This is a genomic window from Streptosporangium sp. NPDC000095 (genome assembly GCF_042899335.1).
Classification (GTDB): domain Bacteria; phylum Actinomycetota; class Actinomycetes; order Streptosporangiales; family Streptosporangiaceae; genus Streptosporangium.
In genome coordinates this window covers 173,015-230,562 of record NZ_JBIAZS010000007.1, presented here as the reverse complement: position 1 = coordinate 230,562, position 57,548 = coordinate 173,015, and the positions used below count along the sequence as shown (strand labels likewise).

Here is a 57,548-nt window from a genome sequence, read left to right as displayed (position 1 = left end):
CTCCGGCCGGGCACTCACCCGGCCGGGTCTCCTTCAGCGGGCAACCGCCTCGAACTGGTCACCCTGGGTGGTCGGCGGCGGGCCGAGCACGACATCTTCGCGGCCACGCGTGTCCTCGCCGGACACGCGTGGTCACAGCGCATGCACGGAAACGGTAGGTACGGAAAGCACGCCAAACCCCGGATACGAAACTCCTCAATACCACCTTAAAGTGACAGAGGCGAGAACACCCTGCACAGGGGAGCCTTACCAGAGGAGAATAGGGTCACATGCGCGCAGTCTGGCCGGGAGAGTCTTATCCGCTCGGCGCCACCTGGGATGGCGTGGGTGCCAACTTCTCACTGTTCTCCGAGGTAGCGGAGCGTGTCGAGCTCTGCCTTTTCGGAGACGACGACCGCGAGGAGCGCGTCGAGCTGACCGAGGTCGACGGATTCGTCTGGCACGGCTACGTCCCGGGGATCATGCCGGGGCAACGGTACGGCTACCGGGTCCACGGCCCCTACAACCCCGACCAGGGGCACCGGTGCAACCCTTCCAAACTGCTCCTCGATCCCTACGCCAAGGCCGTCGAGGGCGACGTGAAGTGGAACGAGGCGATGTTCTCGTACCAGTTCACCGATCCGGGAAACCGCAACGACGAGGACACCGCCCCCTTCATGCCGAAGAACGTGGTGATCAACCCGTTCTTCGAGTGGGGCAACGACAGGTCGCCCCGGACCCCGTACCACCAGACCGTGATCTACGAGGCGCACGTGCGCGGGCTCACGATGCGCCACCCCGCGGTGCCCGAGGAGCAGCGCGGCACCTACGCGGGACTGGCCCACCCGGCGGTCATCGACCATCTGCTGAGCCTGGGCGTCACCGCGGTGGAGCTGATGCCGGTGCACCAGTACGTCCCCGAGCACGCGATGGTCGCCAGAGGGCTGACCAACTACTGGGGTTACAACACGATCGCCTACCTGGCCCCGCACGCCGCCTACTCCGGCTCGGGCCAGCGCGGTGAGCAGGTGCTGGAGTTCAAGGCGATGGTGCGGGCGCTGCACGAGGCGGGCATCGAGGTCATCCTCGACGTGGTCTACAACCACACCGCCGAGGGTGATCACATGGGTCCCACGCTGGGCTTCCGCGGCATCGACAACCGGTCGTACTACCGCCTGCACGACGGCGACCGGCGCTACTACCTCGACTACACCGGCTGTGGGAACTCCCTCAACGTTCGCTCTCCGCACGCCCTCCAGCTGATCATGGACTCGCTGCGCTACTGGGTGCTGGAGATGCACGTGGACGGCTTCCGGTTCGACCTGGCCTCCGCCCTCGCCCGCGAACTGCACGACGTCGACCGGCTGAGCGCCTTCTTCGACCTGATCCAGCAGGATCCGGTGATCTCCCAGGTGAAGCTGATCGCCGAACCGTGGGACGTGGGGCCGGGCGGTTACCAGGTGGGCAACTTCCCGCCGCTGTGGATGGAGTGGAACGGCAAGTACCGCGACAGCGTGCGCGACTTCTGGCGCGGGAGCGGGTCCGCGCTGCCCGAGTTCGCCTCCCGGCTGACCGGGTCCGCCGACCTCTACGCCATCTCGGGGCGCCGCCCGGTGGCCTCCATCAACTTCGTCACCTGCCACGACGGGTTCACCCTGACCGACCTGGTCTCCTACGACCACAAGCACAACGAGGCCAACCTGGAGAACAACCGCGACGGCACCGACGACAACCGGTCGTGGAACTGCGGGGCCGAGGGCCCGGTGGAGGACCCGGAGATCGTGAACCTGCGCCGGCGCCAGCGCCGTAACTTCCTGGTCACCCTGTTCGTCTCCCAGGGCGTGCCGATGCTGCCGGCCGGCGACGAGTTCGGCAGGACCCAGCACGGCAACAACAACGCCTACTGCCAGGACAACGAGGTCTCCTGGATCGACTGGTCGCTGGCCGGAAGCGAGGGAGACCTCCTCGACTTCGTCAGGAGCCTGTCCAAACTGCGGCGAGAGCATCCCGTCTTCCAGCGGCGGCGTTTCTTCCATGGCCACAAGGCCGACGACGGGACCCGCGACATCGTCTGGCTCACTCCGGCCGGGGTGGAGATGTCGGCCGGTGACTGGCACACCGGTTACGCCAAGTCGCTCACCGTCTTTCTGAACGGCGACGCCATCACCGAACCGGGCACGCGAGGCGAGCGGATCGTGGACGACTCGTTCCTGCTCCTGATCAACGCCCACCACGAGAACATGGCCTTCAGCCTCCCCGAGGCGAAGTACGGCAAGCGATGGCAGCACGTGCTGGACACCGCGGACGACGGTCCTGAGACGTTCCCCTTCTCCGAGGGGTCCTGGCCGGCCGAGGCCTCGGTGGAGGTGACCGGGCGCTCGGTGCGGATCCTGCGCTGCGCGCGCCTGTAGGGATCCCGTACGCCCCTCGGGCGACGAACAGGAGAGACGGCTCTCAGACGCCGGACGCCCCCGACATCGGACTCTCAACCCCCTGAACCCTCAAGCGCCGGACTCTCAGGCACCGGACGCGACCGCGGCGGTGAGCAGGACGAGCACGAACGTCACCACTCCCACGGCGCCGTGCAGCAGGACGGCGACCATGGGGAAGCGCTGCTCGGCGCCGCGGGCGTGGCGGCCGGCGCCCAGCCAGCGGGTGAACATGGTGAAGCCCAGCAGCGCGGAGGCCGAAAGCACGCCGAACGACAGCCAGGCGAAGAGCGGGTCCAAGGTGACCACGTGGACGACCCAGCAGGCCAGGGCGGAGATCGCCAGGACCGGATGAGCGAAGATCAATAACGTCGGAAAGCGAGTCACCTTGGTCGCCTGCTGACGTAGCCCTCCCCCGGAGAGCCACAGGTACAGCAGGTAGATCCCGGCCATCGCGGTGATCAACCATGTCACGATCGTGACAAGCCCCACACGACCCTCCCGTCTCTTCAAGGATGAATCATGTATCGGGAGTCATCCGAAGTCACTACAAGCCACCCCAACCGTTATCGACCATTCCGGGAAAGTTCACAGCTCGCCTCCGTGCGAAGGTAGGGCCATGCGCCTCATCCATCCCGAGACCTCCGCCGAGGTCGATCTCGCGCGGGTCTACGCCTATCCGGACGACCCGTGCCTCAGGATCAACATGGTCGCCAGCGCCGACGGCGGGACCTGGCTGAAGGGTTTGTCCGGCGAACTGTCCGGCAGGGGCGACCGCCAGGTCTTCTGGGTGCTGCGCGGGCTGGCCGACGTCGTCGTGGCCGGGGCGGCGACCGTACGGGCCGAGGGGTACGGCCCGGTACGGGCCAGGCCGTCGTGGCGCGGGCTGCGCGAGGGACGCCCCGCCGTCCCGCCGGTGGCGGTGATCACCCGCGGGCTCGATCTCGACCTGTCGGGCCCGCTGTTCACCGACGCGGCCCCCGAGGCGCGAACGATCGTCGTCACCTGTGAGGCGGCCCCCAGGGAACGCCGCGAGGAGGCCGCCAGGAACGCCGACGTGATCGTGGCCGGAGGCGAGCGGGTGGATCCGGCGCTGGCGGTGAGGGAACTCGCCGAACGCGGCCTGGGCCGGATGCTGTGCGAAGGCGGCCCGAAGGTGAACGCCCAGTTCGCCGCCGCGGACCTGGTCGACGAACTCTGTCTCACGGTGAGCCCGATACTGATCGGCGGAGACGCCGCCAGGGTCCTCGACGGCCCGTCCTCGCTCGCTCGCCTGCGCCTCGCCCACGTCCTGGAGGACGAGGGGTTCCTCTTCACCCGCTACGTCCGGCGACGTGACGAGGAGACCGAGACCGTCTGAGACCCGATCCCCACCGCGCCGAGGGCTCAGGGATGTCGAGGATACAGAGGACGCCGAGGACGCCGAGGACGCCGAGGACGCTGGGGGCACCGAGGACTCAAGGGGTCCCGTGACCTCGCCGAGGATTCCGCGAGGCCGGACCGGCATTCGCCTGGACTTCCCCGCACAGAAACGATATATCTCGAATATGCCACGAACCCCTTCCTCCGACGACGACCTGCGCGCCTCGCTCGAGGCCCGCAGGCATCTGGGGCCGGAATACGAAGACTCCCTCGTCGAGGGCTTCCTGGAGAAGATGGACCAGGAGATCGACAAACGGGTGGACGACCGGCTCGCCCAGGCGCGCAGGGAGAGCCCCGGGGTCCGCCCGTCCCTGGACGCCGGACAGCGGCTCGCCCTGGCGATCATCTCCCTCGGGCTCGGGGTGCCGGGGACGGTCGCGGTGTCCTACACCGGCCTGAGCGAATCAGTCCTCATGTTCATCCTGGCGCTCATGTGGGTCGGGATCATCGGCGTGAACGTGACGTTCGCCGCCGCCCGGCGACGCCGAGGCTGACCCTCGCCCCCGTTCCGGCCGCGCTCCCGCTTCCGGCCGCGCTCCCGCCGCTTTCCCGCGCCCGGCGTGTCGAGCCCGCTCGACCGCGCCGGACTTTTTGATCTTTGTCACAAAGATCGAGAGATACCTGTGATGTTGTTGATTCTCCTGATTTACTCCTCGTTCATAGACAGGAAACCAGGAGTCGCGCCACGGGGGTGCGGCACGCGTGACATCCAGGAGGCCGACGCACAGTGGTCGACGTCAACACAGAGGCCCTCAAGGCCGCCACCCAGAACCTGATCAGGGTCTTCCGGCCGATCGCGGAGCAGGTCAGCACCCTGGCCGAGAACACACGGCTCAGCGCCTACCAGTGGGGCGCCATCGGCGCGGTCACGGTGGCCAACAACTACACACCGTCCCGTGAGTACCAGGCCAAGCAGGCCGCCGACTTCGTCAAATGCCTCGACGGCATCAACGCGGGACTGCTCAGCGTGGTGCACCACTACCGGGAGGCCGAACTGGCGACCGCCATTCGCGCACAGGACACGCTGAAGACGGCCGACCTCCAGGGCAAGATCGCGCTGGACGTGGCCGACCTCGAAAGGGCGACGAAGGGCAAGGCCCTGGGGCCCACCGACTGAACAGGAAGGAGGCCCCATGGCGGGCGAAGAGGCTTTCACCGGCGCCATAGCCGGGGTCGCCACCATCGGCGGGATGAAGCTCCTGGGCACCTACGGCCCCGCGTGGGCCGCCACCCTGGCGAAGATCCAGCTGGCCGGGACACTGGCCAAGCCCGCGGCGGGCGCGGCGGCCGTATGGCTGCTCGCCCAGCCGGGGGACGACCAGGCGATCACCGAGGCGTTCAACGACTGGCGTACGGTCAACCTGAAACTCCTGCACCTGCGGACGAGGGAGTGGGACAACGAGGTCAAGGCGGTTCAGGCCGCCTGGCCCGAGGGCGAGGACCGCAAGGCCTTCGACAGGTTCATGGCGATCGTCTTCCAGGAGGTCCAGCAACTGGAGACGGCCGCGTCGCAGATGGCCACCGCGGTGCAGGGCGCCCAGTCGGAGATCCATAAGATCGTCAACAACGCCGGAACGATCGTCGACAGCCTCCTGGGCATCATCATCGCCTCGGAGATCGTCGAGCTGATCGGCAAGCAGATGATGGCCTCGGCCGTGCCGCCGGTCGCCGCGCAGGGCGCCACGTTGGTGGCGATAGCCAAGGCCACTCAGGAGTCGTCCGGGCTCCTGCTGATGGGCACGACGGTCAACGCGGTCGTCGGCGCGACGGCGGCCGTCATCTTCAGCCTGGGCAACCTGACGGCACTGATGGGCGCGGACAACCAGTTCCCCCTGCCGCAGGCCAACCTCGACAGTGACGGCACGGACGGCAGGACGGACTTCGACGACATCGTGCGCAAGAGCGCGACCAGATCGCCGGGGGAAGGCTGGTCCTACACCTGATCGCGCACGCGGGGCGGGGCATGACGTGTCCCCGCCCCGCGTCGTGTGCGACCGCGTCGGATCTCGTACCCGGCGCGCGCGCCGACACGGACGCGACCCGGCGCCAGAGCCCTCGTCGCGCGTCGCGTGCACGTCGGCGTCACCGTGGTCCCGGTGCGGGAGCCGCCTCAGACCTGGTACTTGTCGCGCATCTCCCGCAGGTTCCGCAGCGCCTCGGCGACCCGTGGGTCCGTGGAGAGGCCCCCTTCCGGGTCCAGGGTGGGCATCCGTCCCTGCAGCGCCTCACTGAACCCCGTCATGCCGCCGAGCAGGGGCGCCAGCACCTCGTCCATCCGGGCGGCCGCCATCTTCGAGGCCTCCCCCACGGCCTCCATGATCGCCTCTCCCAGCGCCTCCGAGCCCAGTCTCATCGCCCTGGGATTGATGTCGACGCCCAGCAGTGCCCCGCCGGGAGCGACCTCCACCTTCACCAGCCCGTCGGCCGCCTCGCCGTGGGCCCGCATCTCGGTCAGCTCCTCACGCATCCGCTCGTAGCGCGCCGAGAGCTTGTCGAACCCCTCCGCCAGCTGGTCCACCTCAGGATTACCCGTCCGCCCGAAGCGGCCGTCAGCCGTGGTCATCCGAATCCTCCAGGAAACGAGTCAAGATCAAAAATGCCATACGCACTCTAATGCCCCATATAGCGATAACGCGGGTAAACAGCCACCATCCACCTCGAGGAAGTCGCCCGACGACGAGCCCGAACAGGCTCGGCGCTCTCCAGGGGCGCCGTTCAGGCGCGCGCGGCCGACCAGCCGATGTGGGGTGCCACGCGGGCGAGCAGGCCCGGCAGCGCGGGGTGAAGGCCGGTCGGCAGTTCGTCCTCGCCGAACCAGGTCAGGTTCCCGATGCGGTCCGGCTCCGACGGCGTGACCTCGCGCGGGTCGACCAGAACCGCGAACTGGACGGACACCCAGTGGGTCGGCACGCCTGGCGAGGTCCGCCTCACGTTGGCCACCCCCACCTGGACCAGTTCCAGGGCGGTGGCGCCGAACTCCTCCCCCACCTCGCGCCGCACACACTCCTCGAAGTCCTCGCCGAAACCGAGTTCGCCCGCCCCGGAGTCCCACACCTCGCGGCTGTCTCTCGCCTTGGGGCCGCGCAGGTGAAGAAGGACGCGGCCCTCGCCGTCGTGGCAGACGAAGCTGCAGCTGACCCCGATGTGGGAGCGGCCCGCCGGGCGGGGGTCGACGGGTGCCGTGCTGTTGTCGCGGTCGCTCAAGGGAGTCCGTCCTGGGCAGGGGAGGCGCGGGCGGTCACCCGCCGGTCAGGGACAACCGTAGGTCAACCGGCACCCGGAGCACACCGCGAGACCGGGAGTCACCGGGTCCCCCTCGGAAGCGCACCCGAAGGCGGCGGGCCGGGAACGACGGACGAAACGGGTGGTCCGCCCCGGAGCCGCCACGGCGGCGGGACCGGGCACTCGACGGGACGGACCAGCATGATCATCTGTCGTACCCACCGACGTCCGGACGCTGGCGCGCCGCCCGGACGGTGGCATCATGGCCGATCCGCAGAGCGTGGAACGGCCGGCAGATGATCTCCCCCCTCAGCGGGAAGGTGAAACACCCTCCACATACCTAAAGACGCCAAAACGGCCATAAAAGGATGCTTCGCCCTTCAAGATTTTTCCGGGCGCGCACAACACGCTGGCGGCCTCCCGGACACCCCCCTCCGATCGCCCCCGTCCCCGGATCTCCTCCCTCCGCCCACCCCGGATACCGCATAGGCTGGTGGAATGGACAAGGTGGTAAAGAGCGACGCCGAGTGGCGCGTCCAGCTCTCTCCCGAGGAGTTCCGCGTGCTCCGCCAGGCGGGGACCGAGCGCGCCTTCACCGGGGAGTACGTCGACACCAAGACGGTGGGTGTCTACAGCTGCCGCGCCTGCGGCGCCGAACTGTTCAGGTCCGATACCAAATTCGACAGCCACTGCGGCTGGCCGAGCTTCTACGAGCCGTCGAAGTCCGAGGCGGTGACCCTGATCGAGGACCGCTCGATGGGCATGACCCGCGTCGAGGTCAGGTGCGCGACCTGCGACTCGCATCTGGGCCACGTGTTCCACGGCGAGGGTTACGGCACCCCCACCGACGACCGATACTGCATCAACTCCGTCTCGCTGAGGCTGGAGCCCGTCGAGTAAGCTACCGGCTCACACCCGTGAAGGCCTCGTCGGAGCGCACCTCCGGTGGGGCCTTCAACGCGTTCGGACAGTCATGTCGCTCCGCCCGGAAGGTTAACGAGCCGCCAGGAGGGGCAGAGCCAGACGACCCACGGTATTCACGGTTTCGCTTAGTGTGATCGTCTAAGGAGTCCTCGTGCATCTCCGCCACAAATGGGAGATCATCGAGACCATCGGCCGGGTGGTCACCCAGCGCTGCTCGATCTGCGGCAAAACCCGGGTCCGGGTGGCCCCGGTGGCGCGCCGCGTCGACTATCGCGGACTCGGATAGGTGAGGCGGCAGTCGGGGTCGTCGGGGCCGAGGACGTTGGCCAGGACCGGGTTGCCGTTCTCCCCGAACTCGGCCTGGACGAAGACCACGGGGCTGGGCACGCCGAGCTCTCCGACGAGATAGTCGACCCCCGCCTCACAGAGCTTGATCGCCTGCTTCGAGTTGCTCGCGCTCTCCGGCAGGTCCGTGTATATCCGCAGATAGCCGCCGACCATGCGGATGTCCTTGACCCGCTTGGTCGCCTTACGGCTCTCGAAGTAGGCCACCGCCTTCTTGTCGGTGTGCTTGGACGGCCCCGAGGCCTCGGTCTCCCTGTCTTTCTGGCGCTTCTTCTCGGCCTTGGACCGTTTCGCGGCCTCCTCCTCGCTCTTCGCCCCCTTCCCGTCCACCTCGGCGGCCACCACCGCGCCCGACACGGGGGACTGCGGCGGTGCGGCGGCGCGGGGAACGGCGCTCGGCACCGGCGCCGGGGTCATCCCGCCCGCCGAGGCCTGATCACCGGAAAACCACCCGCTCACCGCAAGGGCCCCCACGGCGAAGGCGGTGACGGCCACCGAGACCTCGAGAACGGGTGAGCGAGACTTCTTTCTCCGGCGCCCCCGAGCACGTCGCCTGGATCGTGCCAGATCTTCGCCCCTTTTCACCTTCGGCCTCACATAGACGGGTGATTTTCCCCGAGTATGACAAAGCCAAGGGACGGTAAAGAGACCTTCAGCGGATTATTTTCCGCCGGTCCGTCACAGGAGACACTTCCCTCACCTCACGAAACTCCCGAACCTCACGGGTTTCGAGAGGTTCACGGAGTGTGCCCGGCCGCGCCTCCCCTTCGCCGCCGGGCCGAAGCCCCGCGGCGAAGGAACGCGCGGAGGCTACGGCAGCGCCGCGATCAGCTCGCTCGGCGGCTTGCGGACCCCCGTGTAGAAGGGCGTCTCCTCGCGGGTGTGCCGCCGGGCCTCGGCGCCTCGCAGGACGCGCATCAGGTCGACGATGCGGTGCAACTCGTCGGCCTCGAAGGCCAGCATCCACTCGTAGTCGTTCAGCGAGAAGCAGGCGACGGTGTTGGCCCGCACGTCGGGGTAGTCGCGGGCCATCCTGCCGTGCTCGGCGAGCATCCGGCGGCGGTCGGCGTCGTCCAGGAGATACCACTCCAGGGAACGCACGAACGGGTAGACGCTCACGTACGCCCGCGGCTCCTCCTCGGCCAGGAAGGCCGGGATGTGTGACTTGTTGAACTCGGCCGGTCGGTGCAGCGCCATGGCCGACCAGACCGGCTCGGCCAGCTGTCCCAGGCCGGTGCGGCGGAAGCGCGAGTAGGTCTCCTGCAGGTCCTCCGCCGTCGGGGCGTGCCACCAGAACATGAAGTCGGCGTCGGCGCGGAAACCCGACACGTCGTACAGACCGCGGGTGACCACGTCCTTGCGGCCCATCTGGGCCATAAGCTCCTCGACCTCGGCGGCCATGCCCTCCCGGTGGCCCGGACAGCGCTCCTTCATCCTGAAGACCGACCACATCGTGTAGCGGATCACCTGGTTCAGGTCGCGCGCCTTGGGGCGCGGGTTGGCGTCCGTCATCGTCACCCCTTTGTCAACGAATCGGTACTGTCCCGCCATTCTCTCGCGGGATCGAGGTGGTCGAGAATCCGGGCCGCCGCGGTACGGGCAGTGGCGACGCAGGCAGGAATGCCGAGACCGTCGTAGGCGGCACCGCACAGGGCCAGGCCGGGCTGGTCGGCCGCGGCCGACCGGATGCGGGCCACCCGGTCGAGGTGGCCCACCTCGTACTGCGGCAGAGACCCTCCCCACCGGGTCACCCGCGAGTCGCGGGGCAGCCCGCGCACGCCCATCACCTCGACCATCTCGGCGATCGCCAATGCGACCAGCTCCGCGTCGTCGCGCTGCAGCACGCCCTCCTCGCCGATCCTGCCGATCGAGCAGCGCAGCAGGACCAGGCCGGGATCGTTCTCGGCCAGGTGCGGCCACTTGACCGAGCTGAACGTGGCGGCCTTGATCGGCCGCCCGTCGACGGCCGGGACCAGGTAGCCGCTGCCGGTCGGCGGGGCGGGGAACGCCTCGCGCGGGTAGGCGAGGGTGACGATGGCCATGCTGGCGTACTCGATCCTGGCCAGCTCCGCGGCGGCCCGGGGCACCTCCCCGGCGAGCAGACGGCTCGCCGCGGGGGCGGGAACGGCGATGATCACCGCGTCGGCCTCGACGGTCTCCGGAGCGGGGACGGGTCCAGTGACCAGCAGCCAGCCGTCCTCGGTCCGACGCAGCTCCCTGACCGTGACGCCGGTCCTGATCTCGGCCCCCGAGGCGGCGGCGACGACCTCGGGCAGGCTGCCCATCCCTCGCCTCAGGGTGGTGAAGACGGGGCCGGCGTCCTTGGGGGTGTCGGCGACGATCTCCCTGGTCGCGGCGAGCAGCGACCGCTCCGACCTGGCCGCGATCGCGATCCTCGGCATGGTCGCGTCCAGCGACAGCCGCTCGGCCCTGCCCGCGTAGACGCCGCCGAGCAACGGTTCGACGAGCCGGTCGACCACCTCCTCGCCCATCCTGGCCCGGATGTAGGCCGCCACCGACACGTCGGTGGTGACGCGCGTGGCCGGAAGGATGTGGTCCAGGGGCACCCGGGCCAGGCCCGCCGGGCTCAGCACGCCCGACCTGGCCAGCGCGAGGACGTCGGAGGGAACGCCCATGACGTGTCCCTCCGGCATGGGCCGCAGCGACCCCCTGGTCAGGATGCCCGCCTTGACGGTGCCGGGAGACATCAGCTCGTCGCCCAGCCCGGCCAGCCTGGCCAGCTCCTTGCCCTCGGGCCGCCGGGCGAGCATCGCCTCGGCACCCGCGTCCATCATGACTCCCGCCACCTCGGTGGCGTGCAGCTTGCCGCCGATCCGCGAGGCGCCGTCGAGAACGGTCACCCTGAGGTGCTCGCCGCGCCCTCGCAGGTGCCACGCGGCGGCCAGCCCGGCGATCCCGCCGCCGACGACCACCACATGCCTCCGCTTGCCTTCCATGACTCCCGACCGTATCGCCCCCTCCCCGCGCCCGCGTATCCCGCTCACGCCCCCGGTACCTCCGTGACCCGGCGGCGTGAAGAACGTGACGCCATCGTGACTGCCCGCGTCGAACCGCCTCACCGCGCCGGGCGTCAGGAGGTTCATGAGATCAGTGAGCAGAATCCGGTGTGGTCCGCGCCTGGCCGCTCCCCTGGTGGCCCTGGCGCTGTTGGTGTCCGCCTGCGGAGGAGGGGGCGGGTCGCAGAGCGCGTCCGACGCCGCGGCACCCGCCGCCGGCTCCGGTGCTCGGGGGGACGTCCAGGTCGGCGAGGCGGCCCCGCAGGACGCCTCGGGCAGGGACACAGCCCCGAAGAACGAGGCACAGAAGACCGCCCAGGTGAAGGTGGTCCCACAGGACAGGGCGATCATCTACACGGCGGAGATGACGGTCAGGGCCAAGGACGTCACCGCCGCCGCCGAGCGGGCACGGCAGATCGTCACCGCCGCGGGCGGCTACCTGGCCATGGAGAGGTCGGACGCCCACTCCGGCGGCGAGGGCTCCGCGACGCTGGTCTTCAAGATCCCGCCGGGGAACTATCCCGGCGCGCTCGACCGGCTGGGCAAGGATCTGGGCACCCGCGAGTCGCTGCAGCAGAACACCGAGGACGTCACCGAGCAGGTGGCCGACGTGGAGAGCCGGCTGAAGTCGGCGAAGGCCGCGCTCGACTCGCTGCGCACACTGCTGAAGCGGGCCAACACCATCGGCGAGGTGCTCGAGGTGGAGCGGGAGGTCTCCAACCGCGAGAGCGAGCTGGAGTCCCTGCAGGCGAGGCAGAAGACCCTCGCCTCACAGACGAGCGTGGCGACGCTGACGCTGAACCTGGTCGGCCCCGCGACGGTGGTTCCGCAGGAGGAGGACGAGCCGTCCGGTTTCCTCGGCGGCCTGCGGACGGGGTGGAGCGCCTTCGTCACCGCCGTCAAGGTCGGCCTGACGCTCCTGGGCGTACTGCTCCCCTGGCTCGTCCTCATCGGCCTGGTCTGGCTCGCGGTGGCCCTCCTGCGCCGCGGACGGCGCTCAGGACGTGGCGACAGGCCACTCGGCCCCGCGCCCGAGGACCCCGAGCCGGATCGCTACGACGAGGCGGAGGACGGCGAGGACGCGAAGGAGAGCGAGGGCGGAGGACCGGTTCCCATGAGCCCGGGGCGGGGAGGCGCCCCCGGGTGAACGCCCGAGGCGTGATCACTCCGGGTGCGGCGCGGAGCACCTCCGAGGCGCCCTCGGGTAAACTCCCGGGGCGCGCGGGCCGGGCGTCCGACCGCCCGCGATGGAGCGGCTCCGGCTGGGGAGCCGGGTCCGGTCAGCGGGCCGAGGTCTCGTGGACGAAGTCGGTGAGGCGGGCCAGCTGGTCGGGGTCGGTGCCGGGCAGCACTCCGTGGCCCAGGTTGAACACGTGGCCCTCGGTCTCGGCCGCGCGGGCGAGGATCTCGCCCGCGCGGCGCTCGACGACCTTCCAGGGGGCGAGCAGGATCGCCGGATCCAGATTGCCCTGCAGCGCCTTGCCGGGGCCGACCCGCGAGGCGGCCTCGTCGAGCGGGACCCGCCAGTCGACGCCCACGACGTCGGCCCCCGCCTGACCGAGCAGGCCGAGCAGCTCGCCGGTGCCGACACCGAAGTGGATGCGCGGGACGTCCAGGTCCGCCAGGCCCGCGAAGATCCGGCTGGTGTAGGGGAGGACGAACTCGCGGTAGTCGTCGGGTGACACCGCGCCGACCCAGGAGTCGAAGAGCTGGACGGCGGAGGCCCCGGCGGCGAGCTGCACGCGCAGGAAGCCCAGGGTGATCTGGGTCAGCCGGTCCATGAGGGCGTGCCACAGCTCCGGCTCGCCGTACATCATGGCCTTGGTGTGGTCGTGGTTCTTGGAGGGGCCGCCTTCGATGAGATAGGAGGCCAGCGTGAACGGCGCTCCCGCGAACCCGATGAGGGGGGTCGCGCCCAGCTCCTTCGTCAGCGCCTGGACGGCCTCGGTGACGTAGGAGACGTCGTCCGGCTCGATCGGCCGCAGCGCCTTGGCCGCCTCGGCGTCCCTGATCGGCGCGGCCACCACCGGTCCGACGCCCGGCTTGATGTCGAGGTCGACGCCGATCGCCTTGAGCGGGACCACGATGTCGCTGAAGAGGATGGCCGCGTCCACGCCGTAGCGGCGGACCGGCTGCATCGTGATCTCCACGACCAGCTCGGGGGTGGCGCAGGCCGTGAGCATCGGCACTCCCTCGCGAAGCGCCCGGTATTCGGGCAGCGAGCGACCGGCCTGGCGCATGAACCACACTGGCGTGTGAGGAACGGGCCGGCGGCGGCAGGCACGCAGGAAAGCGGAGTCGACGAGCTCGGAAGTCACCCCACCAGGGTGCCATGCCGACAGACCGCTCGGCTCACCAAGGCCCTCGACCGATGAGTTCAATACGAAATCACCGACTATTCAATGAGATCGCACGTCACACCCCACAGACACTGTCAAGCGATGACAACGATCGCGCTTTACCGGTTTTGAGAGCTTCGTCCACTGAAATCCGATGTTGGCACGCGGCAGATGACAACGGGCGGAGCGAGGCGATCATGTTTCCGGGTACAGTTCCTCTCATCGGCGATCCTGGCCCGGCCCTCGGCTGGTCCAAATGTTCGCCAAGTCACCGCGCGGCATCGATTCCCGCACCACTTTGGGGACACGCCGAGCACGCTGCGCGGAAATGTCGGCGCGACGTGCCAACGTCGGACCACGACCCGACGAAAGGCCCGTGCGATGTCCACCATGTGGAGTTCACCCGAACGTCGCGGTGAGCACCGTGCCTCCTGCGCCCGCGGGCGGGGTCCCCACCAACGGTCCCATCCCCGCGGCCACGACCGGGGCGAGCGTCACGAATGGGCCGACACGGAACGGGTCCGCGCCGGGCGCGGTCACGAGCTCCTCCCGGAAGTTCCCGTCGGCGGGCTCACCCTCGCCCCTCGCAGGCCGTCGGCAGCGGCTTGATCGGTTCCAATGGCTCCTATACGCACCCCAGTGGTCCCCATGCGATCAGTTTCGACCTACGCTTCCGATATGACCGTCGGTGACGCGCCGCCCGCTCCCGCCGCCTTCAGGCGCGCGGTGGCGAGCATGCGCCCCGCGGAGGTCAGGCCCGAGATCGAGCTGGAGGACATCCCGGCCCCGCAGCGCCTGGCCCCCTATTCGGCCGCGATCGGCGCGTCGGTGTACCGCGACGACGACGAGCTCGCGGTCGGCCGCCTCATCGTGCTCTTCGACCCCGACGGCCAACGCGGCTGGGACGGCCAGTTCAGGCTCGTCGCCTACGTGCGAGCCGACATGGAGCCGGAGATCACCGAAGACCCGCTGCTCGGACCCGTCGCGTGGAGCTGGCTCACCGAGTCGCTCGACGCCCACGGCGCCGGCTACGCCGCCGCCGGAGGCACCGTCACCCGGGCGGTCTCCGAGGGCTTCGGCAACAAGGCCGAAGACCCGGTGACCACGGAGCTGGAGCTGCGCGCATCCTGGTCGCCGCTGCAGGAGGACCTCTCCGGCCATGTCGCCGCCTGGTGCGACCTGATGTGCCTTGCCGCGGGCATGCCACCCCTGCCACCCGACGTGGCGGCCCTGCCGCCGCGCCGTCGCGAAGATCCGGAGCCCTTCAGAACGTGACCGATGAGACGACCGTAGTCCCGCTGCTGGAACCTCGTGAGGGAATCCCACCCGTCGTCGAGGATCCGGCGGCTCTCGCGCGCGTGGTACGCGCCTTCGCCGAGGGCACAGGCCCCGTCGCCGTCGACGCCGAGCGCGCCTCCGGCTACCGCTACAGCGGCCGCGCCTATCTCGTCCAGCTGCGCCGCGCGGGCGCGGGAAGCGCCCTGATCGACCCCATCCGCTGTCCCGACCTGTCGGAGCTCGACGCGGCGCTCGCCGACGCGGAGGTGGTGCTGCACGCGGCCTCCCAGGACCTGCCGTGCCTGGCGGAGGTGGGCTTCCACCCGCGAGAGCTGTTCGACACCGAGCTGGCCGGTCGACTGCTCGGCTACGAGCGGGTCGGGCTCGGCCTGATGGTCGAGAACGTCCTCGGATTCAGGCTGGAGAAGGGCCACTCGGCCGCCGACTGGTCCACCCGACCTCTGCCGGAAGACTGGCTGCGCTATGCCGCCCTCGACGTCGAGGTCCTGATCGAGCTCCGCGACGTCCTGCACGAGGAGCTGATCTCCAGCGGCAAGCTGGAGTGGGCGCGGGAGGAGTTCGCCGCCGTGCTCGCACACAAGGCGCCGACCCCGCGCTCCGACCCGTGGCGGCGAACCTCGGGGATCCACAAGGTCCGCTCGCTGCGCGGGCTGGCGGTGGTGCGGGAGCTGTGGACACTCCGCGACGAGCTCGCCCGCCAGTCCGACGTCGCCCCCGGCCGGGTCCTGCCCGACTCGGCGATCGTGACAGCCGCGCTTGAGCTGCCCCGCACCACCAAGGCGCTCACCGACATTCCCCCGTTCACCGGCCGCAGCGCCCGGCGGCACCTGCGCGACTGGCTGGCTGCGATCGGCACCGCCCGCTCACTGCCCGACTCGGAGCTGCCGCAGCCCAGCGCCCCCGGCGACGGGCCGCCACCGGCCAACCGGTGGATGGACCGCGACCCGGTGGCCGCCCGCCGGCTCGCCGCCGCCAGGGCCGTGGTGGCCGCGCTCGCCGACGAGCATCACATGCCTGCGGAGAACCTGATCCAGCCCGACGCGATACGCCGCCTGACCTGGGAGCCACCCCCGGTCATCAGTGACGAGAGCGTGGTCGCCCGGCTGCGTGAGCTGGGTGCCAGGGAGTGGCAGATCGGGCTGACGGCCCATCCGATCGCCAAGGCCCTGCTCCGTTTGGAGATCAAGGGTCAGGCGTGAGGCCCCCGCCCTTTACAAAGTAGATCACTTCCCGTTCCACTCCCGGGACCGGGCCGAGCACGTCCACACCGGCCCGGATCCCCGGCCTCGGGAACGCTCCAGGCCGGCTCAGTTCCGGCAGGCCGCGGAAAGAGGGCGTTCCGCCTCGTCGCTCTCGTCACCGGCCGGCTCCGGCCGCACGTAGGGGATGGCGCACCACACCGTCCGGCCCAGCCCGCGGCCGTGCTCGCGGGTCCCCCAGCGTCCACCGGAGAGCCGGTCGACGATGAGCAGACCCCGACCGCGCCTGGCCTCGAAAGGCCGGCGCCACGAGATGTGCGGCGCGCGCGAGGCGGAGCCGGGGTCGGAGACCTCGACGTGGACGGAGTCGTGGGTGGCGGTCAGGGTGAGACCGATCAGGTCGTCCACCAGGCCGGGGTCGGCGTGCTCCACGGCGTTCGCCAGCAACTCGGAGACCACCTGGACGACATCGGACAGCAGGACGTGGTCGGGACCGAGGGCCTCACGCGTCTCATGGCGGGCCCGTCCGACCGATTCGTAGGCGCTGTCCAGAAATACCTCCGTGAGTTTTCCCGTCTTCATGCCCGAAGCCCTCCACCTGGTTTCACGAATCGCCGTCTTCACATCCACCTTCGCGGGGAATCCCTTCGAAGAACGACTACCCTTCGTGTCCGGCTCGACACATGACAGCCCAGCGCTTCCCGGCATTTTCCGCGCGGCCGTCGAATAACCCGGGGCATTCACCCGCACCGGTCTCAATGTCGGCCTTTCATGAGGAATGCGATCCGATATGGAGTTCGGCGGACATTCAGTGCCACGGAATATCACGCAACCAAGATGATCATCCTCTTCGCGACGTCACGGCTCCGGAGGCCGGGCCCCCACCGCCACCGCCCCCGGGGGGCTCGGGGACACCGGCCCCGGACTGCGGGGGACGGCGGCCCCGAACAGGGCGGGGACGGCGGGGGCCGGCGGGGCGGGAGGCTCAGCAGCTCGCGAGCATGCTCTGCAGGGCGCTCTTCTCCGAGCTCTGCAGGGTCAGCTTCCAGTAGTACTTCACCTGGATCCACGCCCTGGCGTAGGTGCAGTGGAAGCTCGCCAGCGGTGGCCGCCACGTCGAGGGGTCCTGGTCGCCCTTGGCCTGGTTGACGTTGTCGGTCACCGCCCACAGCTCGGGCCCGCCCAGATCGTTCGCGTACTCCTGGCGCTGCGCGCTGGTCCACGCGTAGGCACCCGAACGCCACGCCTCGGCCAGCGGCACCATGTGGTCGATGTCGACGTCACTCGCGGCGGTCCAGGTGGCGCCGTCGAACGGGGAGTACCACCGGCCGGAGACGGCCGCGCAACCGGAGTCGACGACCACTCCCGTGCCGTCCCTTTTGAGCACCGTCTCCCTGGTGTTGCAGGAGCCGCTGATGGTGATCCAGTGATTGAACAACGACCGGCTGTAGGAGGACTGGTTCGTCTCCGCGGCGACGGTGAGCGTCGCGAGCCTGCTCGCGGCGGTGGCCGCGGAGGGAATGTTGGGCGGGGTCGCCGACGCCGCCCCTGTCGTCAGGGAGACGGCCAGGGAGACGGTGAGGAGAATCGGCGTGAGGGCAGCGGAAATCCCGGTGACGACTCGTTTCACGAGTGGCCCCTTCTGTCGCTCCACCTCGGCCAGTCGAGGGGTCTGGGCACGGCGAGAGGAGGACAGACGGAACGTCTCAACTCATGACAAATACGGAAATGTCATGCTTTGACGACGAGTCAGGACGTGCTTGGTCGGATACTGCCCTGATGCGCGCTCGGACGCGTTTCAGCTGCGATGACGTGGGACACGGAAAACGCGAGGCTCTCTTTCACCCGCCCTTTTCTCGCGAACGTGTTGTAAAGATCTCGTGAACGCCGGAATATCTCCGGGAAACGCCGGGAATCCTCCGGTCCGGACCTCAGGACCACCTCGGCGACCTCGCCCCGGCCCCGGCCGGCGTTCCCGCCCCGCGACTCCGAGGGGCACCGGCCGGCATCCCGCTCATCCGGACATCGCCCGGCGCTTGCCGCAGGCGGGACGACTGTCGTACGGTGGAAAGGAAAGCGCTTTCCTCAGAGGTCGGAGAAAGATGTCCCCGCAAAGCATCGGCGTGGTGATGAACGGCGTCACGGGCCGCATGGGCTACCGCCAGCACCTGGTCCGCTCTGTCCTGGCGATCAACGAGCAGGGCGGCGTGCCCCTGTCGGGCGGCGAGAGGGTCCTGCTCAGACCGGTGCTGGTGGGCCGCAACGCCGAGAAGTTGCAGAGGCTGGCCGACCACCACGACATCGAGTCCTGGACCACCGACCTCGACACCGCCCTCGCCGACGACGCCAACCTGATCTACTTCGACGCCCAGGTCACCCAGGCCCGCGTGAAGGCCGTGCTCGCGGCGATCGAGGCGGGCAAGCACGTCTACGCGGAGAAGCCGACCGCCGAGACGTACGAGGACGCGCTGGCGCTCGCCGAGGCCGCGACCGCCAGGGGGGTGAAGAACGGCGTCGTGCAGGACAAGCTCTTCCTTCCCGGCCTGCTCAAGCTCAGGCGCCTGATCGACGGCGGCTTCTTCGGCAGGATCCTGTCGGTGCGCGGCGAGTTCGGCTACTGGGTGTTCGAGGGCGACTGGCAGGAGGCGCAGCGCCCGTCGTGGAACTACCGCTCCGAGGACGGCGGCGGCATCGTCCTCGACATGTTCCCGCACTGGGCCTACGTGCTGGAGAACCTGTTCGGCCGGGTCACCTCGGTCTACGCCCAGGCCGTCACCCACATCCCCGAGAGGGTGGACGAGCGGGGTGAGACCTATCGGGCCACCGCCGACGACGCCGCCTACGGGGTGTTCGAGCTGGAGGGCGGGATCATCGCGCAGATCAACTCCTCCTGGAGCGTGAGGGTGAACCGCGACGAGCTGGTGGAGTTCCAGGTCGACGGCACGCACGGCAGCGCGGTCGCCGGTCTGCGCGACTGCCGGATCCAGCACCGCGCCGCCACTCCCAAGCCGGTGTGGAACCCCGATCTGCCCGCCACCGCCCGCTTCAGGGACGGCTGGCAGGAGGTGCCGGACAACACGGAGTTCGACAACGGCTTCAAGATCCAGTGGGAGCGGTTCGTCCGCCACGTGGCCGAGGACGCGCCCTTCCCCTACGACTTCGCCTCGGGAGCGCGCGGCGTCCGCCTCGCCGAGCTGGGCCTGCGCTCCTCCGCGGAGGGCCGCCGCCTGCCGGTGGAGCCGTGATGGCCGCGCCGAGGATCGCGCGGATCACGCTGCCCGGCGGGGAGCACACCCTGCGCGAGCCGGTCACCTGGAGCAGGCCCGCGGGCCCCGCCGTGAGCCGCGTCGTCTACGCCGCCGCCCACGTGGTCGCCGATCCCCTCGGCGACAACACCCCGGGCTCCCCCGCCGCCGTCGACTGGGACGCCACCCTGCGTTTTCGCCACCATCTGTGGTCGTACGGGCTGCGCGTCGCCGACGCCATGGACACCGCCCAGCGCAACATGGGGCTCGACTGGACGGCCACCCGCGAGCTGATCCGGCGCAGCGCCGCCGAGGCGAAGGCCTTCGGCGACCCGGCGGAGCTGGTGGCCTGCGGCGCGGGCACCGACCAGGCCCCGCACGCCCGGACCCTGGACGAGATCGTGGCGGCCTACACCGAGCAGATCGAGACCGTGCGGGACGCGGGCGCCGGGGTCATCGTGATGGCGAGCCGCCGGCTGGCCGCGATCGCGCGAGGTCCGGAGGACTACCACCGGGTCTACGGCGAGCTGCTCTCCGGGGTCGACCGCCCGGTGATCCTGCACTGGCTGGGCGAGATGTTCGACCCGAACCTGGCGGGCTACTGGGGCTCGCGCGACGTGGCCGAGGCGACCGCGTCGTTCCTCTCCCTGATCCGCGACCACGCGGCGAAGGTGGACGGGGTCAAGGTCTCGCTGCTGGACGCCGAGCACGAGATCGGGTTGCGCGCGGCACTGCCCGAGGGCGTACGGCTCTACACCGGCGACGACTTCAACTACCCCTCGCTGATCGCGTCGGGCAGCCACGCGCTGCTGGGGATCTTCGACGCGATCGCCCCCGCCGCCGCCGCGGCCCTGGAGGCACTCGACGCGGGCGACCTGCGACGGTACGACGAGATCATGGAGCCCACGGTCCCGCTCTCGCGGAAGATCTTCGAGGCGCCGACGTACAACTACAAGACGGGCATCGTCCTCCTCGCGTGGCTCAACGGCCACCAGGACGCCTTCAGCATGGTCAACGGCGCTCAGGCGGCCAGATCCCTGCCCCACCTGGCCGAGGTGTTCCGGCTGGCCGACCGGGCCGGGTTGCTGGCCGATCCCGAGCTGGCGGTCTCCCGGATGCGCTCCCTGCTGGCGGTGAACGGCCTGTGATCGCGCGAACGAGCCGTCTCTCGCTGAACCAGTGGACCACGAAACGGTGGTCGGTTGCCGAAGCCGTCGACGGGTGCGTGCGGCACGGCGTCGAGGCCATCGGCCTGTGGCGGCAGGACGTCGCCGCGGCGGGCCTGGAGGAGACCGTGAAGCTCGTCGCGGACGCCGGGCTGCGGGTGTCGTCGCTGTGCCGGGGCGGTTTCCTCACCTCGGGCGGACAGAACGCCCTGGACGACAACCGCAGGGCGATCGACGAGGCCGCGGCGCTGAACGCCGCCTGCCTGGTCATGGTGGTCGGCGGCCTGCCCGGCGTGGTGCCCGGCGAGCCACCCGGCACGATCTCCCGCGACCTGCCCGCGGCGCGGGAGCGGGTCGCCGAGGCACTGGCCGTGCTGGCACCGTACGCGGGCGAACGCGGGGTGAGGCTCGCCCTCGAACCACTGCACCCGATGTACTGCGCCGACCGGGCCGTGCTGTCCACCCTCGCCCAGGCACTCGACCTCGCCGAGGCGCACCCCTGCGAACAGGTGGGCGTCGTCGTCGACACCTTCCACGTGTGGTGGGACCCGCGGGTGCTTGAGCAGATCGCGAGGGCCTCGGACCGGATCGCGAGCTACCAGGTGTGCGACTTCCTGTCGCCGCTCCCCGCCGACGTGCTGCTCGGCCGGGGGATCATGGGTGAGGGCGTCATCGACTTCGCCCCGATGACCCGGGCGGTGGCCGAGGCGGGCTACACGGGGGACGTCGAGGTCGAGATCTTCAACGCCGAGGTGTGGGCGGCCGACCCCGACGAGATCCTGTCCAGGGTGAAGGCCGCCTTCGCCGAGTTCGTCGGGGGGTGACGGGCACTCTCCCGCCACGATTTTTCTGAGCGAAGGACCGTTCCAGCGGGAGGAAAAACGTATTCGCCGAGCCCGGATTACCGCTTCACGGTGGAGTGACGTGTCAGGTACTCGTACGGTAGGGACATGACGACCGCAGAAAGCGAAGCCCGCCCCGCCATACAGCGGCCGCCGGAACACGTGATGGCCGTGCTGGAGACGATCAGGGAGTGGGAGGCCGCCAACCCCGACTCCGCCCCCTCGGGCCAGGGAGAGGCGATTCTCTGGGCCCTGGGAAAGCGGGAGCAGGCGCCGATCAGCGGTCGTCCCTCCTCGGGATCCCCGCCCACCCTCGCGGAGGCGCGCGCCGAGATCGACGCCGCCGAGCGGGTTCCGCGCGAGGGCCGGGTCCTGCCGGCCGACGGGGTGATCAGCACCCTGAACTGGTTGATCGGCGCCAAGGACGGCCTGCCCATCCCCGGCCGCCGCTCCTCGGAAGGCTGGGGACACCTGGTCGGCGGGCGTGGCGTGATCCTGCGCACCGAGGACGAGATCGCCGCCGTCGCCGAGCTGGCCCGCCAGGGCCGACCCAACGCCGCGGGCGAGTGGGAGAAGGAGTGGTGCGCGGGCACCGTCGCCGTGTGCGAATGGGTGCTCGGCACCCGCAGGAAGTCCCCGGTCCGCAACACGCCTCGCCCCATGCACGGACCGACCGGCCTCAACCTCGGCATGGAGGAGAGCGCGGCCGAGGACGTGTCCCGGCAGCTCGGCCGGGGGCGCCAGCACTCTCCCGGATACGGTGACGGGGTCATCAGGACGATCCGCTGGCTGCGCGGGCAGATCATGGTCCCGCCGGTCAACGAGCGGGGAAACCCCGTTCCCGGCATGCGCTGACCCCGCTCCCCCGCGTCTCCCTTCTCCCCACGTTTCGCCGCGTTTTCCCGCGACACACGATCGGCCCGGACCGCCCCAGGGGTGTCCGGGCCACCTGTCGTGTCACCCCGGGCCGTGGCCTCTGCCGTACCTCTCCGGGCCGTGGCCGCCTGTCATGTCGTCCCGGCTCCCGACCGCCTGTCATGTCATCCCAGGCCGCGGCTGCTCTCCCGGAGGATCACCTCACCGGTCACGGCCTCGGCCCGGACCTCCTCGGACGGGCCGAGGGCGAGCTCCAGCGCACGGGCGCCCATGTCGGCGAGCGGCAGCCGCACCGTGGACAGCGAGGGAACCAGGTCGCGCAGGGTGGAGATGTCGTCGAACCCGGCCACGGACACGTCCTCGGGCACCCGGACGCCCCGGTCTCTGAAGGAGGCGAGGGCGCCCACCGCCATCACGTCGTTGACGGCGAAGACGCACGTGACCCCGGAGGTCCGGGTGGCCGCCGCGTAGCCGCCCTCCCGGTCGAAGGTGCCGTGCAGGACTCGCGGCGCGGGCAGGCCGAGCTCCTCCAGCGCGCCGGCGAAGCCCTCCACCCTGTCCCTGGGCGCGATCAGCCAGTCGGGCCCGGCGAGGATCGCGAAGTTCCGGTGCCCCAGCCCGGCGAGAGCGCGGGCCAGTTCGGCGGCGCCCCGGCGGTTGTCCGGCACCACCGTGTCGACGCCGAGCAGATCCTGGCCCACGCAGGCGACCCGGCCCCCGGACTCCCGGTAGCGGTCGAGCTCCGCCCGGAGCCTCTGGGTCGTCCGCGGGTCGGTGACCCGGGAGCCGACGAGCAGCACGGCACGGACCCGCTGCGCGTTGAGCGTCGAGACATAGGCGATCTCCCGCTCGGGGTCACGGTGGGTGGTGCCGATCATGACCATGAGCCCCTGGCTCTCGGCGACCCGCATCGCCCCGTCGGCGATCGCGGCGAAGTAGGGGTCGGTGAGGTCGTGGACGACCAGGCCGATCACGTTGCTCGCACCCCTGGCGAGGGTCTGCGCGGCCACGTTGGTGCGGTATCCCAGCTCGGCGGCGGCCAGCTCCACCTTGGCCCGCAGGGGTGCGCCCACCTGCCGGGTGCTGCCGTTGAGCACCCGTGACGCCGTGGCGAGCGAGACGCCCGCATGCCGGGCGACATCCTCAAGCGTGACCACCGACAACCTCCTGGAAAGCGTTTTCCAAAGTCTGTCAGAGTTACCCTCGCCCCGCACCCCGGACACGGGCCCGCGAGGTGGGGCGTGAGCCCGCACACTCCTGGGGACAACTTACCCACCTCCCGTCCACCCGGCCGCACCAAACCTTGTTACTGACGAGTAGCATGGTGGGGAAGCCATCCAGCAACGAGGAGCGAACCCGTGCCTTCGTCTCGTGACGTCGTATTCGTCGACGGTGTGCGCACACCATTCGGCAGGTCGGGCCCCAAGGGCCTGTACGCCGAGACGCGCGCCGACGACCTGGTGATCCGCGTCATCCGCGAGCTGATCCGGCGAAACCCGAATCTGCCTCCCGAGCGCGTCGACGAGGTGGCCATCGCGGCCACCACGCAGATCGGCGACCAGGGCCTCACCCTCGGCCGCTCCGCCGCGATCCTGGCCGGGCTGCCCAAGACCGTGCCCGGCTACTCGATCGACCGTATGTGCGCGGGCGCGATGACCGCGGTGACCTCGGTCGCCGGCGGCATCGCCTTCGGCGCCTACGACGTCGCGATCGCCGGTGGCGTCGAGCACATGGGCCGCCACCCCATGGGCGAGGGCGTCGATCCCAACCCCCGGTTCCTGGCCGAACGGCTCGTGAACGAATCCGCCCTCGTCATGGGCATGACCGCGGAGAACCTCCACGACCGCTACCCCTCCATCACCAAGGACCGCGCGGACGCCTTCGCCCTCGCCTCCCAGGAGAAGGTCGCCAAGGCGTACGCCGACGGCAGGATCCAGCAGGACCTGGTCCCGATGGCGACCAGGTCCGCCGAGAAGGGCTGGGGGCTGGCCATGGCCGACGAGGCCCCCCGCCCCGGCACCACGCTGGAGGGCCTCGCCGGGCTGAAGACCCCGTTCCGCCCGCACGGCCGGGTCACCGCGGGCAACGCCTCCGGCATCAACGACGGCGCCACCGGCTGCGTCGTGGCCGCCGCCGACGTCGCCGAAGAGCTCGGCCTCGCGCCGAAGATGCGCCTGGTCTCGTACGCCTTCGCGGGCGTGGACCCGGAGGTGATGGGTGTCGGGCCGATCCCGTCCACCGAGCGGGCCCTGCGGCTGGCCGGGCTCTCCGTCTCCGACATGGGACTGTTCGAGATCAACGAGGCGTTCGCCGTGCAGGTGCTGGCGTTCCTCGAACACTTCGGCATCGCCGACGACGACCCCCGGGTGAACCCCTACGGCGGCGCCATCGCCTTCGGCCACCCGCTCGCCTCCTCCGGGGTGCGTCTGATGACGCAGCTCGCCCGCGAGTTCGGGGAGCGCCCCGACGTCCGCTACGGCGTGACCACGATGTGCGTGGGCCTGGGCATGGGCGGAACGGTCATCTGGGAGAACCTCGGCTGGGAGGGCGAGAAGTGACGGACAACAAGACGAACAGCGAGACGGACATCACGCGGCTCTTCGCCGACGAGGTCGTCACCCGGGCGGCCGTGCGCGACGTGGAACTGCCCTACGGGGCGGGCACCATGGCCCTGATCACGCTGGACAACGGCTTCGATCACACCAAGCCTTCGACGTTCGGCCCCGCCGGGCTGACCTCGCTGGGCGAGGCCCTGGACGCGGTCGCCGCACGCGGCGACCTGGCGGCCGTGGGTGTCGTCGGCAAGCCGTTCGTCTTCGCCGTCGGCGCCGACCTCAAGGGCGCCGCGCTGGTCTCCGAGCGCGAGCAGGCGCTGCTGATCGGCAGGCTGGGGCACGACGTGTTCCGCCGTCTCGGCGAGCTGGACGTGCCCTCGTTCGCGTTCGTCAACGGCGCGGCCATGGGCGGCGGCCTGGAGGTCGCGCTGCACTGCACCTACCGGACCATCTCCTCGGGCGTGGCCGCGGTGGCACTTCCCGAGTGCTTCCTCGGCCTGGTCCCCGGCTGGGGCGGCACCCAGCTGCTGCCCCGGCTGATCGGCCCGGCCGCGGCCGTCAAGCTGATCGTCGAGAACCCGCTCGCGCAGAACCGCATGATCAAGGGCGGGGAGGCGTTCGCGCTCGGCGTCGCCGACGCGATGTTCGAGCCCGCCGACTTCCTGGAGGAGTCGCTGCGCTGGGCCGCCCAGGTGCTGCGCGGCGAGGTGACGGTCTCCCGCACCGACCACACCGGGGACGACTGGGCCAAGACGGTCGCCGACGCGCGCTTCCTGCTCGACATGAGGCTGCACGGCGCCTCCCCGGCCCCCTATCGGGCGCTGGAGCTGGTCGAGCTGGCCCGCACCGCGTCGCGCGACGAGGGGTTCGCCGCCGAGGACGAGGCCCTCGCCGACCTCCTCATGGGCGACGAGCTTCGCGCCGGCCTGTACTCCTTCGACCTGGTCCAGCGGCGGGCCAAGAAGCCCGCGGGCGCCCCCGACAAGGCGCTGGCCCGCAAGGTGACCAAGATCGGCGTCGTCGGCGCGGGCCTGATGGCCTCGCAGATGGCGCTGCTGTTCGCGCGCCGCCTGGAGGTCCCGGTCGTGCTGACCGACCTCGACCAGGACCGCCTCGACAAGGGCGTGGGATACGTCCACGCCGAGGTGGACAAGCTGCTCGGCAAGGGGCGCCTCTCCGCCGACCAGGCCAACCGGCTCAAGGCCCTGGTGACCGGCTCGCTGACCAAGGACGCGTTCGCCGACGCCGACTTCGTCATCGAGGCGGTCTTCGAGGACATGAAGGTCAAGCGGAAGGTGTTCGCCGAGGTGGAGGAGGTCGTCTCCGCCGAGTGCGTGCTCGCCACGAACACCTCCTCGCTGTCGCTGACCGAGATGGCCTCGGGGCTGCGCCACCCGGAGCGCGTCGTGGGCTTCCACTTCTTCAACCCGGTCGCGGTGATGCCGCTGCTGGAGATCGTGCGGGGAGCGAAGACCGACGACGCGACGCTCGCCACGGCCTTCTCCGTCGGACGGTCGCTGAAGAAGTCGTCCGTGCTGGTCAAGGACGCGCCCGCGTTCGTGGTCAACCGCCTGCTGACGCGCTTCATGGGCGAGGTCATCGGCGCCGTCGACGAGGGCACCCCGCTTGAGGTCGCCGACCACGCGCTGGACGGGCTGGGCCTGCCGATGACCCCGTTCGCGCTGCTGCAACTCGTCGGCCCCGCCGTGGCGCTGCACGTCGCCGAGACGATGCACGAGGCCTTCCCCGCCCGCTACGGGGTGTCGGAGAACCTCGCCCGGCTCGTCGCGGCGGGCAGGCCCGGTGTCTACGCGCCGGACTTCTCGCTGGACCCCGAGGCGGTCGCCCTCTTCGCCGGCGGCACCTCCCCGTCGACGGCGGAGGAGGTGCGGCTGCGGGCGCTGCGGGCGCTGGCCGAGGAGATCCGCCTCATGCTCCAGGAGGGTGTGGTCTCCGCTCCCCAGGACATCGACCTGTGCATGATCCTCGGTGCGGGCTGGCCGTTCCACCTGGGCGGCGTCACCCCGTACCTGGACCGGACGGGCATCGCCGAGCCGCGATTCCTGCCGCCGGGCGTGGCCTCGGTCCCCGCCTGACGTCTCCTTCTCGCGGCCCCTTCCCTCGGGAACGGGCCGCGAGAAGGAGATCACCGCGAGTGCTCCGAGAGCCTGCTGTGCCGGTAGCCGTACCCGAAGTAGAGCAGGATCCCGAGCAGCATCCACACCACGAACCTGAGCCAGGTCTCCACGGGGAGGTTGAGCATCAGGTAGACGCAGGCGAGCACCGACAGGACGGGAACCAGCGGCACCAGCGGGGTGCGGAAGGAACGCGGCAGGTCGGGGCGGGTGCGGCGGAGGATGACCACCGCGATCGAGACCATCACGAACGCGAAGAGCGTGCCGATGTTGACCAGCTCGGCGATGGTGGACAGCGGCACCAGCCCGGCCAGGGCCGCGACGACGACGCCCATCATGATGGTGATGACGTAGGGGGTCCGGTATTTGGGGTGCACCTTGGCCAGCCCGCTCGGCAGCAGGTGGTCGCGGCACATGGCGAACATCACCCGCGACATGCCCATCATGAGGATCATCACGACCGTCGTGAGACCGGCCAGCGCGCCGACGCTGATCAGCGACGCGGCCCACGTCTGGCCGACCGCCTTGAACGCGTCGGCGAGCGGCGCCGCCTCGCTGAGCTGACCGTAGGGCTGCATTCCGACGACGACCAGGGAGACCGCGACGTACAGCGCCGTGCAGATGGCGAGCGAGGACAGGATGCCGATGGGCAGGTCCCGCTGCGGGTTGCGTGTCTCCTCCGCCGCGGTGGCGACCACGTCGAAGCCGATGTAGGCGAAGAACACGATGGCCGCGGCACTGAAGATGCCCAGCACCCCGTACGCCACCGGGCTGATCCCGAACAGCACCTGGATCAGCGGCGCGGACAGCCCCTCCACGGCCGGGGTCGCCTTCGACGGCGGGACGAACGGCGAGTAGTTGGCGCCCCTGACGAAGAACAGCCCGGCCACGACGACCAGCAGGATCACCGCGAGCTTGATCGTGACGATGATCAGGTTGAACCGGGACGACAGCTTGATCCCGACGACCAGGATCGCGGTGAGAACCAGCACGATCAGCGCGGCGGGCAGGTTGAACGCCGCCCCCTCCCCCGCGATCGTCTCCGGCAGTGTCATCCCCAGGGACGCCAGCAGCGAGGTGAGGTATCCCGACCAGCCGACCGCGACGACCGCGGCGCCGAGCATCATCTCCAGCGTGAGGTCCCAGCCGATGATCCAGGCGGGAAACTCACCGAGGGTGGCGAACGCGAAGGTGTAGGCGGATCCCGCCACCGGGACGGTGGAGGCGAACTCGGCGTAGCAGAGCGCCGCCAGCGCGCAGACGATGCCCGCGACCACGAAGGACAGTGCCACCGCGGGCCCTGCCATCTCCCTCGCGACCCGGCCGGTGAGTACGAAGATGCCGGTGCCGATGACGACGCCGATCCCGAAGACGGTGAGGTCCAGCGCGCTGAGGTCCTTGCGCAACCGGTGTTCCGGTGCCTCGGTGTCCGAGATCGACTGCTCCACCGACTTGACGCGCAAGACCCCCATGGCCCCTCCTCGACCGCCGGTTCTGTGTCGCAGGTCACATGCCCATTGGATCGGCGGACGAACGGCGAACCTCAAGGTTGTTTCAAAGTCGGGGTTGTCTAGGGGAAGGTCCCCGATGCCGTCCGCCGCTCCCGGCCGCGATCCTGGGGACATGCTCCTGGACATGCTGCAGTCGTCGTCTCCGTACCTGGTCGGCTCGATACTCCTCGCGGTGCTGACGGTGGCGGGCTCGCTGATACCCGGGGTCGCGGCGATCCTCGTGGCGGGGGCGGCGCTGACAGGTCCGTGGGAGATCGCGGCGGTGGCGGCCGCCGGGTGCGCCGGGTACGCCCTGTACGCCACCGGAGGCTGGCTCGTCGGCCGCCGGTACGGATCGCGGCTGCGCCTGAGCGGCCTCGGACGCAGGATCGGCGAACGGCGCTGGTCGCGGGCCGAGCGGCTGGCCACGAGCGCCGGTGCCGACACTGGCACTGGCAACGGCCCGGCCCTGGCGGCCGCCCCCTTCCTGCCCGTGACCGGCTCGCTCACCCCGATCGTCGCCGGGGCCCTGAGCGTGCCGTACGCGCGCTTCATCCGCTGGACCCTCGCGGGCGGCGCGGCCTGGGTGACCGTCTACCTGTGGCTGGGCTCCCTCGCGAGTGAGGCCCTGCAGCAGAACCGGCATCTGCTGGTGCCGATCCTCGGGTGCGTGGCGGTCGTGGTCGCGAGCCTCGTCGTGATCAACCACCGTGCCCGCCCGGCGCGCGAGGCGGCGGGCACGGGTGACGCCGACGGCTCGGGCCACACGACCGGCTCCGGCGACGCGAGCGAGCGGATCCCCGGTTGACCCGGATCGGCGCGGGCTACCGGGGATCCGCACGGTGGAGGTACCGCGCGGACGGAGGGGACGCGGTTCAGCGGCTCGGGTGCTCCTCCAGGTCCGCGGAGCGCTTCGCGATCGCCTCGGTGATCTGACGGGCGATGTCCTGCGAGGTCAGGCCGATCTCGCTGAGGATCTTCGGGCGCTTGGCGTGGTCGAGGAAGCGCTGCGGGATGCCGTACGTGCGGACCGGCACGTCCACGTCGGCGTCACGCAGCATGCGGGCGACCGCGTCGCCGACCGCGCCGACCCTGCCGTTGTCCTCGACCACCACGACCAGCTTGTGAGCGCGGGCGGCCGGCACCAGGGCCTCGTCCAACGGCTTGACCCAGCGCGGGTCGACCACCGTGGCGGAGATGCCCTGGGCGTCGAGCAGGTCGGCGGCCTCCAGGCACAGCTCGGCCATCGGCCCCACGGACACGAGCAGCACGTCGGGGTCGCCCGCGCGCAGCACGTCCATCCCGCCGAGGCGTCCGACCGCCTCGGTCTCGACGGCCACCGCCCCCTTGGGGTAGCGCACGACGCTCGGGCCGTCGTCGATCTCCACGGCCTCGGCCAGCAGCTCGCGCAGGCGGGGCTCGTCGCGGGGAACGGCGACCGACAGGCCCGGGACGACCTGCAGGATCGACAGGTCCCACATGCCGTTGTGGCTGGCGCCGTCGTCGCCGGTGACGCCTGCCCGGTCGAGCACGACCGTGACCGGGAGCCGGTGCAGGGCGACGTCCATCAGGAGCTGGTCGAAGGCCCGGTTGAGGAAGGTGGCGTAGACGGCCACCACCGGGTGCAGACCGCCGAGCGCCAAACCGGCGGCGCTGGTCAGGGCGTGCTGCTCGGCGATACCGACGTCGTAGAGACGGTCGGGGTAGGCCTCGGAGAACGGGATGAGGCCGGTGGGGCCGAGCATCGCGGCGGTGATCGCCACAATGTCGCGCCGCTCGGCGCCCAGGCGCACCATCTCCTGGCCGAAGACGTTGGTCCAGCCGTGCGGCTTCGGCTTCTCCTCACCGGTGAGCGGGTCGAAGACGCCCGGCGAGTGGAAGCAGTCCTCGTCGTGGTTCTCCGCCGGTGAGTAGCCGAAGCCCTTCTTGGTGAGCACGTGCACGATGACCGGGCGGCGGAAGTCGCGGGCCCTGCGCAGTGCGGACTCCACGGCCTGCTCGTCGTGGCCGTCGACGAGGCCGATGTACTTCAGGCCGAGGTCCTCGAACATGACCTGCGGGGCGAGGACGTCCTTGAGGCCCTTCTTGACGCCGTGCAGGGCGTCGTAGACGGGGGCGCCGACCACGGGGACCCTCGTCAGGTTGCCCTTGACGAACTCGAGCACGTCCTCGTAGCGCTGATCGGTGCGCAGGGAGGCCAGGTGCGAGGCGAGTCCGCCGATGGTCGGCGAGTAGGAGCGGCCGTTGTCGTTGACCACGATGATCAGTGGCAGGTCCTTGCGCGCCGCGATGTTGTTGAGCGCCTCCCAGGCCATACCGCCGGTGAGCGCCCCGTCCCCGATCACCGCGACGACCGTGCGGTCGACCTCGCCGCGCAGCCGGTACGCCTTGGCCAGGCCGTCGGCGTACGACAGCGCGGTCGAGGCGTGGGAGTTCTCGATGATGTCGTGCTCGGACTCGGCCTGGCTGGGGTAACCCGACAGGCCGCCCTCCTGGCGGAGCGTGTCGAACTGCCCGGCCCGGCCGGTGAGCATCTTGTGGACGTACGCCTGGTGACCGGTGTCCCACAGGATGCGGTCGTGCGGCGAGTCGAAGACCCGGTGCATCGCGATCGTCAGCTCGACGACGCCGAGGTTGGGACCGAGGTGGCCGCCGCTGCGGGCGGTGGAGGCGATCAGGAGGTCCCTGATCTCTGCGGCGAGGACCGGTAGCTCGTCCGCCGCCAGGCGCTTGAGGTCCTCTGGCCCCTTGACCGACTCCAGAAGATTTCCAGGCTGCCCGGTCCGCTCGCTCACGGAATCATCCCCTCTGTCCAGTCAACGTCACGACGAGTCTAGTTGCGATGGGGGACGCAACCCCCAGGAGCGGCGATTCTGCACGTTTTATCCACAGTTGCAATAACCTTTGCCTCACCATGAAAACTCTCCCCTTTAGGCAACTATCATCGCTTGTTGCCGTCTCGTTGACGTTTGCCCTGGTGATGACCCTGGACACAGCCGGCGCCTCCGCCTCGTCGGCCACCGCGACCTTGGCCTCGCAGCAGGTCGCGCCGACCGTCGAGACGGCGCAGGGTACGGCCACCTCCGCGGGGAGGCAGGCGCCCCCGCGCGGCCGGGCCGCCGCGACGGCGAGCCCTCTTTACCGCACCGGCACCCTGCCCACGATGCGTTGCCAGGCCGGACAGATCCGCGCGGGGAGCGCGGCCTCCTACCGGACCTTCGTCACCAAGACGGTTCGCTGTCTGAACCGGGCCTGGAAGACCCAGTTCAAGAAGACGAACCTGTCGTTCTCCCACCCCAACCTCCGCTTCTCCTCCACCACCAAGGTGACCACCCCCTGTGGTCGGTGGCCCAGCAGCGCCGGGGGGATGTACTGCTCCAGCAACCGCACCATCTACATCGGTGTCACGCGTGAGGTCCTGAAGAACCCCTTCGTGCCCAACCACGCCCAGTTCATCGCCCACGAGTACGGCCACCACGTGCAACACCTCGCGGGGATCATCAACTACTACAGCAGCAGCATCTGGCGGGCCTCCTCGTCCACCAAGCTCGCCTTCTCCCGCCGCCTCGAACTGCAGGCCGACTGCCTCGGCTCCGCCTTCCTGCGTCAGGCCGCCGACGACCTCCCGGTCGATCCGGCGCACTGGGACGCGATGGTCAGCTGGGTCCGCGACAACGGGCACAAGAACTGGCCCAAGAACGACCACGGCAAGGGCCGCAGCCAGGCCTACTGGATGGAGCGCGGCTTCAACGCGGGCTCCCCTTCCGCCTGCAACACCTGGTCGGCCCCGACCGGTCGCGTCGCCTGACCCCGGCACACCCCGCACCACCTGATCTTCAGCGCCTCCGCACCTCCTGACCCTCGGCACGAACCCCGCGATATGCGGCCATGCTTTCCAAGCATGGCCGCATATCGGCTTTACCCCCTCTTGAACCTTCCCTAGGGTTGGGCATCATGCGCATCCCCCTTATCGCACTGCTCTCCGGCGTGCTCGTGAGCACGCTGCTCGCCGGTACGGCGGGCGCGGAGATCAGCGGCGGGCGGCTCGCGCCCGTGCCCACGGGCCAGGCCGCCCTGACCGCCAACCCGATCTACAAGACGGGCAAGCTCGAACCGGACGCCTGCCCTGAGCAGCCGGTCTACAACGACGACCGGGAGAGCGCGGAGATCTATCTCGACTTCGCCCTGGACTGCCTCAACGAGGGCTGGGAGTACCAGTTCGCCAAGGTGAAGCTGCCCTTCTCCAAGCCCAGGTTCGCGGTCACCTCGCGCATCGGCGTCCCGACCGGCTGCGGCAAGTTCCCCAAGGACGCCCAGGCGGTCTACTGCCCGGCGAACAAGAAGATCACCTTCTACCTCAACAAGGACATCCTCTCCCAGGCGACCGAGCTGTTCCTGCTGCAGACCCTGGCCCACGAGTACGGCCACCACGTCCAGCAGCTCTCCGGGATCATGACGGCCTTCGCCTCACGGGACTACAAGAACGAGAAGGCGGTGCTGCGCGAGCTGCGCAAGATCGAGCTCCAGGCCGAGTGCCTGAGCGGCGCCTTCATCGGCAGCATCTGGCACTCCCTGAACCGTGAGGAGTCGGACTTCAAGTACGTCCTGAGCGCCGCCTACAGCACGGCCACCCACGGGACCGCCAAGAACGTCGCCTACTGGGTGACCCGCGGTTTCGACCAGGAGACCCCCGGCTCCTGCAACACCTTCTCCGCCCCCAGGTCCAAGGTCGCCTGACCCCCTCCCCCTTCTTCTCGCGACCACCCGCCGCCGTTCCCGCGAACACGCGACGGGTGGTCGTTCTTTTCCTCCCGGTGTAAGCCACATCCTCCGGGGGTGCGAAACCCACCCCCCGCCACCGGCCGACGCGAGACAACCGCAGAACGCGAACACGAGTGGCGACGAACCCATGACGTTCAGTAGTCTGGCGACGCCGCCTGAACACCCCTCCCCGTGAGCGCCCTCCACGCCACGGAGCCAGGTCCGGTCCCCCCGCTGGTACACAGGGCAAGGAGAAAGACGATTGGACACGACCGACATCCGCTTGCGCGTCCTGGAGACAGACGTGGCCGCGCTCCGCGCGCAGAGCCAGGAGAGCAAGGTGATCAACGCAGGGATCCTGGATGTCCTGAAAGACCTGCGAACCGTGACAACGGAACTCTGGACGGAGATGACCGGCTTCCGTACGGAACTCACAGGCTTCCGCACGGAACTGGACGAGCTCCGCACCGGCCAGGACAGTCTCCGGGCGGAGATGGCCGAGCTCCGCACGGACATGACCGACCTCCGTACAGAGATGACCGACCTCCGCACCGGCCAGGACGAACTGCGCGCCGAGATGCGCACCGGCCACGCCGAGCTCCGCGAGGAGATCTCCGTGGTCAAGCGCTCCGTCGGAAACCTCGAGCTCTCCATGAAGCGCGTCGAGGGTGACGTCGCCGAGCTCAAGGCCGGTCACATCGAGCTGCGCCACCTGGTCGCGGACCTCGTCAAGTAACACCCGCACCGCCGCCGGCACCCGTGGCCCCGGGTGCCGGCGGCCCGGCTTCCGTGAGTCATCCGACCCCACCCCGGGTCACACGACCGGCGCTCTACCCTTTGCGGGCGAGCAGGTGGATCTCCTGGAACTGCCGTCGGTCGGTGGGCTGAGGCTGACGCACCATCCGGCCCACCTCGGCGAGCCCGGACTCGCGCAGCGTCGCGGCGAGGTGATCCGGCCACCACCGGTAGGCCGGTGCGACCGCGTGGTCGAAGACCTGTGTCGGGTGAGACGGATCATCGCTCGCCGAAAAGCCGATCAGAAGGTGACCGCCGGGTGCCAGCACGCGGTGGAACTCCGCCAAGATGACGGGGAGTTCTCGCGGTGGCGTGTGGATGACGGACCACCGTGAGAGTACGCCGCCCAGCACGCCGTCGGCGATGTCCAGCGCGGCCATCGAGCCCACATCGAACCGCAGGCCCGGATAGGCGTGCCGAGCCAATTCGATCATCGCGGGGGACGTGTCAACACCGAACACCGCCAGTCCCAGCTCATCCAGATAAGCAGTGATGTGGCCGGGTCCGCACCCCAGGTCCGCGACCTGACCGTCGCCGCTCGCGCCCACAACCTCGGCGAAGGCACCCAGGATCGCGCGGTCCATGGGCCTGTCACGCAACTCTTCGCGGAACAGCTGCGCGTACAGGGGGGCGGCGGCATCGTAGGCCGCACGGGTGGCATCGAGGACATCGTGTTCAACCATGCCCGCGACAGTAGTTCCTGGCACCCAGGCAAGCCCGCGACGGCGCGGCGCCCGGTGGCGGTTTCCCCGGCAGTTCGGATGGGGGCCGAAAGTTTCAGTGCCGTCCTGGCGTTTCCCCACCCCGGAAAGCGCTTGCTTGACACCCCGGGCCCCGGACCCAAAGCTGCGCGGAGCGCTCCCATGGCGTGTGGGGGCGCGCATGAGCTCCCACACGCATCGGAGGGAACCAACGTGCGCCACAGAAAAGCGCTGCTGTCGGCCACGGCCGGGGTGCTGGTCGCGGGCCTCGGCCTGGGCCACCTCACCGGCCTCGCCGGCGCCGCCGTCACGGGCCCGGCCTTGAGCGTCGACCTGGCCGACCGGCACGCGATCAGCCCCGACATCTACGGCATGAACTTTGCCGACGAGTCGCTCGCCCGCGACCTGCGGCTGCCGATCCACCGCTGGGGCGGCAACCACACAACCCGCTACAACTTCCGCAACGACACCACCAACCGGGCCTCGGACTGGTACTTCGAGAACATCCCCAACGACAACCCCAGCCCCGACGACCTGCCGGACGGCTCGGAGACGGACAGGTTCGTCGAACGGAACAAGGCGACCGGCACCCAGAGCATCCTCACCGTGCCGCTGCTGGGCTGGGTGGCCAAGGAACGGGCCAAGGCGTGCGGGTTCAGCGTCGCCAAGTACGGCGAGCAGCAGTCCGTCGACCCGTGGGCCACCGACTGCGGCGACGGCAAGAAGCCCGACGGCACGCCGATCACCGGCAACGACCCGGAGGACACCTCCGTCGAGGTCGGCCCGCAGTACGTCAAGGACTGGATCGCCCACCTCAAGGGCAGGTACGGCTCCGCCGCCACCGGCGGGGTGAAGTACTACAACCTCGACAACGAGCCCGACCTGTGGCACTCCACCCACCGGGACGTGCGCTCCACGGGACTGGGCTACGACGAGCTGCGCGACCGCACCTACGAGTACGCCGCCGCGATCAAGGAAGCCGACCCGGGTGCCAAGACCCTCGGCCCGGTTGGCTGGGGCCTGAACTCGATCTTCTACTCCGGCCTCGACCAGGACACCTGCAGCAGGACGGGCTGCTGGAGCGACCCGCCCGACCGGGCGGCACACGACGGCGTCCAGCTGGGCCCGTGGTACCTGCAGCAGATGAGGGCCTACGAGCAGAAGCACGGCACACGCATCCTCGACTACTTCGACATCCACATCTACCCGCAGCAGGCCGGCGTGCACAACCAGGACGCCGGTGACGCCGCCACCCAGGAGCGTCGGCTGCGCTCCACCCGGCAGCTGTGGGACCCGGCCTACGTCGACGAGAGCTGGATCAACCAGCCGGTGCGGATGATCCCCCGGATGCGCGAGCTGGCCGCCCAGCACTACCCGGGCACCAAGGTCGCCATGACCGAGTACAGCTGGGGCGCCTACGGCCACATCAACGGCGCGCTGGCCCAGGCCGACATCCTGGGCATCTTCGGCCGCGAGCGTCTCGACCTGGCCACGCTGTGGACGGCGCCCGAGCCCACCCAACCGGTGGCGCACGCCTTCCGGATGTACCGCAACTACGACGGCGAGGGCGGCGCGTTCGGAGAGACCTCGGTCAGGGCGGCCAGCGCCGACCAGGGCAGGCTGGCCGTCTACGCCGCCGAGCGCGCTTCCGACGAGGCGCTCACCCTCGTCGTGGTCAACAAGACCGGCGAGGAGCTGACCAGCGACGTCGCGATCGCCGGCCGCACCGGCTCGTCGACCGCCCAGGTCTACCGTTACGGCGCCGCCGACCTGACGGCCATCCAGCGGGCCGCCGACCAGCCTGTGGGCGCGGACGGCTTCACCGGCACCTTCCCTGCCAACTCCATCACCACCGTCGTCATCCCGCCGGGCGGCACCGACCCCACGCCCACGCCGACCCCCACCCCGACCCCCACGCCCACGCCCACCCCGACCCCCTCGGCCTCCTGCAGTGTCACCTACACCGTCGTCAACCAGTGGCAGGGCGGCTTCCAGGGCGGCGTGAAGATCACTAACCTGGGCACCACCCCGGTCAGCGGCTGGAAGGTCGGCTGGACCTTCGCAGAAGGCCAGAGGGTCACCCAGTCCTGGAACGGCACCCACGCCCAGAACAGCGCGGCCGTCACCGTCACCAACGCCTCCTGGAACGGCACCCTCGCCGCGGGCGGCGGCAGCGCCGAGTTCGGCTTCCTGGCGAGCCTGACCGGAACCGCCAACGACAGACCCACCGCCTTCACCCTCAACGGCACCCCCTGCTCCACCGCCTGACCAGCCAGTTTTCCGCACAACGGGTCCGTCGGCCGATCTCGCTCGGAGAGGGGAACCCGCGTGGGGTCAGGAACCGGCGCGGGCGAGGACTTCGAGGGGGTCGGCGAGGACCTGGGAGAAGGCCAGTTCGGCGGCGCCGACGAGAGTGGCGTCATCGCCGAGGGCCGAGGTGCGCAGGCGCAACTGCTCACGGCACGGAGGCAGGGCGTCGAGGGCGAGGCGGCTGCGCACCTGTGCGGCGGAGCCGAGGTAGATCTCCCTGAGCGTGCCCCCGAAGACGACCATGTCGGGGTTGAACAGGTTGACGAGGTTGGAGACGCCCAGGCCGAGCCAGTCGCCGACGCGGCTCAGCGCCGCCTGCGCGACGACGTCTCCGCGGTCGGCGGCGTCGACCGCGGCGCGGACGGCGTCCCTGCCGACCTGGGAGCCGAAACGGCCGGCGGCCTCCAGGAAGGCGCGCTCTCCGACCTCCGCCTCCAGGCACCCGTGCGAGCCGCACCCGCAGAGGCGGCCCTTGTCGGGGTTGACGATCATGTGTCCGACCTCGCCGCCGAAGCCCAGGTGGCCGCCGAGCAGCTGACCGTTGACGATCACTCCCCCGCCGATGCCGACGTCACCGTGGAGGTAGACGAGATCGCGGCAGCCGACACCGACACCTCGGGTCTGCTCGGCGAGGGCGGCGAGGTTGGCGTCGTTGCCGACGGTGACCGGCAGGCCGAGAGCGAGCCGGCGGGCCATCTCGTCGGCGAACGGCACGTCCTCCACGGTGACCATGTTGGGACCGAACCTGACGACCCCGTCGCCGCGGCCCACTCCCCCGGAGAACGCCGCCGCCACCCCGACGCACACCGTGTCCGGCCGTGTTTTGCGGTGCATCTGCCGGGCGAAGGCGGCGAGCGGACCGACGATCTCCTCAAGGGAGAAGTCCCCGCGCCGCCGTACCGTCTCGCGGCGGTCGAGGATGGTGCCGCCCAGACCGACGCGGGCGGCGACCAGCCGGTCGACGCCCACGTCGAAGGCGAACACGTAGACCCGCGCCGACTCGGGGCGGACCACCAGGGACGGACGTCCCGCCCTGCCCGTCTCCCTGGGGAGCTCCTCCCTGACCAGCCCGGCGGCGGTCAGATCGGCGGTGAGGGCCATGATGGTGCTGCGGTTGAGGCCCATCCGGTTGGTGAGTTCCGCACGCGAGGTGGGCCCGCTCAGATGGACGTGCCGGAGCAGGGCCCCAAGGTTGTGACGCCTGATCTCCTCTTGGGAGGGACCTGCCCGCATGGCGTGGTGTTCCTTCGGTGAATCGGAGTCGCTGGTCACCTTAGGCCGGTGGCGGCCGCCCGCTTGCGAGACAGGGCGTCCACCACGGCGGCGAGCAACAGGACAGAGCCGGTCACCATGAACTTCACACCGGAGCTGTAACCCATCAGGCCCATACCGTTCTCGATGACCGCGACCACGGCGCCGCCGAGGATGGCGTCCAGCACCCGGCCCTTGCCGCCGAACAGGCTGGTGCCGCCGATGACGGCTGCGCCGACAGCGTAGAGCAGCACGTTGCTGCCACCGGTGTTGGGGTCGACGGAACTGGCCCGCGAGGCGGCGATGACGCCGCCGACCGCGGCCATGGAAGAGCAGATCATGAAGGCGCTGATCTTCATCCGGTCGACGTTGATACCCGCCCGGCGCGCGGCCTCGGCGTTACCGCCGACCGCGTACAGATGCCGGCCGTACGCCGTGCGGCGGAGCACGAACGTCAGGACCAGCAGCAGGACCACGATGATGGGGACCACGAGCGGCATGCCCGCCAGGGAGACGACGGCGACGTTGCGGCTGCGCTCGATGTTGAGGAAGTAGACCGCGAGGCCGCCGAGCAGAGCGAGGGCGCCGACCCGCACCGCGATCAGCGAGATCGGGTCGGAGGTCAGCCCTCGGGCGGCACGCTTCTGGGAGCGCACCAGCTGGAGTCCGGCGTAGGCGGCGACGCCCACGGCCAGCAGGATCCAGCCCAGCGTGGGCGGCAGGTTCTTGTTCGCGATCGAGAGGATGGTCTCGTCGCGGATGGCGATGATGGTGCCGCCCTTGACGAGCAGCAGGACCAGTCCCTGGAAGGCGAGGAAGGCCGCGAGCGTCACCACGAACGACGGGATGCCGAGTTTCGCGACGATGGAGCCGATCGTGGTGCCGATCACCACACCGGTGAGGATCGCCGCGCCCACCGCCACGTACCAGGGCAGCCCCTGGCTACTGAGCATGATCGCGAGCACCGCGGCGCAGACCCCGCTGGCGAAGCCCGCCGACAGGTCGATCTCACCGAGGAGCAGCACGAACACCAGGCCCATGGCGATCACGGTGACCGCGGCGCCCTGGGTGAACAGGTTGGCGAAGTTTCCCGCGGTCAGGAAGGCGGGGCGCAGGATGGCGAAGACCGTGCAGAGCACCACGAGGCCGAACACCGCGGGCAGCGCGCCCATGTCGCCTCCGCGTACCCTTTCGGCGTAGCCGCGGACGTTGCTTCTGATCGAGGGTGCCTCGGGTACGGTCTTCTGCGAGATCGTGGCGGTCATACGGTGACTCCGTTGGTGAGGCCGAGGTCCCCGCTGCGGCCAGAGGTGATCAGTTCGACGACCTGCGCGTGAGTCACGTCCGAGGTCTTGACCTGGGCCGCCATCCGGCCGAGGTAGAGGGTGGCGATCCGGTCGGACACGGCGAAGACGTCGTTCATGTTGTGGGAGATGAGCACGACGGCCAGGCCCTGGTCGGCCAGGCGCCGGACCAGTTCCAGCACCTGCGCCGTCTGGGCGACGCCGAGGGCGGCGGTCGGCTCGTCGAGGATGACGACCTTGCTGTTCCACAGCACGGCCTTGGCGATCGCCACCGTCTGACGCTGGCCGCCGGACAGGCTGGCGACGAGCTGGCGGATGGACTTGACGGTCCTGACCGACAGGCTCTCCAGGGTCTTGGCCGCCATCTCCTCCATCGTGTCCTCGTCGAGGACGATGCCGCGCTTGTGCTCGCGGCCGAGGAACATGTTCTGGACGATGTCGAGGTTGTCGCAGAGCGCGAGGTCCTGGTAGACGATCTCGATGCCCAGTTCGGCCGCGTCGCGCGGGCTGCCGATCTGGATCGGCTTGCCGTCGAAGAAGTACTCACCGGAGTCGATCGGGTGGATGCCGCCGACGCACTTGACGAGAGTGGACTTTCCTGCGCCGTTGTCGCCGACCAGCGCGGTCACCTCTCCGGCGTACGCGGAGAGGGAGACGTCGTGCAGGACCTGTACGGGACCGAAACTCTTGTCGATCCCGCGGAGTTCCAGTGCGGGGGTCATGGGGTTGTGCTCCCTGTGTTCATTTCGCGCGGCGAAGTTCGCGCGGGTCGGGCGCCTGCGAGCGGCGCCCCGCCCTGTCGCCGTCGCCGTCGCCGGGAGACGCTTCGCCTGCCGCGTCTTTTCGGTGTCTTCTCGGTGTCACAGGGTGGGGGATGCCGCGGTCGAGCGCGAAGGTGCGGCCGGCCGGAGAACGACCGGCCGCACCCTCCATGCCCTACTGGATTCCGGCCTCGGTGCACTTGGCGGCGAAGTCGCCGGTGCACAGCTCGTCCTTGGTCACGAAGCCGTCGGCGACGACGTCCTTGACACTGTCGAAGAAGATCGGCTGCGGGTCGAGGAGGACGGCGGGCACGTCGGCGCCGCTCTCGGTGTCCTTGACCGAGCCGGTCGCCGCGGGCTTCTCACCCTTGGCCAGGCCGATGGCGAGCTCGGCCGCCGCGTCGGCCTCCTTCTTGATCGCCTTGTAGACCGTCATGCACTGGTCACCGGCGAGGATGTTCTGCAGGCCCTGCACGGTGGCGTCCTGGCCGGTGACCGGGACCTTGCCGTTCAGGTTGTTCTTCTTGAGTACCGAGATGGCGGCGTTGCCGAGACCGTCGTTGGCGGCGAGGACGCCGGCGATCTTCGGCTGCTCGGTGAGCATCTGCTCGAAGATCGTGCCCGCCTGGGCGTTGTCCCAGTCGGGGACCGACTGGTCGGGGCCCTTGACGTAGTCGCCCGAGTCGTACTTGGGCTTGAGCACGCCGTCGTAGCCGTTCTTGAACAGCGTGGCGTTGTTGTCGGTCGGCGAGCCGTTGAGCTCGGCGACGATCGGCTTCTCGGCCTTCTTGTCGGTCAGGCACTTCACCAGACCCTCACCCTGCAGGGTGCCGACCTTGGTGTTGTCGAAGCTGACGTAGTACTGGGCGCCGCCGTTGAGGGTGAGGCGGTCGTAGTCGATGGTGGCCACGCCCTGCGCCTTGGCCTTGTCGAGCACGGCCTTGCCGGTGCCGCTGTCAAGGTTGACGATCATCAGGACCGTGGCCCCGTTGGTGATCATCTGGTCGGCGATGGTCTGGAACTGGGTCTTGTCGCCCTGGGCGTTCTGGATGTCGTAGGCGACACCCGCGGCCTTGAAGGCCTCCTCCAGGTACTTGCGGTCCGCGGTCTCCCAGCGGGCCGAGGACTTGCTGTCAGGAAGGATGACGCCGACCTTCCCCTCGGCGGCGGGTGCCGTGCTCTCCGCAGGGGCGGCGCTGGTGTCGGGGCTGTCGCTCCCGCAAGCGGTGAGGCCGAGGGTCATCGCCGCGGCGGCGGCGGTAAGGCTGAGGATCCCCTTGCGCATGGTGCACGGGTCCTTTCTTCTCTTAGAAAGACGGGGGGTACGGACGGGCGGCATGCCGAATTCGCGGGTACGGCTGTGCCGGGTCTCGGCTCACCATTCCGTTGAATGTTGTTTGCGGCAACGTATTCCGCCGTTGGCCTGGAGCGCCAGACCCTCCAGAGGTAAAGTTTGTTGTGGCCGGTAACAATCCAGAAACGCACCCTTAACCGTCTCGGGACCGCGTGCGACCCGCCAGGTCAGATGCCCCCTGACCACGATCGTCGCCGTCAAACCGGCACCGGGTCGCGCCGTGGCCCGCGACGGAGGACGCCCCCACGGTTCACGCGTGACAGCCGCGAGCGCACCTGTTCGTCCGTGATCGCCGAGGATCGCCCGTTGGTCCGATCGGCCTTTCCCTTCATTTCTCGGCCGAAGCCGACGGCGAGCCGGTCCAGAAGATCGCCGGGTACCCGTTTTGACACCCCGCATGGATAACCGCTATCTATTAGCCAACCGTTAGGGGTGACATGCAGGACGCAGTGCTGGCGATGCTCGCCAAGGAGCCGTCGCACGGATATCACTTGCACGCTCGACTGCGGCGCAGTCTTGGCCCGCTGGGCGAGTCGATGAACCGTGGCCAGATCTATGTGACGCTGGCCCGGTTGGAGCGAGCGGGGCTCGTTGTCTGCGAGCGGACGGACGGCCTGCCCGAGCGGCCGGAGCGCAAGGTCTACGCGTTGACGCCGGACGGGCAGCAACGGGTGGCCGCCTGGCTGGCCGAGGTGGGCTGGCCGAAACCAGACCTGGCGGAGTTTCATCTCAAGCTCGCCGCCGCCGCCGCTGCCCGGCTGGCCGACCCGGTGGAACTGGTGGCGGCGCAGCGCCGTGAGCTGCTGCGCCGCTTGCGTGAGGCGCAGCAGGCGGCGCTGGCCCAGCCTGCGGGGTCGGGCGCCGGCCTGCTGCTGGAAGGGGTCGTACTGCGGTTGCAGGCGGACCTGCGCTGGCTGGATGCCTGTGAACGGGCCTGGTCCAGGGCCGATGACGAGATCGAGGGTGGATGAACGTGTCAAGTGCCGCGGTCCGGACCTGCGCCCTGGTGAAGACGCATGGTCGGGGGCAGAGCCGGGTCCGCGCGGTGGACGAGGTCGACCTGGAGGTGCCGCAGGGACAGACACTGGCCGTCATGGGGCCCAGCGGCTGCGGGAAGTCGACCCTGCTGCACCTGCTGGGTGGCCTGGAGCGGCCTACCGATGGAGAGGTGTGGGTGGCCGGGCGGCGCATCGACACGCTGAGCGAACGAACTCTGGCACGCATGAGGCGCCGGTCGGTGGGGTTCGTCTTCCAGGCCTTCCACCTGGTGGAGGAACTGTCGGCGGCCGAGAACGTGGAGCTGCCCGCGCTGCTGGCCGGGCACTCGCGCCGCCAGGCCAGACGGCGCGCGAGCCTGCTGCTGGAACGGGTCGGGCTCGCCGACCGCGCCCGCCACCTGCCCTCACGACTGTCCGGCGGTCAGCGCCAGCGGATCGCCGTCGCCCGTGCGCTGGTCAACGACCCGCTGGTCGTCCTGGCCGACGAGCCGACCGGCAACCTCGACACCGCGGCGACCCTCGATGTGCTGAGGATCTTCGAAGATCTGCGTGCCGGGGGGCAGACCCTCGTGGTCGTCACGCACGACGAACGGGTCGCGGCCACCGCGGACCGGCTGATCTCGATGCGCGACGGGATGTTCGTCGACGACACCCGGCTGGCCGGCTCCCACCCGCGCGGGCTCGGCGGACTGATCGGGCTGGAAGGCTGAGCGTCATGGGCCACATCATGCTCGTCGCGCGCCTGGTGCCGGCCGACGTGCGCCGGCACAAGGTCCAGGCCTTGATGCTCCTGCTCGCGGTCACCGTGGCCACCGCCACGATGGCCCTGGGCCTGTCCCTGCGCGGCGCGAGCAACACGCTGTACGAACAGACCCGGGCGGCCACCGCAGGGCCGGACGTGGTGGCGCTCTCCGGTGACACGGGCCCCGCAGTGACCTCGGCCCTGACCTCGCTGAAGAACGATCCCGAAGTGGTCGCCCACCACGGCCCCTACCGCATCGTCTACGCCACTCTCACCGCGCGCTCCTCCACCTCGTCCCCCGTCGTGGTGCACGGCTTCGCCGAGAGGCCCGGCACGCTCAACCGGCCGCTGGTGACCTCGGGGCAGTGGGTGCGCTCCGGCGGCGCGGTCCTCGAACGCGGCTTCGCCACCGCGCTGGACGTCGGCGTCGGCGACCGCGTCGTCATCGCCGGCCGGTCGTACCCCGTCGTCGGGATCGCTGTCACCGCGGCCACCTCCATCTACCCCGGGGCTGCGCAGATCGGCCCGTACGGTGGTCCCAGCGACCACAGCGGCCTGGCCTGGATGACCCGGTCGGATGCCCGGGCCCTGGCGTCGTCCCAGGATCTCCCGGTGACCACGGCCCTGGACCTCAAGCTGCGCGACCCGGCCGCCACCGAGGCATTCCTGGAGGCCTCCCGTGTCGCCGCCCTCGGGGTGAACATCCACTCCTGGCAGTTCACGGCCGAGCACGACATGGTCGTCCTCAGGAACAGCCGGCCGATCCTGGTCGTCGGCAGCTGGTTACTCGGTTTCCTGGCCGTCACCGGAGTGGCGGCGCTGGCCGCGGGACGCGCCGTCGAGCAGACGCGCCGGGCCGGGCTGCTCAAGGCTGTGGGCGCCGCCCCGGCTCTGATCGCCACCGTCCTGTTCACCGAGTATCTGGCACTGGCGCTGGCCGGCGACGCGCTGGGGCTGGTGATCGCCCGCCTGGCCGTGCCCGCCGTCGCCGGCCCCACCGCCGGCCGGATCGGCGACGTGGCCGGGCCCGGCGGCGCCACCGTCGCAGCGACGACCGTCCTCGCCGTGGCGGTGGCGGTGTTGTCCACGCTGCGTCCCACGCTGCGGGCCAGTCGCACGGCGACCGTCATGGCGCTGTCCGCCACCGCGCACCAGCCCCGTCACCGCCCCTGGCTCACCGCGCTGTCCGCGCTGCTGCCCACGCCGCTGCTGCTCGGGCTGCGGCTGACCGCCCGCCGGCCGGGCCGCGCCGTGCTGCAGGCGTGCTCCACCGCCACCGCGGTGATCGCGATCGTGGCCCTGCTGACCCTCTACGCCCAGCCGGAGAGAGGCTACGGTCTGGACGGCTCCTCCATCCTGCCCAACCTGCGCGGCGAGCACGACCGCCGGCTGATGCTCGCCGTCACCATCCTGGTGATCGCCCTCACCGTCGTGAACACCGTCACGTTCACCTGGACCACCGCCATGGAGGCCCGGGCGAACATGGCCGTCGCACGTGCGCTCGGCGCCACCCCCGGCCAGGTCGCCTCGGGGCTGTCCACCGCCCAGCTCCTGCCCGCGCTGGGCGGTGCCGTCGTCGGCGTCCCCGCGGGCATCGGCCTGCTCTCGCTCTTCGCCGCCGGGAACGCGGTGGACCCCCCCTTCTCCTGGCTGCTCGGTGCCACACTCGCGACTCTCCTGGCGACGGCGGCACTCACCGCCCTGCCCGCACGCCTGGCTGCCCGCCGTCCCGTGGCGCGGGCGCTCAGCGCGGAAGCGGCGTGACCGGCCCCGCTCAGCGGTGGAAGCTCTGAAAGCACGGAACCGCCCGGCGGGATGGTGTCCCACCGAGCGGTTCTCGTCCGGGGTGTGCCCCCGAGTGGGCGAGGCCGGCGTGCGGCCCCGCCCCCCTGCTCAGCTCTTGGCGAGCAGGGAGCGCAGGACGTACTGCATGATGCCCCCGTGCCGGTAGTAGTCGGCCTCTCCGGGGGTGTCGATGCGCACGATCGCCTGGAACTCCTTGTCGTCGGCCCGCACCGTCACGGTCTGCGGGACGCCACCCTCGTTGAGTGCCTCGACGCCGATGACGTCGAAGGTCTCCTCACCGGTCAGGCCCAGCGAGCTCGCCGTCTCCCCTTCGGGGAACTGCAGCGGCAGCACGCCCATGCCGATCAGGTTGGAGCGGTGGATGCGCTCGTAGGACTCCGCGATGACGGCGCGAACGCCGAGCAGGGCGGTGCCCTTTGCCGCCCAGTCGCGCGAGGAGCCCGAGCCGTACTCCTTGCCCGCGAGGACGACGAGCGGGATGCCCGCGGCCTGGTAGTTGGCCGAGGCGTCGTAGATGAAGGACTGCGGACCACCCGGGGCGGTGAAGTCGCGGGTGTAGCCGCCCTCCACGCCGTCGAGCAGCAGGTTCTTCAGCCGGATGTTCGCGAAGGTGCCGCGGATCATGACCTCGTGGTTGCCGCGGCGCGAGCCGTAGGAGTTGAAGTCCTTGACCTCGACGCCGTGTTCCTTCAGGTAGTCGGCGGCGGGGGTGCCGACCTTGATCGCGCCCGCCGGGGAGATGTGGTCGGTGGTGACCGAGTCGCCCAGCTTCGCGAGCACCCGGGCGGCGGAGATGTCGGTCACCGGCTCCGGCTTGGGAGGCATGCCCTCGAAGTAGGGGGCCTTGCGGACGTAGGTCGAGTCCGGGTCCCACTCGAAGGTGTTGCCGGTCGGGATCGGCAGCGAGCGCCAGGTCTCGTCGCCCTTGAACACGTCGGCGTAGTCGTGCAGGAACATCTCCTGGTCGATCGAGGAGGCGACGACCGCCGCGATCTCCTCGGGCGCGGGCCAGATGTCGGCGAGGAACACCGGCTCACCGTCCGAGCCCACACCCAGCGGCTCGTTGTTCAGGTCGAGATCCATGGTGCCCGCGAGGGCGTAGGCGACGACCAGCGGCGGCGAGGCCAGGTAGTTCATCTTGACGTCGGGGTTGATCCGGCCCTCGAAGTTGCGGTTGCCCGACAGCACGGCGGTGACCGCGAGGTCGTTGTCCTGGATCGCGGCGGAGATCTCCTCCTGCAGCGGGCCCGAGTTGCCGATGCAGGTGGTGCAGCCGTAGCCGACCAGGTTGAAACCGATCTTGTCGAGGTACGGCTGCAGGCCGGAGCGCTCGAAGTAGCCGGTGACGACCTGCGAGCCGGGGGCGAGGGAGGTCTTGACCCACGGCTTGCGGGTCAGGCCCTTCTCGACCGCGTTCCTGGCGAGCAGCGCGGCGCCCATCATGACGTACGGGTTGGAGGTGTTGGTGCAGCTGGTGATCGCGGCGATCGTCACCACGCCGTGGTCGATCTCGAAGTCGGTGCCGTCGGCGAGGGTGACCCGCACCACCTTGTGCGGCCGGTCGCCGTCGTGGCCGGCCGGGTTCGGCTTGTCGCCGTTGTCCTGGCGGGAGACGGCCGGGGGGTCGGAGGCGGGGAACGACTCGCCGGTCGCCTCGTCGAGCGGGCCCTGGACGCTCGAGACGTAGTCCTTGACGGCCGCGCGCCAGGCGCTCTTGGCGTCCGACAGCGCGATGCGGTCCTGGGGACGCTTGGGGCCGGCGATCGACGGGACGACCGTGGACAGGTCGAGCTCGATGTACTCGGAGAAGACCGGCTCGGCGGCCTCGGGGTCGAGCCACATGCCCTGGGCCTTGGCGTAGGCCTCGACGAGGGCGACCTGCTCGGCGGAGCGGCCGGTCAGCGTGAGGTACTCGGTCGTCTGACCGTCGATCGGGAAGATCGCGCAGGTCGAGCCGAACTCGGGGCTCATGTTGCCGATCGTGGCCCGGTTGGCCAGCGGCACGCTGGAGACTCCGTCACCGTAGAACTCCACGAACTTGCCGACGACACCGTGCTTGCGGAGCATCTCGGTGATCGTGAGGACCAGGTCGGTGGCGGTGGCTCCGGCGGGGAGCCTGCCGGTCAGCTTGAAACCGACCACGCGCGGGATGAGCATGGAGATCGGCTGGCCGAGCATCGCGGCCTCGGCCTCGATGCCGCCCACGCCCCAGCCCAGGACGCCGATGCCGTTCTCCATCGTGGTGTGGGAGTCGGTGCCGACGCAGGTGTCGGGGTACGCGGCCAGCACGGTCTCGCCGTCGATCTCGACGCTTCGCGTCATCACGACCCGGGCGAGGTGCTCGATGTTGACCTGGTGCACGATGCCGGTGCCCGGCGGGACGACCTTGAACTCGTCGAAGGCGGTCTGGCCCCAGCGCAGGAACTGGTAGCGCTCGCGGTTGCGCTCGTACTCCCGTTCGACGTTGCGCTGGAAGGAGTCGGCCCCGCCGAAGAAGTCGACGATGACCGAGTGGTCGATGACCATCTCGGCCGGGGCGAGCGGGTTGATCCTGGCCGGGTCGCCGCCCAGGTCGCGGACGGCCTCGCGCATGGTGGCCAGGTCGACGACGCACGGGACGCCGGTGAAGTCCTGCATGATCACGCGGGCCGGCGTGAACTGGATCTCCACGTTCGGGTTCGCCTTCGGGTCCCACTGGCCGATCGCGCGGATGTGGTCGGCGGTGATGTTCGCGCCGTCCTCCGTGCGGAGAAGGTTCTCCAGAAGGATCTTCAGGCTGTACGGGAGACGCCCCGAGCCCTCCACGGCGTCCAGCCGGTAGATCTCGTATTCCGCGTCACCGACGCGGAGCGTGTCACGGCTGCCAAAGCTGTTCGCGGACACGGTTCGCCTCCCTCATCACCTGATGTCTGCCGCGCCGGCACATAGGGCGCGCTTGAATCCTGCCGCACCGCCCGAGTGCCCCGAACTGTTAGGTCTGCCTAACTTCCAGGTCACCGACAGGCCGCGACAAATGTCTCGACATCAAGATATCCCTCCGGGTATCTCGACATCAAATTACCCCCAGTATGATCACTGCGGAGCGAGCCGGAGGTACAGCAGCCCGAGAACGACGACGGAAAGCACCGGGGCGAGAAACTTCTGCTCGAAGGCGCGCCCCGTCTTGATGCCGATCTTCCATGGCAGCAGCCACTTCTGCCGCATCGGCCAGAGGACCGGACATCCCTTCTCCGTACAGCAGTCACCCACGACGTGGGTGAGACATCCGATCGCGACCGCCAGCCCCAGCCAGGCGTATCCCACGTTGTCGCTGCGGAACACCACGAACAGCCCGGCCGTCATACCGATGTTGAGCATCGCCGAGGCGAACTTCTTGCCCGGGATGCCGATGCCGATCGCCCGCAGCGCGAGGCCGATGAGCAGCACCACCAGGATGTCGCGGCCGATCGGATAGGTGTTGGCCAGGTAGTGGGCACCGAAACCCGCGGCGATCGCGAAGACCAGCGAGTGGGTGGCGTTGCGATGGCCACCGGCGAGCCACGAGACCGCCTTGCTCAGCCCCCAGGTGACCGGCCCGAACGTCTGCGCGATCGTCGCGCTCGGATGGTCGAGGTCCGGCAGCATCGCGGCACCGGCGCAGACGATGGCTCCGGCGACGAACTCGGCCGGATTGAGCGCGTTCACCATGACGCCGGTCTCGATGAACCTGGACGTCTCGGTCAGCAAGGGCAGCGCGGCCAGCGCGGGCGCCACACCCAGCCAGGCGATCGCACCCGTCAGCGCATGCGTATGCCCCATCATCGGTCAAACACCCCCATCAAGATCACCCTGGGAGACTGTACGTCAAAGCCTCCCCCAGATGGAGGACCGTGCCATTGCACACCATCGGCGTGTCGCAGGGGCGGAACGGCCCCGGCACGCGAACACTGATCGTTTTCCGTCGACTCCAGGGTCGCCCGAAGGCGACGATGGCCCGTTTCGATCTCTCCGCCCCTCCACGAAAGATGACCGCCATCCGCATCTTCCTACGAATGGGGAACGGATGGAACGGGCGAACAGTGCCTGGAACGGCGATCGGGAAGCCTCGCGGCGGAGTGGTCGTTCCCATGAGGCGGGTCTCACGCGAGAAGCCCTCCGGGGAGTCTTCACCGGAGGGCGGAACACGCACCCGGGAGGGTCGCGATCAAGTACGGACATGCGAAAACGACAGACGGGACCGTTCCGTACCGAAAGCACCCCCCAGCCCTTCCGGTACGGAACGGATCCCGTCTACGTCCTTTGTAACGTGCAGGTCTCAGGACTTGTTCCAGAATCCGGCAAGAATTACGTGATCTGCCTCACTTCTACTTAGGGTAATCAAAAATCACTCTGTGTAATCATCGGACAAATCCCCTATTTCGCGACATGGGGTTGTCGTCAGAATGTTCGCGATATATCTTTGAAGCATCGAGAGCGATCAAAAGACGATCGCGGTACGGAGGTACGACATGACATCGTCGAGCGCGATGGGCGGCCCCTGGGCCGGATTCGGATCCCACGAGGTCAGGCGCGAGATGAAGCGCGCGGCCAGGGAGGCATGGCGGCAGATGGCCGCCGGATGGCACGAGGGCGGCCCGGAGCACGGCCCCCGCACGCCACACCACGGACACCACGAGGGCGGGCCGCGCGAGCACCGGCACCGCGGCCACCGCGGCGGCCCCTTCCCCTTCGGCCCCGGGTTCCCCTGGGACCTCGGCCGGGGTGGCAGGGGGGGCAGAGGCCCGTTCGGCGGGGGGCCCTTCGGCGGCGGGCCGCCGTTCGGACGCGGACGCAAGGCGAAGCGCGGCGACGTCCGCGCCGCGATCCTCGCCCTGCTCACCGAGTCCCCCCGCAACGGCTACCAGATCATCCAGGAGATCGAACGGCGCAGCGAGGGCGGCTGGAAGCCGAGCCCCGGAGCGGTCTACCCGGCCCTGCAGCAGCTCACCGACGAGGGCCTGGTCCTGGCCGAGGAGAACGAGGGCCGCAAGACCTTCAGCCTCACCGACGCCGGACGCGCCTACGTGGCCGAGCACTCCGAGGAGGTGCGCGCCCCGTGGGAGGAGATGACGCCCGAGGTCGACGACAGCACCTGGGAGCTGATGGACATCACCCGCCAGTCGGGGTTCGCCATGCTCCAGATCCTGCAGACCGGCAGTGACGCGCAGATCCGGCAGGCGAAGCAGACCCTGATCGAGACGCGCCGCAAGCTCTACCAGATCTTGGCCGACGGCGACACCGGCGAGGAGTGACCTGACCATGATCCCCCGAGACGACCTCCGCATCGGAGACGCCGAGCGCGACGTGGCGATGGAGGCCCTGCGCGAGCACTACGCGCAGGGCCGCCTGACCCGTGATGAGCTCGACGAACGCCTCGAACTGACCCTGGCCGCGCGGACCGGCGGCGAGCTGGCCCGGGTGAGCGCGGACCTTCCCGGCCCGCACGCCTGGCGGCAGGAGGAGCCCGAAGACTCCCGGGGTCCCTGGGGCGCGGGAGCCCCCTGGGGCCCCGGATCGCCCTGGGGGCCGGGCGGAGGGCCGTGGGGGCCGGACGGGCGCCGCGGGCATGCCCACTCCTGGGGCCCTCCCCGGCACGGGGGCCGCCGTCACCACCCCGGCTGGAGCCACCACCGCATGGGCCACCACCTGGGCCACCGTGGCGGGCCTCCGCTCTTCCCCCTCATGTTCCTGGTGCTGGTGGCCGGGGTGCTGATCGGTGGATTCGGGGTGCTCAAGTTCGTCTTCCTCGCCTGGCTGGTGATCGCCGTGCTGGGAATGCTCCGCCGCGGACGGGGACGCTCCGGGAGGCGCCACGACCGGATCGGCCCCCCTGCCTCGTTCTGATCTCCTCCCGGGCGCTTCCGCCCTTGCCCCGATCGGCTCCGGGCGAGCGGGCGGCCCGCCGTTCCTCGGGGCCCCTCGTACCGACCGGTACGAGGGGCCCCGACAGCCCGACAGGAAGAAGCCGCCGCGCAGCCGGCCAAACGTCTCGACTCGTAACGACCGGTACGAGGGGCTCCGGCCCGTCAGGTGAGAGACTCCCGCAGCCGCCGCATCTCCTGCGCAATCCCGTCCAGCGTCCAGTGCGCGTTCAGACCGCTCGGGTTGGGCAGCACCCACACCGCCGCGCCGCCGATCCCGGACTCCTGCGGCCCGATCACCGCCTTGGGAACGCCGAACGCCTGCCGGTAGGCGGTCACCCCCGCCACCGCCAGCACCTTCGGCCGGACCTCGGCGACCAGCCTCGCCAGCCGCTCCCCGCCCGCGCGAAACTCCTCGGCGGACAGCTCCGCCGCCCGCGCGGAGGACCGCCGCACCACGTTGGTGATGCCCAGCCCGTAGGAGGGAAGCAGGTCCTGCTCGGCCGGGGACAGCAGCCTGGGGGTGAAGCCCGAGCGGTACAGCGCGGGCCAGAAACGATTGCCCGGCCGGGCGAAGTGGTGGCCGGTGGCGGCGGAGTACAGGCCGGGATTGATCCCGCAGAACAGCACCTCCAGCGAAGGCCCGAGGACGTCCTCGATCGTCGCCTCCCCCGCCGCCTCAAGCTCGGCACGGCTCGGCCGCGCGACGGCCCGCCCTTCGGAGGGCGGGCGTCTCGCGGGCGGGGCACTCCGCTGTTTCCTGGACGGCACGATGCGAACCTAACCCATCTCCTCCCCCGCCCCGGCGGAAAAGCCGAGCGCTTCGTCCTTCTCCGGAGGAGGAGGGCTACCGGAACGCGGGGGGCAGGGGCGGGGAGACCTCGGGGGTACCCGGTCCGTGAAGCGTCACCCCCGCCCCGCTCACCCGTGACGGGAGAACCTCGGCCTTCACCCCGGACAGGGAGATCAAAGACGAGGGTCGACCGGTTCGGACTCCAGCGCCAGGACGGCGAAGACCGCCTCGTGCACCCTCCACAGCGGCTCCCCCTCGACCAGCCGGGAGAGCGCCTCAAGCCCCAGCGCGTGCTCGCGCAGGGCGAGCGAGCGCTTGCGGCCCAGGAAGCGGCGGCGCAGGACGTCCAGGCTCTCGGTGTAGTCGGGACCGTAGATGATCCGCAGGTACTCCCGCCCGCGCACCTTGATCCCGGGTTGCACCCGGCTGCGCCCGTCCGGTAGGTCCACCGGCTTGACGACCATCCCCTCGCCGCCCTCGGCGGTCAGCGCCGACCACCACGCCGTGGCCGCCTCCATCGACTCCGGCGAGGTCAGATCCACGAACACGTGCCTGGTGGGCGCGATCAGCGGGTCGTCGAGCCGGGACAGCAGGTCCAGGTGCCAGGAGTGCGGCTCCTGGACCGCGGTCGCCCGGCCCTCGCAGGCGAGGATCTGGAACGGTGCCAGGCGAAGGTCCTCCACCCCGGAGATAGGCCAGCAGTAACGCGCATATGCCTGCCTGAAACGGGCAGCGTTGCTGGAACGGCGTCGGGTGCGGTCCAACAGATCGCCCACATCCAAACCGCGCCCGGCCGCCGCTTCCAGCACGGTGACCGCCTCGGGCAGCACCGCACGGGCCGCGGCACCCACCGACGCGTACTGGCCGCGGATCAGCCCTTCGGCCTTGGCCGACCAGGGCAGCAGCTCGCAGTCGAGGGCGAGCCAGTTCGACCCCAGCTCCTCCATCAGCGGCGCGCACACCCGCCTGAGCCTGTCGACCAGTTCGGTGGTGTCGGCGAAGAACGGCCTTCCCGTACGGGTGTAGACCGTTCCGGCGGTGCCGTCGGTGATCCCGAACCGCGCCGCCGCCACCTCGGGGTCGGCGGCCAGCACGGCCACCGCCCGCGAGCCCATGTGCTTCTCCTCGCACACCACCCGGGTCACCCCGGCCGCGGCGAACTCGGCGAACGCCTCGGCCGGGTGCTCCAGGTAGCCGTCCAGGCGGGAGGTCTCCGGGGGCGCCATCGTCGGCGGCAGGTAGACCAGCCAGCGCGGATCGACCGCGAACCGGCTCATGATCTCCAGGGCCGCGGCCGAGTTCTCCTCCCGGATCTTGACGCGGCCACCGCCGTGGCGCACCTCGATGTGGTGGGTGCCCCGCACGTCGTCGACGGAGAGCAGGCCGGGGTCGCGGTGGCCGGGGGCGGTGAGCGGTTTGACCGGCTCGTACCAGACGCGCTCGGCGGGTACCGAGACGATCTCCCGCTCCGGGTAGCGCAGCGCGGTCAGCCTCCCGCCGAAGACCACCCCGGTGTCCAGGCAGAGCGTGTTGTTGATCCACTCGGGCTCGGGAACCGGCGTGTGACCGTAGACGACCATGGCCAGGCCCCGGTACTCGCGTGCCCAGGGGTAGCGCACCGGCAGGCCGTACTCGTCGGTCTCACCGGTGGTGTCGCCGTACAGCGCGAAGGAGCGGACCCTGCCCGAGGCTCGGCCGTGGTAGGCCTCCTTGAGCCCGGCGTGGGCGACGACGAGCCTGCCCCCGTCGAGCTGGTAGTGGCTGATCAGCCCGTCCATGAAGGCGAGCGCCTCGCGCCTGAACTCCTCCGGCTCGGCGGCCAGCTGGTCCAGCGACTCCTGAAGGCCGTGGGCCACCCTGACCTTGCGGCCGTTGAGCGCGCGGGCCAGCTTCTGCTCGTGGTTGCCCGACACGCACAGCGCGGTCCCGGCCGCGACCATGCCCATGACCAGCCGGAGCACGCCCGGCGAGTCGGGCCCCCGGTCCACCAGGTCGCCGACGAACACCGCCGTCCTGCCCTCGGGGTGCACGGCCCCCGCGCCGCCGGGCTCGATCTTCCAGCCGAGGTCGCGCAGCAGCGCCTCCAATTCGGCGCGGCAGCCGTGCACGTCGCCGATGATGTCGAACGGGCCGGTCAGCTCACGCCTGTCGGTCCACGCCTTCTCGGTGACGACCGTGGCGGCCTCGATCTCCTCGGCCCCGCGCAGCACGTGGACCCGGCGGAAGCCGTCGCGCGAGATCCTGCTCATGGACCGGCGCAGCTCCTTGCGCTGCCTGACGACCACGCGCGCCCCGAAGTCCCTGTCGGGCCTGGTCTCGTTGCGCGCGACCGCCAGATCCTCCGGCACGTCCAGGACGATCGCGTCGACCAGCACGTTGTGCGACTTCGCGAGCTCGACCAGCTGCTTGCGCGCCTCCCACTGGACGTTCGTGGCGTCCACGACCGTGAGCAGCCCGCGCCGCAGCCGGGTGCCGACGATGTAGTGGAGCACGTCGAAGGCGTCGGGGGTGGCGGCCTGGTCGTTCTCGTCGTCGGCGACCAGGCCCCGGCAGAAGTCGGAGGAGATCACCTGGGTCGGCGCGAAGTGCCTGGCGGCGAAGGTCGACTTGCCGCTGCCGGACACCCCCACGAGCACGACCAGCGACATCTCCGGTACGGCGATCTCAGTCATCTCCACCTCCCGCGTCTCCCGCGTCTCCCGTGCCCGCGCGCCCATCCGTGTCCGCGCTCACGGGACCTCTCACGCTCGTATGGCCCGCAGCGCCTCCGACGCTCACGAACCCGTCCGTGCCCGCGGAACCTTCGGTGCCTCCGGAACCGCCCGACGCGCCCGCGAGGCCGAACAGGGCCATCTGGGTGGGTGGGCCCACCTCGGGGTCGTCGTCGCCGATCGGCAGGAAGTCGACGCGGTAGCCGTACTCGCCGCACACCTTCGCCGCCCACGCGCGGAACTCGGCGCGAGTCCATTCGAAGCGGTGGTCGGGGTGGCGCATGCCGTCCAGGGACTCGTAGCGGACGTTGTGCTCGACGTTGGGGGTCGTGACGATCACGTGCCCCGGCCGCGCCGCTCCGAAGACCACCCGCTCCAGCGCGTCCAGGCGCGGTGGATCGACGTGCTCGACGACCTCCATCAGCACCGCGGCGTCGTATCCGGCGAACCGGGCGTCGGTGTAGGTGAGCGCTCCCTGGAACAGTTCCAGCCGCTCTCGCCGTCGCTCCGGCATCCGGTCGAGTTTCAGCCGCCTGGCCGCGAACGCCAGCGCCCGGGAGGACACGTCCACCCCGGTCACCCTGGTGAAGCGGGGCCGTTCGAGCAGCGCCCCGACCAGCCGGCCGGAACCGCAGCCGAGATCGATGACGGTGCCCGCGTCCAGCCTTTCCAGGGTGGCGAGCACGGCCTCCAGACGCAGGGTGTTCAACGGGCGCCTGACGGCGTCGGCGGGCGCGGAACCTTCCTGTGAGGCCCCACGCGCGGGACCGCTCCGCCCGGCGTACTCCTTCGCGGCGGGGTCCTCCCCCGAGGAACGTTCCGCAGCGGAGCCCTCCTCGACGGCCCTCTCCTCGGCAGTGTCCTCCCCGTCCTCCCTGTCCTCCCTGTCCTCCCCGTCCTCCCTGTCCTCTCCGTCCTCCCTGTCCTCCCCGTCCTCCCTGCCCTCCCCGTCCTCTCTGTCCTCCCTGTCCTCCCCGTCTTTCCCGTCTTTCCCGGCGTGATCCTCTGTGGCGAGCTCGGCCGCGGGGTCCTCCTCGACCGGGGGTTCGAGGTCCTCCTCCACGTCGTCGCCGATCTCGGCGAGGCGGGCGAAGGCCGTACGGGTGAGGGCCCAGCGGCGGCCGAGGTAGCGGCGGGTGATCAGACCCCGGTCGGGGTGGGAGGCCAGCCACGACCCGCCCGCCCTGATCAGCTTGTCCACCTCGTCGGGGGCCACCCAGTAGTGCTTGGCGTCGTCGAGCACGGGAAGCAGCACGTAGAGCTGGTTGAGCGCGTCGGCCAGGCGGACCTCACCGCGCAGCACCAGCCGCACGTAGCGCGAGTCGCCCCACTCGGGAAACTCCTCGTCGAGCGGGAGTGCGGTCGCCTCGACCCGCCAGCCCAGCGGCTCGAACAACCGGTGCGCGAGCCCGGGACCGCCCCTGCACGGCAGCACGGGCAAGGTGATCTCCAGTGGGATCGGCCCGGCGGCCAGCTCGGGACGGCTCGCACAGCGCCCGGTGCGCGCCGTGCGGAACACGTCGGCCAGCGCCACGGCGAGCAGCGACGAGGCGGCGTAGGGCCGGTCGTTGACGTACTGACCCAGCGTGTAGTCGGGCGTGGCGCGGTCGCGCGAGCGCACCAGGCGGATCGGGTCGACGTCGAGCATCAGCGCGGCCGTGCAACGCTCCTCGCCCGCCTCGGGGTAGAGGACACGTGCCACGCCGTACGACTGCCCGAACTCCTGGACCCGGCCGGGATGCTTGTGCAGCAGGAAGCCGAGGTCCGTGGCGGGCCGCACGGTGGTGGAGATCGTCAGTAACACCCGGCCCAGTGTGCCGCACGCCCTCCTGGACGGCCATCGGTTAACGGCGGGCCGACCCGCCCGTGAACGGCGCGCACCCCATCTCCTGTGAGCCGTGCCCCGCCCCGCTCCGGCCGGTCCGCCGGTGACGCGGTGACCTCTGGCGACAGGAAGGAACGGGAAAGGGGGACCCCGTCCACGGGCGGTGACGTGGATGTGGACGACGCGAAGGCCGGTGACCTACACGCGGAACAGGATCTCGTCCGCGATGAGTTCAAGGTGGTCGAGATCGTCCAGGTCCAGCACCTGCAGGTAGATCCGCTCGGCGCCCAGCTCGGCGAACCGGCCGATCTTCTCGATGACCTCGGCGGGGGTGCCCGCCAGGCCCGCCGCCCGCAGCGCGGCGAGGTCCTGCCCGGTCGCCGCGGCCCGCCGTTCGATCTCCGCGTCGTCGGAGCCGACGCAGACGGTCTGCGCCACGGACAGGAGCACCGGCTCCCTGCCCTCCGCCTCACACGCCTTCCTGACCCGGTCGAAGGCCTCCGAGGTGTCCTCGGGAGTGCGGAACGGCACGTTGTACTCGTCGGCGAACCGGGCGACCAGACGTGGGGTGCGCCTGGCGCCGGTGCCGCCGATGATGATCGGCGGCTTCGGGCTCTGCGCGGGCTTGGGCAGCGCGGGCGAGTCGGCCAGCCTGTAGTGGGCGCCCTCGAAGGAGAAGGTCTCGCCCACCGGCGTGGTCCAGAGCCCGACCAGTATCTCCAGCTGCTCCTCGAACCGCCCGAACCGCTCGCCGACCGGCGGGAACGGGATGCCGTACGCGATGTGCTCGGCGTCGTACCAGCCGGTGCCCAGGCCCAGCTCGACCCGCCCGCGGCTCATCTGGTCGACCTGGGCCACACTGATCGCGAGCGGGCCCGGCAGCCGGAAGGTGACCGGCGTGACCATGGTGCCGAGACGGATCGTGGAGGTGTCCCTGGCCAGGCCCGCCAGGGTCGTCCAGGCGTCGGTGGAGCCGGCCCCCGCCTCGCCGGGGCCGATCCGCATGTAGTGGTCGGAGCGGAAGAAGGCGTCGAACCCCAGCCGCTCCGCGGCCAGCGCTACCGCCAGCAACT

49 protein-coding genes (1 of these 49 cut by a window edge) are annotated in these 57,548 nt (G+C 70.2%); 26 read left to right on the top strand and 23 right to left on the bottom strand.

The window, feature by feature from the left end; all coding sequences use genetic code 11:
- The first annotated feature begins 269 nt into the window (after positions 1-269).
- Positions 270-2,390 carry a glycogen debranching protein GlgX gene (glgX, locus tag ACFY3V_RS18220; RefSeq protein WP_362900193.1) on the top strand — a complete coding sequence of 707 codons (2,121 nt, stop codon included), beginning with the start codon at positions 270-272 and terminating at the stop codon, positions 2,388-2,390.
- A 105-nt stretch (positions 2,391-2,495) separates the two neighbouring features.
- On the opposite strand, the gene ACFY3V_RS18215 is transcribed toward glgX, so the two are convergent.
- Entirely contained in the window at positions 2,496-2,882 is a 387-nt protein-coding gene (locus tag ACFY3V_RS18215; RefSeq protein ID WP_362900195.1) for a hypothetical protein, read from the bottom strand.
- A gap of 145 nt (positions 2,883-3,027) precedes the next feature.
- Here ACFY3V_RS18215 and ACFY3V_RS18210 point away from each other — a divergent pair, with 145 nt between their 5' ends.
- The 4 genes from ACFY3V_RS18210 (at position 3,028) to ACFY3V_RS18195 (ending at position 5,773) form a co-directional block, all read left to right on the top strand.
- On the top strand, positions 3,028-3,768 hold the full coding sequence (locus ACFY3V_RS18210; RefSeq protein ID WP_362900197.1) for a pyrimidine reductase family protein: 741 nt from the start codon (positions 3,028-3,030) through the stop codon (positions 3,766-3,768).
- A gap of 187 nt (positions 3,769-3,955) precedes the next feature.
- Positions 3,956-4,324 carry a hypothetical protein gene (locus ACFY3V_RS18205; protein ID WP_362900199.1) on the top strand — a complete coding sequence of 123 codons (369 nt, stop codon included), beginning with the start codon at positions 3,956-3,958 and terminating at the stop codon, positions 4,322-4,324.
- 233 nt (positions 4,325-4,557) lie between these two features.
- The gene (locus ACFY3V_RS18200; protein ID WP_350946708.1) at positions 4,558-4,947 is read left to right on the top strand and encodes a hypothetical protein; all 390 of its coding nucleotides are present in this window, start codon (positions 4,558-4,560) and stop codon (positions 4,945-4,947) included.
- 16 nt (positions 4,948-4,963) lie between these two features.
- The gene (locus ACFY3V_RS18195) at positions 4,964-5,773 is read left to right on the top strand and encodes a hypothetical protein (RefSeq protein WP_389774546.1); all 810 of its coding nucleotides are present in this window, start codon (positions 4,964-4,966) and stop codon (positions 5,771-5,773) included.
- Positions 5,774-5,940: 167 nt separating this feature from the next.
- On the opposite strand, the gene ACFY3V_RS18190 is transcribed toward ACFY3V_RS18195, so the two are convergent.
- The gene (locus ACFY3V_RS18190) at positions 5,941-6,393 is read right to left on the bottom strand and encodes a YbaB/EbfC family nucleoid-associated protein (protein ID WP_389774543.1); all 453 of its coding nucleotides are present in this window, start codon (positions 6,391-6,393) and stop codon (positions 5,941-5,943) included.
- Between the two features lie 152 nt (positions 6,394-6,545).
- Positions 6,546-7,034, bottom strand: a complete 489-nt coding sequence (locus ACFY3V_RS18185) for an NUDIX domain-containing protein (protein WP_362900205.1) — start codon at positions 7,032-7,034, stop codon at positions 6,546-6,548.
- A 516-nt stretch (positions 7,035-7,550) separates the two neighbouring features.
- Here ACFY3V_RS18185 and msrB point away from each other — a divergent pair.
- Together msrB and ACFY3V_RS18175 are read left to right on the top strand one after the other, a co-directional pair.
- Entirely contained in the window at positions 7,551-7,952 is a 402-nt protein-coding gene (msrB, locus tag ACFY3V_RS18180; RefSeq protein ID WP_350946704.1) for a peptide-methionine (R)-S-oxide reductase MsrB, read from the top strand.
- A gap of 175 nt (positions 7,953-8,127) precedes the next feature.
- The gene (locus ACFY3V_RS18175) at positions 8,128-8,262 is read left to right on the top strand and encodes a hypothetical protein (protein WP_350946703.1); all 135 of its coding nucleotides are present in this window, start codon (positions 8,128-8,130) and stop codon (positions 8,260-8,262) included.
- Here the strand turns inward: ACFY3V_RS18175 and ACFY3V_RS18170 are convergent.
- From ACFY3V_RS18170 to hemG, 3 genes are all read right to left on the bottom strand, one after another.
- Entirely contained in the window at positions 8,244-8,780 is a 537-nt protein-coding gene (locus tag ACFY3V_RS18170; RefSeq protein ID WP_362900208.1) for a hypothetical protein, read from the bottom strand. The genes ACFY3V_RS18175 and ACFY3V_RS18170 overlap by 19 nt on opposite strands.
- 351 nt (positions 8,781-9,131) lie before the next feature.
- Positions 9,132-9,833 carry a hydrogen peroxide-dependent heme synthase gene (gene hemQ / locus ACFY3V_RS18165; RefSeq protein WP_350946701.1) on the bottom strand — a complete coding sequence of 234 codons (702 nt, stop codon included), beginning with the start codon at positions 9,831-9,833 and terminating at the stop codon, positions 9,132-9,134.
- Between the two features lie 2 nt (positions 9,834-9,835).
- On the bottom strand, positions 9,836-11,278 hold the full coding sequence (gene hemG / locus ACFY3V_RS18160; RefSeq protein ID WP_362900210.1) for a protoporphyrinogen oxidase: 1,443 nt from the start codon (positions 11,276-11,278) through the stop codon (positions 9,836-9,838).
- A gap of 154 nt (positions 11,279-11,432) precedes the next feature.
- On the opposite strand from hemG, the gene ACFY3V_RS18155 reads away from it, so the two are divergent.
- Positions 11,433-12,485: a DUF4349 domain-containing protein gene (locus ACFY3V_RS18155; RefSeq protein ID WP_362900212.1), complete on the top strand. Its 1,053-nt coding sequence runs from the start codon at positions 11,433-11,435 to the stop codon at positions 12,483-12,485.
- A 133-nt stretch (positions 12,486-12,618) separates the two neighbouring features.
- Here ACFY3V_RS18155 and hemE read toward each other — a convergent pair whose 3' ends face one another.
- A complete protein-coding gene (hemE, locus tag ACFY3V_RS18150) occupies positions 12,619-13,656 on the bottom strand; it encodes a uroporphyrinogen decarboxylase (protein WP_362900214.1) in 1,038 nt (345 codons plus the stop codon).
- A gap of 699 nt (positions 13,657-14,355) precedes the next feature.
- Between hemE and ACFY3V_RS18145 the strand changes: the two genes are divergently transcribed.
- Positions 14,356-14,952 (top strand): DUF3000 domain-containing protein, encoded by a 597-nt coding sequence (locus tag ACFY3V_RS18145; RefSeq protein ID WP_350946697.1) that lies wholly within the window; start codon positions 14,356-14,358, stop codon positions 14,950-14,952.
- Entirely contained in the window at positions 14,949-16,175 is a 1,227-nt protein-coding gene (locus ACFY3V_RS18140; protein WP_389774534.1) for an HRDC domain-containing protein, read from the top strand. Before ACFY3V_RS18145 ends, ACFY3V_RS18140 begins: the two co-directional genes overlap by 4 nt.
- A gap of 108 nt (positions 16,176-16,283) precedes the next feature.
- On the opposite strand, the gene ACFY3V_RS18135 is transcribed toward ACFY3V_RS18140, so the two are convergent.
- Positions 16,284-16,757: an ATP-binding protein gene (locus tag ACFY3V_RS18135; RefSeq protein WP_362900220.1), complete on the bottom strand. Its 474-nt coding sequence runs from the start codon at positions 16,755-16,757 to the stop codon at positions 16,284-16,286.
- 403 nt (positions 16,758-17,160) lie between these two features.
- On the bottom strand, positions 17,161-17,805 hold the full coding sequence (locus tag ACFY3V_RS18130) for an HNH endonuclease family protein (protein WP_362900222.1): 645 nt from the start codon (positions 17,803-17,805) through the stop codon (positions 17,161-17,163).
- Positions 17,806-18,277: 472 nt separating this feature from the next.
- On the opposite strand from ACFY3V_RS18130, the gene ACFY3V_RS18125 reads away from it, so the two are divergent.
- The 4 genes from ACFY3V_RS18125 to ACFY3V_RS18110 all read left to right on the top strand — a co-directional run bounded on the left by ACFY3V_RS18125 (position 18,278) and on the right by ACFY3V_RS18110 (position 22,283).
- Positions 18,278-19,420 (top strand): Gfo/Idh/MocA family oxidoreductase, encoded by a 1,143-nt coding sequence (locus ACFY3V_RS18125; RefSeq protein ID WP_362900224.1) that lies wholly within the window; start codon positions 18,278-18,280, stop codon positions 19,418-19,420.
- Positions 19,420-20,568: a dihydrodipicolinate synthase family protein gene (locus ACFY3V_RS18120; protein ID WP_362900226.1), complete on the top strand. Its 1,149-nt coding sequence runs from the start codon at positions 19,420-19,422 to the stop codon at positions 20,566-20,568. The genes ACFY3V_RS18125 and ACFY3V_RS18120 overlap by 1 nt, the downstream gene beginning before the upstream one ends.
- Positions 20,565-21,410 (top strand): sugar phosphate isomerase/epimerase, encoded by an 846-nt coding sequence (locus tag ACFY3V_RS18115; RefSeq protein WP_350946691.1) that lies wholly within the window; start codon positions 20,565-20,567, stop codon positions 21,408-21,410. Before ACFY3V_RS18120 ends, ACFY3V_RS18115 begins: the two co-directional genes overlap by 4 nt.
- A 126-nt stretch (positions 21,411-21,536) precedes the next feature.
- Entirely contained in the window at positions 21,537-22,283 is a 747-nt protein-coding gene (locus tag ACFY3V_RS18110; protein WP_350946690.1) for a hypothetical protein, read from the top strand.
- 185 nt (positions 22,284-22,468) lie between these two features.
- Here ACFY3V_RS18110 and ACFY3V_RS18105 read toward each other — a convergent pair whose 3' ends face one another.
- Entirely contained in the window at positions 22,469-23,461 is a 993-nt protein-coding gene (locus ACFY3V_RS18105; protein WP_362900229.1) for a LacI family DNA-binding transcriptional regulator, read from the bottom strand.
- A gap of 201 nt (positions 23,462-23,662) precedes the next feature.
- On the opposite strand from ACFY3V_RS18105, the gene ACFY3V_RS18100 reads away from it, so the two are divergent.
- On the top strand, positions 23,663-24,862 hold the full coding sequence (locus tag ACFY3V_RS18100; protein WP_389774528.1) for a thiolase family protein: 1,200 nt from the start codon (positions 23,663-23,665) through the stop codon (positions 24,860-24,862).
- Positions 24,859-26,955 (top strand): 3-hydroxyacyl-CoA dehydrogenase NAD-binding domain-containing protein, encoded by a 2,097-nt coding sequence (locus ACFY3V_RS18095; protein WP_389774525.1) that lies wholly within the window; start codon positions 24,859-24,861, stop codon positions 26,953-26,955. Before ACFY3V_RS18100 ends, ACFY3V_RS18095 begins: the two co-directional genes overlap by 4 nt.
- A 50-nt stretch (positions 26,956-27,005) precedes the next feature.
- On the opposite strand, the gene ACFY3V_RS18090 is transcribed toward ACFY3V_RS18095, so the two are convergent.
- A complete protein-coding gene (locus ACFY3V_RS18090; protein ID WP_362900235.1) occupies positions 27,006-28,466 on the bottom strand; it encodes an amino acid permease in 1,461 nt (486 codons plus the stop codon).
- Between the two features lie 151 nt (positions 28,467-28,617).
- Here ACFY3V_RS18090 and ACFY3V_RS18085 point away from each other — a divergent pair, with 151 nt between their 5' ends.
- The gene (locus ACFY3V_RS18085; protein WP_362900237.1) at positions 28,618-29,292 is read left to right on the top strand and encodes a VTT domain-containing protein; all 675 of its coding nucleotides are present in this window, start codon (positions 28,618-28,620) and stop codon (positions 29,290-29,292) included.
- 67 nt (positions 29,293-29,359) lie between these two features.
- Here the strand turns inward: ACFY3V_RS18085 and dxs are convergent, their stop codons facing one another.
- Positions 29,360-31,279 carry a 1-deoxy-D-xylulose-5-phosphate synthase gene (dxs, locus tag ACFY3V_RS18080; protein ID WP_362900239.1) on the bottom strand — a complete coding sequence of 640 codons (1,920 nt, stop codon included), beginning with the start codon at positions 31,277-31,279 and terminating at the stop codon, positions 29,360-29,362.
- Positions 31,280-31,464: 185 nt separating this feature from the next.
- Between dxs and ACFY3V_RS18075 the strand changes: the two genes are divergently transcribed.
- From ACFY3V_RS18075 to ACFY3V_RS18065, 3 genes are all read left to right on the top strand, one after another.
- Positions 31,465-32,292 (top strand): neutral zinc metallopeptidase, encoded by an 828-nt coding sequence (locus tag ACFY3V_RS18075; RefSeq protein WP_362900241.1) that lies wholly within the window; start codon positions 31,465-31,467, stop codon positions 32,290-32,292.
- 146 nt (positions 32,293-32,438) lie between these two features.
- Positions 32,439-33,221: a neutral zinc metallopeptidase gene (locus tag ACFY3V_RS18070; RefSeq protein ID WP_350946682.1), complete on the top strand. Its 783-nt coding sequence runs from the start codon at positions 32,439-32,441 to the stop codon at positions 33,219-33,221.
- Positions 33,222-33,507: 286 nt separating this feature from the next.
- Entirely contained in the window at positions 33,508-33,981 is a 474-nt protein-coding gene (locus ACFY3V_RS18065) for a hypothetical protein (RefSeq protein ID WP_389774519.1), read from the top strand.
- A 94-nt stretch (positions 33,982-34,075) separates the two neighbouring features.
- On the opposite strand, the gene ACFY3V_RS18060 is transcribed toward ACFY3V_RS18065, so the two are convergent.
- Entirely contained in the window at positions 34,076-34,723 is a 648-nt protein-coding gene (locus tag ACFY3V_RS18060; RefSeq protein ID WP_362900246.1) for a methyltransferase domain-containing protein, read from the bottom strand.
- A 231-nt stretch (positions 34,724-34,954) separates the two neighbouring features.
- Here ACFY3V_RS18060 and ACFY3V_RS18055 point away from each other — a divergent pair, with 231 nt between their 5' ends.
- Positions 34,955-37,009, top strand: a complete 2,055-nt coding sequence (locus tag ACFY3V_RS18055; RefSeq protein ID WP_389774515.1) for a glycoside hydrolase family 44 protein — start codon at positions 34,955-34,957, stop codon at positions 37,007-37,009.
- A 66-nt stretch (positions 37,010-37,075) separates the two neighbouring features.
- Here the strand turns inward: ACFY3V_RS18055 and ACFY3V_RS18050 are convergent, their stop codons facing one another.
- The 4 genes from ACFY3V_RS18050 to ACFY3V_RS18035 form a co-directional block, all read right to left on the bottom strand.
- Positions 37,076-38,284, bottom strand: a complete 1,209-nt coding sequence (locus ACFY3V_RS18050; protein WP_362900250.1) for an ROK family transcriptional regulator — start codon at positions 38,282-38,284, stop codon at positions 37,076-37,078.
- A 35-nt stretch (positions 38,285-38,319) separates the two neighbouring features.
- Positions 38,320-39,567 (bottom strand): ABC transporter permease, encoded by a 1,248-nt coding sequence (locus ACFY3V_RS18045; protein WP_362900252.1) that lies wholly within the window; start codon positions 39,565-39,567, stop codon positions 38,320-38,322.
- Positions 39,564-40,328 carry an ATP-binding cassette domain-containing protein gene (locus ACFY3V_RS18040; RefSeq protein ID WP_350946676.1) on the bottom strand — a complete coding sequence of 255 codons (765 nt, stop codon included), beginning with the start codon at positions 40,326-40,328 and terminating at the stop codon, positions 39,564-39,566. Before ACFY3V_RS18040 ends, ACFY3V_RS18045 begins: the two co-directional genes overlap by 4 nt.
- A gap of 214 nt (positions 40,329-40,542) precedes the next feature.
- On the bottom strand, positions 40,543-41,652 hold the full coding sequence (locus ACFY3V_RS18035) for a substrate-binding domain-containing protein (RefSeq protein WP_350946675.1): 1,110 nt from the start codon (positions 41,650-41,652) through the stop codon (positions 40,543-40,545).
- Positions 41,653-42,158: 506 nt separating this feature from the next.
- On the opposite strand from ACFY3V_RS18035, the gene ACFY3V_RS18030 reads away from it, so the two are divergent.
- Genes ACFY3V_RS18030 through ACFY3V_RS18020 form a run of 3 tightly spaced genes read left to right on the top strand, consistent with a single transcriptional unit; the run spans position 42,159 to position 45,225 of the window.
- Positions 42,159-42,692, top strand: a complete 534-nt coding sequence (locus ACFY3V_RS18030; protein ID WP_362900254.1) for a PadR family transcriptional regulator — start codon at positions 42,159-42,161, stop codon at positions 42,690-42,692.
- Complete coding sequence (locus ACFY3V_RS18025) at positions 42,689-43,429, top strand: ABC transporter ATP-binding protein (protein WP_389774509.1); 741 nt, start codon at positions 42,689-42,691, stop codon at positions 43,427-43,429. Before ACFY3V_RS18030 ends, ACFY3V_RS18025 begins: the two co-directional genes overlap by 4 nt.
- A 5-nt stretch (positions 43,430-43,434) precedes the next feature.
- Complete coding sequence (locus ACFY3V_RS18020) at positions 43,435-45,225, top strand: ABC transporter permease (RefSeq protein WP_389774506.1); 1,791 nt, start codon at positions 43,435-43,437, stop codon at positions 45,223-45,225.
- 129 nt (positions 45,226-45,354) lie between these two features.
- On the opposite strand, the gene acnA is transcribed toward ACFY3V_RS18020, so the two are convergent.
- Both acnA and ACFY3V_RS18010 read right to left on the bottom strand, forming a co-directional pair.
- Positions 45,355-48,150, bottom strand: a complete 2,796-nt coding sequence (acnA, locus tag ACFY3V_RS18015; RefSeq protein ID WP_362900260.1) for an aconitate hydratase AcnA — start codon at positions 48,148-48,150, stop codon at positions 45,355-45,357.
- Between the two features lie 189 nt (positions 48,151-48,339).
- A complete protein-coding gene (locus tag ACFY3V_RS18010) occupies positions 48,340-49,065 on the bottom strand; it encodes a metal-dependent hydrolase (RefSeq protein WP_362900262.1) in 726 nt (241 codons plus the stop codon).
- Positions 49,066-49,754: 689 nt separating this feature from the next.
- Here ACFY3V_RS18010 and ACFY3V_RS18005 point away from each other — a divergent pair.
- Positions 49,755-50,537, top strand: coding sequence for a PadR family transcriptional regulator (locus ACFY3V_RS18005; RefSeq protein WP_362900264.1), 783 nt, complete (start codon positions 49,755-49,757; stop codon positions 50,535-50,537).
- 7 nt (positions 50,538-50,544) lie between these two features.
- The gene (locus tag ACFY3V_RS18000) at positions 50,545-51,129 is read left to right on the top strand and encodes a DUF1707 domain-containing protein (RefSeq protein WP_362900266.1); all 585 of its coding nucleotides are present in this window, start codon (positions 50,545-50,547) and stop codon (positions 51,127-51,129) included.
- Between the two features lie 182 nt (positions 51,130-51,311).
- On the opposite strand, the gene mug is transcribed toward ACFY3V_RS18000, so the two are convergent.
- From mug to ACFY3V_RS17980, 4 genes are all read right to left on the bottom strand, one after another.
- Positions 51,312-51,806: a G/U mismatch-specific DNA glycosylase gene (gene mug / locus ACFY3V_RS17995; RefSeq protein WP_362900458.1), complete on the bottom strand. Its 495-nt coding sequence runs from the start codon at positions 51,804-51,806 to the stop codon at positions 51,312-51,314.
- Positions 51,807-52,112: 306 nt separating this feature from the next.
- Entirely contained in the window at positions 52,113-54,611 is a 2,499-nt protein-coding gene (locus ACFY3V_RS17990; protein ID WP_389774500.1) for a polynucleotide kinase-phosphatase, read from the bottom strand.
- A complete protein-coding gene (locus ACFY3V_RS17985) occupies positions 54,604-56,454 on the bottom strand; it encodes a 3' terminal RNA ribose 2'-O-methyltransferase Hen1 (RefSeq protein ID WP_389774497.1) in 1,851 nt (616 codons plus the stop codon). Before ACFY3V_RS17985 ends, ACFY3V_RS17990 begins: the two co-directional genes overlap by 8 nt.
- A gap of 219 nt (positions 56,455-56,673) precedes the next feature.
- A protein-coding gene (locus ACFY3V_RS17980) for an LLM class F420-dependent oxidoreductase (protein WP_350946665.1) crosses the window boundary here: on the bottom strand, positions 56,674-57,548 show its 3' portion. It continues 49 nt past the right edge of the window; the window shows 875 of its 924 coding nt (coding positions 50-924); its start codon lies off the right edge, out of view; the stop codon is at positions 56,674-56,676.

Excerpts from the sequence above, each read along its gene's own strand:
- glgX (WP_362900193.1), top strand. The coding sequence starts at position 270 with ATGCGCGCAGTCTGGCCGGGAGAGTCTTATCCGCTCGGCGCCACCTGG.
- ACFY3V_RS18210 (WP_362900197.1), top strand. The coding sequence starts at position 3,028 with ATGCGCCTCATCCATCCCGAGACCTCCGCCGAGGTCGATCTCGCGCGG.
- ACFY3V_RS18205 (WP_362900199.1), top strand. The coding sequence starts at position 3,956 with ATGCCACGAACCCCTTCCTCCGACGACGACCTGCGCGCCTCGCTCGAG.
- ACFY3V_RS18195 (WP_389774546.1), top strand. The coding sequence starts at position 4,964 with ATGGCGGGCGAAGAGGCTTTCACCGGCGCCATAGCCGGGGTCGCCACC.
- ACFY3V_RS18190 (WP_389774543.1), bottom strand. The coding sequence starts at position 6,393 with ATGACCACGGCTGACGGCCGCTTCGGGCGGACGGGTAATCCTGAGGTG.
- msrB (WP_350946704.1), top strand. The coding sequence starts at position 7,551 with ATGGACAAGGTGGTAAAGAGCGACGCCGAGTGGCGCGTCCAGCTCTCT.
- hemQ (WP_350946701.1), bottom strand. The coding sequence starts at position 9,833 with ATGACGGACGCCAACCCGCGCCCCAAGGCGCGCGACCTGAACCAGGTG.
- hemG (WP_362900210.1), bottom strand. The coding sequence starts at position 11,278 with ATGGAAGGCAAGCGGAGGCATGTGGTGGTCGTCGGCGGCGGGATCGCC.
- ACFY3V_RS18145 (WP_350946697.1), top strand. The coding sequence starts at position 14,356 with ATGACCGTCGGTGACGCGCCGCCCGCTCCCGCCGCCTTCAGGCGCGCG.
- ACFY3V_RS18135 (WP_362900220.1), bottom strand. The coding sequence starts at position 16,757 with ATGAAGACGGGAAAACTCACGGAGGTATTTCTGGACAGCGCCTACGAA.
- ACFY3V_RS18125 (WP_362900224.1), top strand. The coding sequence starts at position 18,278 with ATGTCCCCGCAAAGCATCGGCGTGGTGATGAACGGCGTCACGGGCCGC.
- ACFY3V_RS18120 (WP_362900226.1), top strand. The coding sequence starts at position 19,420 with ATGGCCGCGCCGAGGATCGCGCGGATCACGCTGCCCGGCGGGGAGCAC.
- ACFY3V_RS18110 (WP_350946690.1), top strand. The coding sequence starts at position 21,537 with ATGACGACCGCAGAAAGCGAAGCCCGCCCCGCCATACAGCGGCCGCCG.
- ACFY3V_RS18090 (WP_362900235.1), bottom strand. The coding sequence starts at position 28,466 with ATGGGGGTCTTGCGCGTCAAGTCGGTGGAGCAGTCGATCTCGGACACC.
- ACFY3V_RS18085 (WP_362900237.1), top strand. The coding sequence starts at position 28,618 with ATGCTCCTGGACATGCTGCAGTCGTCGTCTCCGTACCTGGTCGGCTCG.
- ACFY3V_RS18075 (WP_362900241.1), top strand. The coding sequence starts at position 31,465 with ATGACCCTGGACACAGCCGGCGCCTCCGCCTCGTCGGCCACCGCGACC.
- ACFY3V_RS18070 (WP_350946682.1), top strand. The coding sequence starts at position 32,439 with ATGCGCATCCCCCTTATCGCACTGCTCTCCGGCGTGCTCGTGAGCACG.
- ACFY3V_RS18060 (WP_362900246.1), bottom strand. The coding sequence starts at position 34,723 with ATGGTTGAACACGATGTCCTCGATGCCACCCGTGCGGCCTACGATGCC.
- ACFY3V_RS18050 (WP_362900250.1), bottom strand. The coding sequence starts at position 38,284 with ATGCGGGCAGGTCCCTCCCAAGAGGAGATCAGGCGTCACAACCTTGGG.
- ACFY3V_RS18045 (WP_362900252.1), bottom strand. The coding sequence starts at position 39,567 with ATGACCGCCACGATCTCGCAGAAGACCGTACCCGAGGCACCCTCGATC.
- ACFY3V_RS18040 (WP_350946676.1), bottom strand. The coding sequence starts at position 40,328 with ATGACCCCCGCACTGGAACTCCGCGGGATCGACAAGAGTTTCGGTCCC.
- ACFY3V_RS18035 (WP_350946675.1), bottom strand. The coding sequence starts at position 41,652 with ATGCGCAAGGGGATCCTCAGCCTTACCGCCGCCGCCGCGGCGATGACC.
- ACFY3V_RS18030 (WP_362900254.1), top strand. The coding sequence starts at position 42,159 with ATGCAGGACGCAGTGCTGGCGATGCTCGCCAAGGAGCCGTCGCACGGA.
- ACFY3V_RS18025 (WP_389774509.1), top strand. The coding sequence starts at position 42,689 with ATGAACGTGTCAAGTGCCGCGGTCCGGACCTGCGCCCTGGTGAAGACG.
- ACFY3V_RS18020 (WP_389774506.1), top strand. The coding sequence starts at position 43,435 with ATGGGCCACATCATGCTCGTCGCGCGCCTGGTGCCGGCCGACGTGCGC.
- ACFY3V_RS18010 (WP_362900262.1), bottom strand. The coding sequence starts at position 49,065 with ATGGGGCATACGCATGCGCTGACGGGTGCGATCGCCTGGCTGGGTGTG.
- ACFY3V_RS18005 (WP_362900264.1), top strand. The coding sequence starts at position 49,755 with ATGACATCGTCGAGCGCGATGGGCGGCCCCTGGGCCGGATTCGGATCC.
- ACFY3V_RS18000 (WP_362900266.1), top strand. The coding sequence starts at position 50,545 with ATGATCCCCCGAGACGACCTCCGCATCGGAGACGCCGAGCGCGACGTG.
- ACFY3V_RS17990 (WP_389774500.1), bottom strand. The coding sequence starts at position 54,611 with ATGACTGAGATCGCCGTACCGGAGATGTCGCTGGTCGTGCTCGTGGGG.